Below are 57671 nucleotides of genomic sequence, written 5' to 3'. Positions count from 1 at the left end.
TGATATGCCATAGATCCTGAAGAATGTCCTGGAAGATGAATGACATCAAAATTCAGTCCGGCTGCCCGGATATGATCGCCAGACTTCACTTTTAAGTCTACCCGGCAAGGTATGAAGTTTTGTTCATGTGAATAGCAAAGCGTTCGTTCGTCACCGCATTCAATTCCTTCAGCATCGCCGATGCCCGCAATTATTTTTGTACCTTTCTTGCTGAAAATATGCGCATTCCCGCTATGATCAAAGTGAGAGTGAGTGATAAGAAGATGACTTATCGGATAATCCGACAATCCCCATGCGGCCAAATTCTCCTCGATAATTGTTAATTCGGCTTGGTTCGTGCCCGTATCGATAATGACAACTGCATTGTCTCCAAGCACTGCGTATGCGTTTGGACTAACTCCATATGCTTGCCCGCTTAATTGAAAGATCCTGTTCATTATCTGCATAAAAATAACCTCCTTATAGTCATAGATTAATTCAACTGTAGAGAGGGCAGACGAATGATTGCACTCGAAGTGCCCTTTCCTTATCACCGAGGCTTTACTTTTGATTCGTACTATGCTATCGCTTTCTCTCGATATCTGCTACCGCCTTGGAAGTACTTCTTTAGCTCTGTGTTTAATAACAGGGTCATAAGTTTACCTTGCTTGGTTAAGCGTATAATCCTCATTCCAAAGATCCAACCGCCCCATCCCAACCTTGTTCCCCCAAAGCTTCATATACTTCAAATCGTCTAATTTCTTCTCTCTTTTTCTTAAGATTTCTTCAACGTTCCATTCCTTAAGCAATATACATAGCAGCTCTTCTTTAATATCCTGATGGGAAGTAGAACGGCTTAAATCATATTTTTCATCAGGATCGTCAACCACATTGAACAATTGTGGACTCGAGTACCCGTGATAATAAATAAGCTTATATTCTTTGTATCGAATCATCCTGGTGGGAGACTTACTCGGTATAATCAACTCGGAGAACACGGGTCTTTCCGTCCATATTTTCGATATCTCGTTTTTATGGATCAGTTGCAACAAATCCCGTCCGTCAAGATTAGGCAATTCCGATGATCCGCTTAAGCTGATGAGAGTCGGGGCTAAATCGACCAAGCTTGTAGGAACATCGATCTTCATCCCTTTTTTAATATTGAATAACCCGTTCTTTGAGACTGCAGGATACCAAATCATTGGAACCTTAACAGAAGCCTCGTAAAAACACCTTTTCCAAAATAAACCATGATCACCCGCCATATCTCCGTGATCGCTTACATAAATGATCAAAGTATCTTCTCCAAGAGCTTGAGAAGCCTTTAAAATCCTTCCGATATATTGATCCAGATGATTTACCAATCCTATATAATTAGCGCGTGCGTTCTTCATTTGCTGATCCGTAATCTTGTCTAACCCCGAACTTTTCAGTGTTTCTTCGATCCATGGATGCGGCTCCGGGTCAACCGGTATCGTCTTATCATGAAGCTCCATTGCTCGAACCGCACGTTCATATTGCTTGTGTGAACACGTATATGGGTTATGCGGGCCATACAAACCAATAGTCAGGAAAAAAGGACGACTGCCAGGTGAATGTGCCCGTTCCAGCAAAAATTGTTCTGATGCAGATGTTACCGTTTCATCATAATTCATGACAGGACTGTTTCCCGGTCCGGCCAATTTGATTGAGATGAAATCCGAATCCGTCGTCCCGGCTAGTGGACCATAATTGGTTTTAGGTCCTCCGGCATAGCTGGGAGTTATATCCCCAACCAGCCTTCTTTGGAAACCGTGCCGCTGATCGGGACCAACGAAATGCATTCTCCCGCATAGTATGGTTTCGTATCCACCCAAAGCCAATGCATGGGCAAATGTAGGCATATCCGAGGGCAGGCAATCTTCATTTCCGAATACTCCCGTATGATGCGGATGACGCCCAGTCATCATGGACATTCTAGATGGTACGCAGAGTGGAGAATTACAATAATGATTTGTAAAATGAATACCTTCTGCCGCCATTTTATCCAGATTAGGGGTTTCAACAACCTTTTTACCCGCACAACCCATAAAATCGCTACGATGTTGGTCCGAAACAATCAATATAATATTGTGTTTGTTCATTAGAAGTCCCACTCCATTAAGTAAGTCTTTTATCATCGGCAAGCCGGCCAAGTCCCAATAAGGTAGACATAACATCATGTCAGGCCTATCGTTTTGTCACATACCTGGAATGGAGAATATCAGGACCGGATATTAGGAACGGAATACACACCGAACCCTCATTTAAGAAATAGATTAATGAATTTGAAAACAGCCACAAGAGCTAAAATTATTATTCCAAACCAAAACCATTCCAAAAATTATAATGGAACTAATTACTATCCATTCAATTAAATATTTCATAGTTCTCTCCATTATTTCATTTATGGTGTGCCTTGACCTTTGGAGATAAAACAGTTTTTGATTGTACCATATCCATAAATCCACTACTGTTCAAATTACGAAGAAAAGGGCTGCTCTATATCAGCAGCCTTTATTAAGAGATTTCTCTTTCTGTTTCTAATAATCGAAGTTAATTTATGAATGGAAAGGCAAGCCCGTGATCCATTGTAAATATAAGCCATCCTATTCTTTATTACATTGTTTGCTCAATGCTCTCAAGCTTTTGGCCTTGATTTTTATTAAGGTTAGGAGCGATCCATAAAATTAGTATCATAAGTAATACAGGCAGCATTCCAAAAGCGATAGTTTTTTCAACGCCTATGTCAGCTATTCCAAGTGTAACTAGGTTGCCGCCAATTACACCGCCTACCCTACAGGATGTAAATTGGATTCCATTTGCTGTCCCTCTGATACGTGAAGGGAAAATCTCAGTTCCCCATACATAGGATAACGTTGGGATAAAAGTCCAATAGAATAAATTGAGAATAAAGTAGAATGCTCCCATTATGATCATCGAATGTGATGGAATTCCTACAAATGCCGTTAAAATATAGAAAGCTCCTGTAAGAAAGAGTCCTATCGTGCCTGTAACCTTCCGGTTTGTCTTATCAATTGCAATACTGCCGGCGTACATTCCAATAATAGCCCCAACTTGAATAATCATAGTTAATACGAATGACGCAGTAGTTGAACTTCCAACACCATATTTAAGGATATACGGCGTAGCTTTTTGAGAGAAAGGTGAAAGAACACAATGTAAGATTCCCCAAACATAAACGATAGCTAGTGGTACTAGAAATTTTGCTGTCAGTAGTTCTTTAAAACGTGTTTGAACCGGTGATATCTCCTGTAAATTTATCGTTACCCCGATTTTTTTGGCGGCGATTTCGGCCTCTTCTATTCTTCCGTTCTTAGCCAACCAAACAGGAGATTCCGGCAAACTCCGTCTTGCCAGGAAGATGATAGCTGAAGGGATTGCACCTGCAATAAATAGCCATCTCCATACATCTACACCAGCATCTTTGAAGATGAGCCCCAATGCCGATGCTGCGACAGTCCCCATTATTTGAAAAAACTGAGGAGTAAAAGCGATAAACCTACCACGTCGATTCGAAGGAGCTATTTCTCCTAAAAACGATGTAATTACCGGTATATCTGCTCCGATGGCCATTCCTAAAATAAATCTAGTAATATAGATTTCCAAGAAATTTTGTGAAAATCCGGATAATAAGGCGAAAAGTGTGAAAATAATAAGGTCAATACTGAATACAGCTCGACGACCATATTTATCAGCTAAATACCCTGAAATGAGAAGTCCAATGATTCCTCCTAAATCCGTTGCTGTAAGTAACAATCCGGATTGAGTAGTACTTAAATTAAACTGTGGTTTTAAAAATAGTATCGCAACGGCGACAATGGCTGTGTCATATCCCTGTAGAAGTTCTCCTGCGGCAATTAAATACCGTGCCGTTCTTAATTTCTTATCGTCCATTATATGCCCATCCTCCTACTGCTAGTTAAACATTAATTTTCTCGGATAATAAATTCTTCGCCATTATTTAAAGTTTGAAAATTACTAAAGCGGTTACAATCCCTTCAAAAATAAATTAAATCGTGAGATCACTTCCTTCAGGTCCCCCCTATTATTATCTTTTAACGACGTAAGGACTATATGACGCCCGCCGTTTTAGTTATTTGTGATAATTATATATGGTGAAAATAATCTGGTCAACCTCAATTCGCTAAACAATTTGAACTTCCCTTCATCTTTCGAGCAAGAAACTCTGATGATATAATTATTTATATTAACAAATTGTTTCTTTCACTAAAGAGACTAAAAAAATGACATCAACTAAAATGAACAATGAAGATGGAAAAGGTCTACCGGGGAGTTCACAATTCATCCGCTAGGATCGGACATAACAACAGTTACTGAGGATGGCCCAAAATGTAGTTGCGGGAATTATGGTTGTGTCGAAACTACAGCTTCTGATAGGGGTTGGCATATCACATCTCTTTTTCTATTCCACGAATTTTTCGTTGCTGCATAAGGGTTGCAAAGGTGATCTGGAAGTCGAAGTGCACCTTGAAGAGTAGGATTACCTCGACATTCCGGATGTTCTCGTTGACCCAGAACCTTTCGTTTGCGAAAGGTATCGGCTTCAACTAGTAAATAATGACGGTTGCAAAACTGTGGGGAGTTGAAAACACCTTTCAAGTATCAAGGTAGCCGCTCCAATCGGATAAAGATGTTCTTGAAGGTGAGATACAAGAATAGGTGTCTTCTTTGCTTTATCACTAAGAACGCGTCGATTGATAATCTCACGAATGGTAGGAATGATAATTTTTGCGGCATGAACGATACCACCACCGATGATGATTGCTTCCGGGTCTAGGGTATTAATTATATGTGATACACCCAAGCCAAGAAACCGGCCAGCAATTTTTAAAACATCGAGAGATAATGGATCCCCCAGATTCGCCCCTTGATAAATATGTTGAATACGCAGACCATGTTCCAGATGTCGATGCAAAATGCTGTCTTCTCCTATACGCAACCGCTTCACTGCCATAGAAACAATTGCAGTCTCGGATGCCATTGCTTCCAAGCATCCATAATTCCCGCATACGCATTTTGGGCCTTCTTCTGAAACGGTAACATGACCAACACGACCAGAAGCATTATTCATACCTCGATAGATTTTACCGTCTAAGAAAAAACTTGACCCAATTCCATAATTCACAAGCAATGTTACAAAATTCTCACTAGCTTTACCAAGGCCAAACCAGCTTTCGGCAAGTGCCGAGCACATGCAATCATTTTCCACGATGGTCATTAGTTTGGTTTTTTCCTGAATCTCTTTGGCGATAGAAACATCGCGCCAGCCTAAGTTAGGGGCAAGAATGGATACGCCTCGAACAGGATCGACAACTCCATGCATGGCAATTCCGATTCCAAGTATTTTATTGAACGGAACTCCACTTTTCATTATTAAATCCTCTACCCCACTACAAATTTGTTCCAATATGAACGTAACTTGATTATTATCAAATTCAAACTCGTGGCTTGCCAGAATGTTTGCGTGTAAATTGCATAAAATCATTTCAACTCGGCGCACACCTAACTCCACTCCGATAATGAATTTACCGTCAGGATTGATTTCAAGTGGAATGGGACGCCTTCCTCGCCCCCCCTTAATTGAATTTAATTCCCTTACCCACCCCTCTTGAATTAATTCTGTGACAATGTCTGAAACAGAAGGTCGAGCCAAATTCATTAGTTCGGAGATTTCCGAACGTGAGATTGGCTCTTTGTCCCGAATTGTTCGAAGTATGGAGGTTTTATTAAATTTTTTAACCAATTCAATATTCATTTTCGTAGTCATCATTTTTTTAACCCTTTCTCGTATTTCTACACAGTAATAAGTATATCGGGTCCAGTACATTGGAACCAGTAAATTCTCGTAACGGCAAAGCCGATAAGGCACTGCTCCTACTTGCATTAGCTTATGAATGAGTATGGTCGTCTTCTGTATTTTCGACAACACTAATTTAATTATTATAAATTACTATATAGCATCACTTTATTGATTTATATAATTATTTTAATTCATATGATAAAGTATTATCAACTTGACATTGCTTTAAATCCGTAATTTAATTATCCATAAGAACTAATTAGTTCTGACACCAGGATAAACGGCTACGCTGCCCTTGTCTAACAAGGTCCAGCGCGTTTACCAAGGTTGATGTGAAGCTATAAGCCCGCGAAAAACTTATAAATTCTTATCAACTTAAAAAGAATAATTGTCATTATTTCGTTTTGAAAACGAAATACCTATCTTAGTTAGTTCTTTAAATCACTGAGTTAAGATATGTTCATATGGAGGTCGATGCTCGAAACAATAATTTAAAATATGGCTGCTTAGAGAATATAATTGTGCAAAATTAGGCATAATTTGATAATTAATTGATTCGCTGCGTCGGCAATGGGACTGCTTTTCAAAGAAACGAGTGAGAATGCATGGAGATGGCTATTCAATTTAGGAGTTGTCCCATCCGCTATCATTTTTCTCGCAAGAAGCAGCCTGCCCGAATCTCCCGTTTGGCTAGCGATAGTTAGAAGAATGCAGGAGGCTGCAGAAGCCGGTAGCAAACTCGGAGCATACTTTCACCTTTTTCTCAAAAAGCTACGCCGTATATCCTAAGATATGGTGTCGGCAATTCGATTGCAGCGTCCTTCGAGTTAACCACATTTATTCAACTGGGCGCAATTCTTGGAATGTATTTAAGAACAAATCTGGATATTCAAAAAAAATCATAAATTGATAGATGATGGAGGATATATTGGCATGAATGTTATCTATTTACACACGCATGATACGGGACGATGGATAGAACCCTACGGTTACAACGTTCCTACGCCAAACCTCAGTAAGTTTGCGGAAGAAGGGACCATTTTCCGGAACGCTTATTGCGCAGGTCCGACCTGTTCCCCAAGCCGCAGTGCCTTACTGACTGGTATGGCTCCTCATTCAACGGGGATGCTTGGCCTTGCCCATAGAGGCTTTCAACTTAACGATTATAGTCAACATCTTGCACAGTTTTTAGGCCAAAACGGTTTGGAAACGGTTTTGTGCGGAATTCAACACGAGGCACCGTCTGCTAATATGATCGGTTATGACCGGATTTTGGATGAACAGGATTATAACATGGGAAGTTACAATACCGATTGGACCGAATGGGATATGAAACGCGCCAGAACGGTTGCCGATTTTCTTAGAAAGGAACATAAAAAACCTTTCTTTCTCTCGTTAGGATTGTTTAATACCCATCGCGAATTTCCTCAGATATCAGAAGAAATCAATCCAAACTATGTTGCTCCACCCTTCCCTCTTTACGACAATCACGACAATCGGGTGGAAATGGCACGATATATGTCATCTGCTAAAGTGGTTGATCAATGTTTTGGGATTGTCATGGAAGCGTTAAAAGAAACCGGTCTGGAAAACGACACTTTGGTCATTTTTACCACTGATCATGGCCTCGCCTTTCCATTTATGAAATGTAATTTGTTTGATACGGGGATTGGCGTTTCCTTGATTCTTAGATTCCCAGGGAATCAAAGAAAAGGAGAAGCCTTGGATACATTAGTCTCGCAAATTGACTTATTTCCCACAATTTGCGACATGCTTCGGATCGAAAGGCCTGAATGGCTGCAGGGTGAATCCCTTATGCCCATATTGCAAAAGGAAAAAGAAAAGGTTCATGATGAGATTTTTGCGGAGGTCACGTATCATGCGGCTTATGAACCAATGCGTTGTATCCGAACTGAACGTTATAAATTAATTCGGTTTTTCGATGACTGGGATAAACCGGTTCCCGCCAATATAGACGATAGCTTAAGCAAAACTTTTTTGGTACAAAACGGATATTTGTCTACATCAAAGGATAGGGAATTTTTATTTGATTTGTACCTGGATCCAATGGAAAGAACAAATTTAATTGGCAATAACGATTACCTGCCGATTTATCAGGAGCTTGCAAGCAGGCTTCGGCAGTGGATGGAGGAAACTGATGATCACCTTTTAAAAGGGAAGGTGGAAAAACCCGAGCGTGCAAGAATCAACAAACGAGATTGCCTCAGTCCTAGCATTAGTGATTATGAATAAGCTTTTTGTATTTTTCTTTCCTGCTGAAATCAGCGAGCATTTTCTTGTAAACCTGGTTTTACGTTGTTCCTATGAGAGGGTCGAAACAAATACTTTGTAAAACATAATGAAAGTAGGGTCGAATTACTGATGAATCGTCCTAATATTTTGTTCATCATGTGCGATCAACTTCGACACGATGCTATAGAATGCAATGGCAATGAATTTATCAAGACACCGAACCTGAATCGTATTGCTGAAAATGGAGTTAATTTCTCGAATATGTTTACACCGAATCCCATATGCGTACCTGCACGGGCCAGTTTAACAACGGGGTGTTATCCACATAAATGTACTGGGATCAAGAACAACGGCGGAACTATTCGAGAAGGTTTCCCTTTATTGGGTGAGGAATTGAATCAACGAGGGTATGAAACCTATGCTGTCGGGAAGCTTCATTACGAGCCTTATGCTCCACCGGGACAACAGCGAAATGTTCATGGGTTGAAGCATGTGGAATTGATGGAGTCCGGAAGAATCTTGAGCAAATATGATCCAAAAGGCAATTTACAAGGTCTGGAAGATTACCATGATTATTTATATACTGTCGGTTGGGGCGGGTATTCCCGTGGGAACGGGCTTGGCAATAATGATGTTTATGCTGCAGCGAGTGTTATCCCACAGGAGTATTATGTCGACACTTGGGTAGTAGATCGTTCACTTGAATATATTCAAAATCATATTTCTCAACAATCGGATCGGCCATTTTTCATGTGGACATCTTTTCCAAAGCCACACTCTGCGTTTGATCCGCCGCATCCCTATGATCAAATGTACGACCCGCGTGACATGCCAGAGCCAATTGGAAGTCTAGACGATTTAATTGAGCGTGGGTTAGATTTGAAAGTGGCCAGTCATTACAAAAATATGTGGGATTTGCTTTCACCTGAAGCCAAAAAAGTTATTAAGGCTTATTATTACGGTTTAATAACGCATCAGGATAAGCAGGTAGGTCGACTGCTCGATTTTCTCGAAGAGAAAGGTTTACGTGAAGATACGGTTGTCATCTATACTTCAGATCATGGTGAAATGCTGGGAGATTTCGGTCTTTATTTTAAGCAAATTTTTTATAACGGATCTGTTCGAGTGCCTTTGCTTATCTCCTACCCTAGAAAATTACCCAAGGGAAAGGTTTGTACTGAATTAGCAGGACTTCAAGATCTTCTGCCAACCATTCTTTCCTTTACCGGTGAAGTGCTTAATCAAGAAGTGGACGGGATAGATTTGACCTCTGCGATGCTTAAAGATGAACCCTTGCGCGATTTTTATATTTCCCAGTGCAATGATCATCCATATCAACAATACATGGTAGTGAATAAACATTGGAAATACATTTATAATCAACATGGTGGTGTAGAAGAACTTTATGATCAGGTGAACGATCCTTATGAGCTTCATAATCTAATTTCTAGTGAGAAGTCCTTCATCCAGGAACTCAAAAACACCATGAGAGATTATTTGATCAAATGGTGTTTGAATAACGAAGATACAATGATGATGGAACATAATGACTTGGTGGCAACAACAAGAGAAGCGAGTTTTAATATGCCGAATCGGCCGATGACTTTCGGAAGGCGTTACTATTAATAGTACTACTGTAAAGAAAACGCCCCATCTGCATATCTGAGAAGAAAATATTGCCGATTCACTGAACCTTTCTGCTTTTTGATTTATGGCCAGTTGTCAGTTTCAAGGTAGAAGTTGCTTTTTCTAAAGTAAGTGCCGCGGCACTTCGCTAAGAGATCCAACAGTAATATCCGTTCTTCAAAAAACGGATGTCCACATATCGTGTGTAACACTATATGAAAATACAAAAATACTTAAAGGATAGTTCATAAAAAGCGGCCGTCCGGAACATTCATCTTACGTTCCGGACGGCTGCTGCTTTCTTTTATTCATCAGTACCGTCAAAAAGCGGCCTCACTAAGCCGCTCCCTTAGCTCTTCCGTCATTTGCTCGACCAATTCAGGACGCCCGTGGAACTGGGCCGGGGTATTCTGAAACAGCTGGATCCTCCAACGTCCTTCGCCTTGTACAGCAACTACCGTATGTTGGGTATTGAGTTTAGGCTGCAGGTCGGATTGCCCGCGAGGCACCATCCCCGCTATCGCCCGCAGCATGACGACACCCGTACCCAGATGGCGCACATTCTTCACGATGCTCACGAACCGGGCGGTCGGATGATCCTCGAAGATCGGCTTGAGGTGCGAATAAATCTCCTCCCGTCCGATCGACTGGCTTCCGTCGAATCCGATGCTCTCGCCATCCTCCGTGAATTGATCAGCCATTGCCCTGGCATCCTGGTCATTCCACGCTTTGAGCAGACGCCGGTACAGAGCTTGGACTTCGTCCGAAACTTCATTCGAGACGGATGGATTCATGATCATGCCCTCCTTAGAAGATGTACTGCTTCCTTGTTTCGTTTCTTATGTACACTATACCATCTTTTATATAAAAAAAAGAAACCCGGCTTCGGTGCCAGGTTTCAAAGAGTGCCCTAGAAAGCGGCTGTTGACAAGAATAGAGAACAACGGAGGTGGGGTATCTATTGGAGGAGCGATAGCGTTCGCCTTTGTCTGCGGGAAATATCCGCTGCTAAGCGGCTTAGAATAAAAAATTTCCTGCAGACAACAGCGACCGGAAGTAGATACCCCACCCCTTCGTAACATCTATTACCTCCATTCACCACTTTCCGGGCAACCTGAGAAACCCGGCATCCTAGCCGGGTTTCACACGTCCAACGAATCAATTCCAAGCGATGTCCGCTTCCGCCAGCAGCTTCTTGAGCGCTTTTACGGCCACCACGAAGAGCTCGGGGCCGCTGAAGCCCTGAAACGTCTCAGCAGCGGACAGATGCGGCTCCAACGACAGGAAGCCGCCGTAGCCGAGGCGCCCGAGCTCGGCCACCACCTGATTCAGCTCGCCGTCGCCCTCGCCTGCGGGAACGACCTTGCCGCTCGCCATCAGCGCATCCTTGATGTGGAAGTAAGCGACGTAGTCCTTCACGAGCGGGTAAGCCTCCGACATGGGGCGCACGCCGCACTGTACGAAATTGGCCGGATCGAAGGCCGCCCGGACGTTCGGGGAATCGCACGCCTGCAGAATCTCCAGACAGCGTTCGCCGTTATCGCCGTAAATTTCCTTCTCGTTCTCATGCAGCAGGACGACGCCTTCCCGCTCCGCCAGCCGGGCCAACCGCTTCATGCGGCTGAGCGCCTCGCTGCGGTAGACGGAAGGCTCATCGCCCTCCGGCAGAAAGAACGAGAAGATCCGGATATAAGGCGCATTCAACGCCTTGGCCACATACACCGAACGGTGGAACCGCTCGATATGCGGCTCGAACGGGTCGGTAATCTTGATCTTCCCGATGGGCGAACCGATGGAGGATACCTTGAAGCCCCGCTCATCGAGTCTCGCCTTCACGCGGTCGATTTCCTCGTCGCTCAGCTCTAGCACGTTCTTCCCCCACACCCCGCGAAGCTCCAAATGCGAGATGCCCTCGGAAGCCAGCACATCCAGCTGCACCTCCAAATCCGGCGATATTTCATCAGCAAATCCTGTCAAAGTTACCATGCTTCATCTCCCTCTCTCCAGTAAAAAGACTGCCGGAATGGGCAAACGCTTCCGGCAGTCTCCGCTGCGGTTTATTGGTAATCCTTCGCCTTCTTCACGAGCTCGTCATAAGCCGCTTCCGGCGTAATCTTGCCGAACATGATTTTTTCGCCGATATCCTTGAAGTCTTTGGACGTGTAGTTGCTCCAGCCCTTCGCTCCCGGGTTGAACGGCTGAGCGTCCGGCGCCACGCTCTTGATCAGGTCGACCTGCAGCTTATCGGCGGCCGTCAGCTTCGGCGTCAAATAATCGAGAACCTTACTGGACACAGGGACGCCGCGGGTCGTCGTCAGAATGTCGGCGGCTTCCTGGTCGTTGATGAACCAGTCGATGAATTTCTTCGACTCTTCGATGTACTTGGAATCCGCGCTGACAGACCAGAACATCGAAGGCTTCAGCCAGCCGCTGGATTGGGTGCCTTTAGGCTGCGTTACGAGCGTGTAAGCGCCCGGCTTTACGCCGTCATAGCCCGGGAATAACGCGGCAAAGCTGCGTTTCATCAGCACCGTGCCGTTGTTCATCAGGTCCAGCTTCGCGTCGGACTCTTTGTCCGTCGTCGCGATGTCCGGCGGCGGAACGACCCCGTCCTTACGGAGCTCGGAGTACTTTTTCACAAAAGCCAGATACGTATCCTTGTCGATGTTGAACTTGCCGTCGACGGTGATCGGATAGCCTTTGCCTTGGCTGATTTGATAAGCCGAATACACCGTATAATCGCTGGTTGCGTCCATCAGGACATATTTGTCTTTCTCCAGCTTGGCCTTGGCGTCCTTGCCGAATTGGAAATACTGGTCCCAGGTCCAGCCGTTCGCGGGAGGCGTTACGCCCAGCTTGTCGACTGCGTTCTTGTTGAATACCATGCCGGTTGCGTTGTTGCCGAGCGGGATCGCGTAAAGCTTGTCCTTGTATTTGCCGGAGTCGACAAGCGATTTGTCCACATCGCCCGTATTAATGCCCTTGGATAGGTCGGCCAGCTGGTTGCGGCCCGCATATTCGGCCAACCAGGCCGGATCCATCTGAATAATATCCGGAGCGTTCTTCGCCGCCGCTTGCGTCGCCAGCTTGTCGGCATAGCCGTCGAATCCGGAAAATTCCGGCTCGAAGGTCACGTTCGGATGCTTCTTCGTATAGGCGTCGAGCGCCTTCAGGGTTGCGTCATGGCGGGCTTGCGAGCCCCACCATACGATGCGCAGCTTCACCGGCTTGTTGTCGGAGGCGCCTGCCGCAGCCCCACTCTTGGTATCGCTCGCTTTATTGTTTGAACCGCAGGCCGCCATGCTTACCGCCATCAATGCGGTCATGGACAGCATGCCCCACTGTTTCATCCGCTTGTTCATCGAGAAGATCCCCTTCCTGTATGCGTTTTCTTGTTCCTAGTCCTATTATATAAACAGGGGGATTCGAGAAAAATAAGAGGAATGAACACAAAATATGATACGATTGACCACAAACTATTTCCGGCCGAGCTCGCTCGGGTTCATTCCGTAATATTTCTTAAAGACCGAGCTGAAATACGGCACCGTCTTATAGCCTACCTTCTCCGCGATCTCATAAATCATATATTTGCCTTCGTTCAGCAGCGCCTTGGCCTTCTCCATGCGTACCCGGATCACATAGTTGGTGAATGTCTCGCCGGTCGCCTTCTTGAAAATCTGGTTCAAATAATTGCGGGACAAATACAGCTCCTTGGACAAATCCTCGAGATTGATCTCCTCCGCAAACCGGTCATGGGCGTATTGAATCATGAAGTCGACCGCTTCCTTATGCTTCGAGTTCTCGCTCCAGCCGCGGCTGGTGGCGATCACGCGGATTTTGTCCTGCAGCCAGCGGCGCAAATCTTCCGTTGATTGAACCGAAGCCAGCTCCTGCGCAAGCGACATGCCCGGGAACAGGTCGTCGAGCACGACCCCTGTGCTATATAACGAATAGGCGAGGATCGTCCACAGCTCCCGGCATAAATACTGCAAATAAGCCGGAGTGACCGTTCCCTGATCCCGCATCCGTTCCAGCTGCAGCACATAATCGTCGATAATGCGCTCCGTCGCTTCTTCCTTGGAATAGGCGATCGCTTCGGCCAGCTCCTGATAAAATTTAATCGGCCGGATCGAGAACGATTTCTCCGCCGACACGATTGGCCGGTCGCCATGCTCGAGCACGATCGTCTGCTGCAGCAGGTCCAGGAACGCCTCCTCGGTCGAATCGGAGATGTCGCGCCAGCTCGTCTTCACCCCGCCGAGCCCGATACGGACCAGCAGCTTGAGGTACTGGTGGATACATTCCGATATGCGCTTCGCTATGGCCTGAATCTGCAGCAGCGCTTCGTCCGCCGGCATGGACGGATCGATATGAAAAACGACAGCCGCATGATGGCTGTGCAGCTCGATGAAATCCGAGTCCGGCCAATCCTCCGCCAGCAGCTCGCGGATAATGTTCGCCAGGGCGAAGCGGAATAGGCTCCAATCCGTCAGCGTCAGGTTGGAGATCCGGTCGGTGCTCATCAGCTCCAGCCCCATGACGAGATGGTTCCGCTCGGTGTAGCGGGATTGCTCCGCTATGGCGATGCTTTCCCCGGACAAGTCGCAGTCCAGCGTACCGGTAACGACCGACTTCAGCCATTCCTTCTGAACGAACGGCTCGTACATCATCAGTCTGCGCCGGATTTCCTCCTGCTCCAGCTTTCTCAGCTCCTTGGCCTCCAGCTCCTGAATAACGCGGCCGAGTACGGTGCCGAGCTCCTCCATCGTCACCGGCTTCGACAAATAATCGCTCACCTGCAGACGCAGCGCCTGGCGCGCATATTGAAAATCCGAATAGCCGCTCAGGATGACCACTTCTCCGGGAAACTGTTCCGCCCGCAGCCGCTCGATCATCTCCAGCCCGTTCATCACCGGCATGTAAATATCCGTGATCACGATGTCCGGGGCCGTTTCGCGAATCTTCTCCAAGCCTTCCAGCCCGTCCATCGCTTCGCCGACCCACTCGGCTTCAAGCGCTTCCCACGGAATCGATTTCTTCATCCCGTCAAGTACCTGGAAATCGTCGTCAATAATCAGGATTTTCCACATGGAACCGTCCCTCCGCTTCTTCCTTATTCGCGATCCTCGGCAGCACGATCGTCACCTGCGTACCACCGCTCTCCAGCTTCATCATCGACACGCCGTAGGGATCGCCGAAATAGGCGGCAATCCGTTCCTTGACGTTGCGGATGCCGTAGCCTCCCGTCTTCCTCCGCTTCTGGCGGTCCCAGTCCGGCTGGATGCCTACGCCGTTATCCGTTATGGTTATCACGATCTCCCCGTCCACCGCCTTTGCCTCGATCCGGATCTCCCCGGACCTTCTGCCGTGGAAGCCGTGGATAAACGCATTCTCCACGAACGGCTGCAGCGTCAGCCTGGGGATATAAAGATATTTCAGCTCTTCATCCATGTGGATGCTGTACGTTAAACGGTCGCCCCACCGGATCTTCTGAATTTGCAAATAATATTCCACATGCGTCATTTCATCCGGAACCAGGATGATCGTCTCGCCGTTGGAAAGACCGATACGGAACATTTTGCCGACAAGCGACAGCATCTTGCTAATCTTCTCCTGACCGGATTCGATGGCTAGCCAGTTCAATTGATCCAGCGTATTGTACAAAAAGTGCGGATTGATCATCGCCTGCAGCGCCAAAATCTCCGCTTCCTTCTGCCGCTTGTGCTGGGCCTGCAGCGACAGCAGCAGCTCCCGGATTCGCTCCATTTGCCTGCGGTAGCCCTGAAACAGATGACCGAATTCGTTCTTGTAATCGGTCGGCAGGCTCGGTATGGCGTCCTCGGCCGGTACGCGTTTCATAATGGAAAGCAGCTGGCGGATCGGCTTCGTAAACTGCCTGGACAAGAACAGCGTAAAGAACGAAGCGATAAAAATTGCCGACAGGCCGGTCGCGATCAAAATATACGCCAGCCGGACGCTCCCGAGGATAATGCTCTTCCACGGCGTCACTTCAATGAGCCAATCGGAGTGGGCCTTGCTCCAGACAAGCAAAGATTCCTCGCCGTTCGAGGCCCGCATGCGGATATAATCGGACTTGCCTTCGTAGCTCCGGATCCGCTCCATTTCCGAGGGATCGAGCGCAGGATTGCCGATCGAAGCGAGCGTCCGGCCTCCGGCGTCCAGCAGCATCCGGCTGCGCCCGTTCGTTCCGCCTTGTATAAGATTTTCAATCTCGGCTGTTTTGACATTGAGCAACAGCACGCCATAATATTTACCTGAATTGTTGTACAGCTTTCGGGCAAAGCTGATATAGCGATGCTTGCCGTTCACCGTCTGCACCTGGTGATCACCGATCCAGGTGAAATCATTGTTTTGCAGCGCGGGATACCAGCTCTCGTCCTTCACCTTCGCGAAGTCGTTAAACAATACCGGGCCTTGGGGGTCAATCTCGACGGGATTTTCCATATAATAATAAATCGAATGCACCATGGTCGTGCTGTATGTGATATTGGCCAGTAAATTCCGCAATTCTTCTTTCTTGCGCAGCCGCTCATAGGGATCCATCACTTGGGAGTCGAACCCGATCGACGGTATGTTCCTCGAAGCCGCAAGCGACATCTGCTCGATCGAATTCAGTTGAATATCCAGCTGCTTGTTAAGCTCGTTCAGCAAATCCTGCTGGTAGTATGATGTATTGTTCGCCAGCTCCCGGGAGGTGATGCTGTAGCTGATCCAGGTGAACACCAGAAGCAAGGCGGCAATAAATGCGGCGAAGCTGCCGAAAAAAAGCCGGTCGATCCGGACCCTCTTGAACACGCTCATTCGCTTCTTTCCCCTCCTTCCGGGCTGTCATCTTGATAAAAGGCAAAAAAAGCTGCCTGGAGCAGCTTTTTAAATTTCTATCGTTTAATCTCCATCTTGTTAATCCCTTACGAGATTCATTTTATCCCTTCACTGCGCCTGAAGCAATGCCATCCACAAAATGGCGCTGCGCCATAAAGAAGATGATCAGGGACGGCACCACGGAGACGAGCGCCATCGCGAGCAGCTGTCCCCACGGAAGGGCGGATTGGCTGTCGACGAACATTTTCAGCGCAAGGCCTACCGTATACTTGTCGACCGAGTTGATATACAGCAGGTGACCGAAGAAATCGTCCCAGTTCCACAGGAAGCAGTAAATGGCAACCGTTACAAGCGCAGGCTTCGTCAGCGGCAAAATGATGCGCCAGTAGATGCCGAACCAGCTGCAGCCGTCCATTTTGGCCGATTCGTCGAGCTCCTTCGGCAGCTGCCGGATGAACTGGATGAGCAGGAAGATAAAGAACGGTCCGCCAATGCCTCCGGCCAGCAGATGCGGCACATAGAAAGGAAGGTAAGTGTTGACCCAGCCGAAGGCATTGAACATAATGTATTGCGGCACGAGTGTTACCTGGCTCGGAAGCATCAGCGTGACCATCAGAATCGAGAACCAGAAGTTTTTCAGCGGAAAGTCAAGTCTCGCAAATCCGAAAGCCACAAGGCTGCACGAGAGCACGGATGTGACCAGCACGCCGAGGATCAGCTCGAACGTATTGACGTAGAAATGGGTGAACGAATATTTCGGCAGCGCCACCCAGCCTTCGCTGAAGTTGCTCCATAGCCAGTGGGACGGGAACAAATTCGGGGAGCTCATTTCGTCGTTCGACTTGAATGCGGCTCCGACCCACCACAGGATGGGATAGACCATAATCAGACTGAATACGCTTAGGAACAGATGGGTTCCGAAAGATCGGCGCGCAGCTTGGCTCATTATTTTCTTCTCCCTTCGGTCTCATAGAATACCCAGTAGCGGGAAGAGGCAAAGATCAATGCCGTAGCGATAGCGATGATGACAAGCAGAATCCAGGCCAGCGCAGACGCATATCCCATGTCGTAACGGGAGAAAGCGCGATCGTACAAGTAAAGCGCATACATGTAAGTCGAGTTGACCGGACCGCCCTTGGTAATAATGAACGCCTGGGTGAACATCTGGAACGAGCCGATTGTCTGCAGCACCAGATTGAAGAGCAGCACCGGCGAAAGCATCGGCAGGGTGATGCTGAAGAACTGCCGAACCTTGGAAGCGCCGTCCACCGAGGAGGCTTCGTACAGGTCCGCCGGAATTTGCTTAAGACCAGCCAAGAAAATAACCATGGAGGATCCGAACTGCCAGGCGACCAGAATGATCAGCGTGACGAGCGCGGTTCCCGGACTGCTGATCCAGCTCACGCCCTGAATGCCGAACAGGCTGAGGAACTTATTGATGAAGCCGTCGATGCCGAAAATATTTTTCCACAGCACCGCAACGGCAATACTGCTGCCTATCAGGGAAGGCAGGTAGATGAGCGTCCGGTAAACGGACATGCCTTTGATCTTTTTGTTCAGCAGCATCGCGACCATCAGCGCGCTGAACAGCTTGATCGGCACGGACAGCACCACGAACAGCAGCGTCACCTTGAGCGACTGGCGAAACATTTCGTCATCGATGAAGATGCGGTTATAGTTTCGCAGACCGACCCATTCCGGGGTATCGAGCAGGGTGAATTTGGTGAAGGAATAATGCACTGATTGAATCATCGGCCACAGGGTCAAAAGCAGAAACCCAAGCAGCCAAGGGGAGATAAACAAATACCCGGCGATCGGCGATTCCCAGCGTCCTCTCAGCGAGAAGCGGGAAGTCCGCTTGCGGGTTTGATTGTGAGAAAGCGCTGTAACAGGTTGCGTATTCATCGTTGGCCCACCTCATTTTCGCAAAATTACTTTGTAACGTTAAGTATACGGGAAGGGGCCGGGCACTAAAATAAGAGGAATGAACACGAATTGTTGCAGATTTGAACACTGGCTTTGTCACAAATAAAAGGCTTACTCCGGGCGCCCTGGCGCGCCTTCACGGAATAAGCCTTTCCAAGCCGATGGCACTGATCATCATTCGTTCTTTCTTATTGCCGAGCATCCGCTGGGACCAGTCGACGAACCCTCCGTCGCCGATCTGAAGCGTCTCGCCGCCAATCGTAACGCGAATCGTAAACTGCAAGCCCTGATAATACGCGTTGCCGGCTTGCTCCGTGTTATGGACGATGCCGATCTCCGGAGCTTGCTCTCTTAACCATTCGAAGATCCGCCGAACGAACCCGTCGCTGTCCGGATAACCGCCTCTCCGGTTCAGGATTACGGTGATGCTCTCGTTAAACAGCTTCGAGAATACGGCTTGATACAGCTGAAGCTGCTCCAGAAGAGCTTGCTTCTCAAAAGCATAAGAGCCCGTGTCTCTTCCGGAGACGACCATGCAGAAGAGATGGAAGTGAGGGACGAGGCCCGGTTTGGCAAAGCGTTGCGCCCTTACGTGCCTGTGCGTAGTGGAGAATCGGACGGGACTCACCCGGTTGTCCAGCTTCCCCTGACGGATGGAATGGCAAATATGAAGCGCGAGCGCATTGGTGGCATCCGCTACGACCTCCGTTCCCCTCGTGGCGGAAATAATCTTGTTCTGATCCGCGGAAGCTACCGCGGAACAGGAGCCGAGCGGAGCGACGGGCGATAGTTGAACGGGAATGTAGGCATGGCGCTCCGCAAGCTCCAGCAAAGCGATCTCAAGCCGCTTCAGCTCCAGAGGATTCACATCTGCCGGAAGCACGAACCGGTTGGACGCGTACCGCTTAAGCAGCTCGCCGGCGGAGGTTTGCGCAGCCTTTCTCCTGAACACTTCCAAAAGCAAGCTATTTAAATCCGACAAGGACAGACTGCCGCTTAACCGCTCCAGTATAGGATCCAGCCCTAATTTCTGGACGATCGTTCGGCTTTCTTCCGGCTTCCGAGGCTCCATTCGCGTTCACCTACGTTTCGATTTCAAAAATGGAATCGACAATGACCGGCAGATTGTCTCTTAAGGAGACCGCCCCCAGCACCGACCTCGCATGCGAGCCTTGCTCCCCGAACGCCTCCAGCATCAAGTCGGAGCAGCCGTTCAGCACAAGGTGATGCTCCTCGAATTCAGGGGTGGCGTTGATGAAGCCCTGAAGCTTGACGACCCGCTTCACCCGGTCCAGCGATCCGATCGCCGCCTTCACGACGGCGAGCACTTCGATCCCCGCCAACCTGGCGAAGCGGATCCCGTCCTCCGTCGTAAATTCCCGGCCCAGCTTTCCCTTCGGGCTGCCCGAGGGGCCTTTCCCTGAGACGAACAGCAGGCCGTTCAGTTGCACGCAGTTGGCGTATTTCGCCGCCGGTTCGCCGGCTTCCGGCAATTCGATTCCTAACGCTTGCAGACGCTCCTCCACTGTACTCATCCGCGGCACCTCACTTTGGATAAATTATGATCCATCATAAGGCCCGTTTCCTGTTATTGTCAATCCCCGGGAGCGCCCCCAATGTCCCTTTCTGCGCCGTATGCCAGGATAAACGGCTACGCCGTCCTTGTCTTACAAGGACCAGCGCGTTTACCAAGGTTGTTGCGAAGCTATAAGTTACGAATACTTACAAATTTTTATCAACCAAAAAAAACCCTGACGACGGCGCGCCAGAGCTTTAACTTCAATAAATGCGGTGCTTCCAGCCCATCAGCTTGGCTACCGCTTCCACATAATAATAATCGCCGTAAATGACGGATACGCCTAAGTCCCGTCCCGCCGGTTTGTGTCCGGTAGCCTCGAGCAGAATCCCTTCGTATTCCGGCCGGTCCAGCGTGCTGTAGCGCTCCGTGAGCGACTCAAGCATGCGTTCGGCGGCCAAGCGATACAGGTCCCCCTCTCCCAGATGAAGCTGCGCGGCAATCTCCAGAAGTCCCGAGGCGGCGATGCTCGAAGCCGAGGAATCCCGGGGCTCGCCTTCTCTTGACGTCATGATGGAACCGGTTCTCCTTCAGAAAACAGGACTCGATGCGTTCATCCCAGTCCCATGCCCTTTCGCGGTATTCCTCCTTGCCCGTCATGTCGTACATGATCCACAGCATCCCCGGCCAGAAGCCGGAGGTTCACCAATCCCACCGCGCATCGTCATATACCCCGGAGACGGACACGTGCGGGCATTTGTCCCCCATCTGCTCCATCATCCGTTCGAGCTTCGCTTCAATGCGGCCCCAACACATCTTCACCTGCTCCTCCCGCAGCGCTGCCGGCAGCAACGTCATGGCGCTCTCCCCTCTCTTCACTCGCGCTCGCAATCGATCATGACATGGATCGTATCGCCTTTATGCTCGTTGCGCAGCTTGAACGCCTCCGCCACATCCTTCAGCTTGACGATATGGGTGATCATTTCCTCCGTATTGACCAGTCCGTCCTGCACCAGCTGCAGACCTTTGTCAAAGTACGTCCGGTTGTCGATATCGCGCTTCGGCTCGGTGGAGAAAATATCAAGCCGCTTCTTATGCACCTTGAAGAAATCGACCGGCTTATGGCATGTCCCGATGCAGCCGTACATGACGATGCGGCCGTTCTGCGCGGCGGCGTTAATCGCATCCACCATGCCGTCTCCCTCCAGGAGACACGGAATCACGACGTCGAACCCGTTCGGAAAATCGCTGCCGACGATGTCCATCGTGCTCGCCCCCTCCGACGGCATCCGGTACGTATGCGTCGCGCCGTATTTGCGCGCCAGCTCCAGCTTCTCGTCGAACAGATCGGTCACGACGAGATTGCGCGGACTGTACAGGCTGACCACCTGCGTCAACACGAGACCGCTGACGCCTTGGCCCATGATCAGCACATTCTTATTCGGCGCGATATCGGCAATTTCTGCCGCGTGGATCACGCCCGGCAGCACCTCGATCAGCGAGCCCTCGATCAGCGGCAGCTCCTTCGGCAGCTTCTTGACCGAGAACGGCCCGCAGCAAACGTACTCTGCGAAGGCTCCCCATACATATCTCAGCGCAACCGGGTCCCCGACCTGAAGCCCCGTTACGTTCCTGCCCACTTTATCGATCACGCCGGCGACCTCGTGGCCTAGCCGGGTGGGATAGCTGATAAACTCCGGCTCGCGAGCCCCGCGGAACACCTCCACATCGCTGCCGCAAATGCCGACCCATTTCACCTTCACGCGAACCTCGCCGTCCTGCGGCTCCGGAATGAGCGCCCGCTTCAGTGTAATCTGGCCTATCTCTTCGACAACCGCGCACAGCTGGGTGCCTTCCCCGTCCTGCTCGGTAAGCTCCATAGGGGGCACCGACATTTTTCTGACCATGAGATCCGCTCCTGTTCCATGTTGGATTTGCTTATCCCACATTATATCGGAGGTCCCCAGGCCGGAGTAGATATAAAGTTCAGTTGTTTTTCACCATTATTCACTTGTGCGGACGGCAAAAAGCCCTCCGCCCGGGACGGAAGGCTACCACCGCAGAATTCTCCACTCGTTGGAGAAGTCCTGCTCCAATATAATGTCCATGCCGATCGCATTGAGCAAGGAGTCCCGGTAGCGGGAAGGCGTCATGCCCGTGCGTTTCTTGAGAATTTTGGAGAAATAAGGCAGCGTCCAGCCGACCTTCTCCGCCACCTCCGTAATGGGGATCGACGTAAACTCCAGGTATTCCTTGGCTTTCTCGAGCCGGATTTCCTGCAGGAACTGAATCGGGGTCATCCCTGTCTTATCGTTGAACAGCTTGATTAAATAGTTCGGATTGAAGCCAAAATGCTTGGATAATTGCTCCAGCGTGATTTTATCGGCGAAATTCGCCTTCAGGTACTGGACGATCGGTTCATTGTCTTCCGCAGGCTGGAATGAGGCATACGATTCCGTATCCGCCGAATGCCGGTTCAGCAGCAGCGATACGAGCGTCCCCTTAAAGCCTGCTTCGATCCGCAGCGGATGAAAGCAGTCGCTGCTTCGGGTGTGCAGAAGCGACGCCTTGTACCACATCTTCATCTCCCACAGCTCCATCCCGGAGCAGGGGCAGTGGGGCGGGATGTCCCTAAACGCTTCGGTCAGCAGCGGATCGAGCAGCTTGAATTTGTAATCCAGCGTGATGGTCGGGCTGGTGAAGCTGAAGCTGTGAGGCACATCCTTCAGGAACAAAAAAGCCGAGCCTGCCTTGGTGTCATATTCGTGCCCGCCGATGGCGATGCGCCCTCCGCCCGAGAGGACAAGCAGCAGCTGATCGTAATCCTCATGGCTGTGCGTTTCCACCCGGCTGCCCTTGGCATAATCGATGCGGGCCGTCCATAGCAGCTTCAGCTGGGAATCCCTGAGTCGATTCATAAGCATCTCCTTGTCACCTTGTGCGCGTTTTGGTATTGGGTTGGGGCCAGTCTCCATTTTACCATAAGCCGCAGGCAACCGGACATGAAAAACTCCGACCGGCGTTCTTTCGAAGAGCTCAAGCTTTCCGCAGCGTCAAAAAAAATTCAGTTAGTTGAAAAACTCTACGACTGCCCTAAAAGGGCCGGTTGCCAAACTTTAGCGAATCCAGATTCATATCTGAGGAGTGCCGGCCGCCAAGTGAGAGGCTGTAGTGATCCTTCGAACCCGTGAGGAACCCGCAGGCTCACTAGTAGCGCCCGGTGGTTCACTAGCGGAGTGTCGACCGCGCGCTGCCGGTTGATAGTGAACCTCCGGGTACATCGAGCGAACCTAGGCTCACTAGTAGCACCCAATGGTTCACTAGCGGAGTGTCGACCGCGCGCTGCCGGGTCGTAGTGAACCTCCGGGTACATCGAGCGAACCTAGGCTCACTAGTAGGGCCCGGTGGTTTACTACCGCTCACAATATGGCCGACGCCATGCCCCTAATGAACCTAGGTTCTTTACAAAGGAACCGAGGTTCATTAGCGGAGTGTCGACCGTACGCTGCGAGTGATAGTGAACCTACGGGTACATCAAGCGAACCCAGGGTCACCAGTAGCCCCCGGTGGTTCACTACCGCTCGCAATATGGCCGACACCATGCCCCAAGTGGAGGGGCTGTCCCAAAAGTCAATTCATGATTTTTTAGCCCCCACTCAAGGTTGGATTTCATGTGCAAAAAAGGACCTTCATCTCCACTTTACCAGTGGTTTTGAAGGTCCTTTTGCGTAATATTTAGGACTTGCTCACTCGTGCAAACACTTTTGAGACAGCCCCTTAAGAGTGCCCTAGAAAGTGGTTTTTGACAAGAATAGTGATACATACGAAGGTGGGGTATCTACTGGAGGAGCGATAGCGTTCGCCTTTGTCTGCGGGAAATACCCGCTGCTAAGCGGCTTCGAATAAAAATTTCTGCAGACAACAGCGACTGGAAGTAGATACCCCACCCCCTCGTAACATCTATTACTTCAATTCACCACTTTCTGGGCAAGCTCAAGCCGACTGAGGAGCCGGCTTCCTCGCGTTAAATTTCGATATCGACGATCAGACTGTCTTCTCTGCCGACTTCACGGATGAAGGCCGCCACCGCTTGATGCTGCGGGTTCGGGCCGTATGCTTCCAGCGCGGCGCGGTCCTCGAACCGGACGGACAGCACCACTTGGTAGCCTTTATTTTTCTCCGAGAAATTGAGCCCCGCCTGAAGATCTACGACGCCGGTCAGATGGCTTCTCAGCGCTTTGAAACGGTCGACGACTTCCTGGAGCTGCTCCTGCGTAGTGGCTTCGCCGAATTTTACGAGTACGATGTGATCGATCATGTCCAGTTCTCCTTTATGCGTGCAAGTCAGCTCCAACTATATCACGTTTGCTCCGCCAAACCAACAGCCTGGCGGGAGGCGCTGCGGTCCCCGTGCTCCACCAGCATCCGGAGGTAGTAGGCCTGCTTCTCTTCGGCGACCTTCCGGATTTCCTCCAGCTGCATCATTTGCTTCCGGAGCTCCTCCAGATGCCGGTCCAGCAGCTCCGTTCGTTTGGCCAGCACGCCAGGAATATCGAAGTCCGGCTCATGGTCGGAGAGCAGACAGCCGTCCTCCGCGAATGCGGCGATGTCCTCCAGCTTCATCCCGGTCTGCTTCAAGCCGTGAATAAACCGGATAAACCGCAAGTCCTGCTCGTCGTAGCTGCGGACGCCGCGGGGGCTGCCGTTCTGACGCTGCGGATTCGGAAGAAGGCCGATCTGCTCGTAATACCGGAGCGTAAAAGCGGTAATTCCCGTCATTCGGGCGACTTGACCGATCGAATACATGCTTTATTCCTCCACTTCATCGTGAACGTGGACGAGAACCACCTTCCCGGCCGCTTGAGAGCCTTCAAGCAGCCTATGGGCCTCCGCCGCTTCCCGAAGCGGAATCCGGCGGTAAATCAAAGGACGGATCCTGCCCTCCCGGAGCAAGTCCAGAACCTGGCCCGCATCCTCCATAAACCAATCCGGACGTTCCTTTTTCCAAGACGTAATGCTGTAAAGCTGAATGGATTGTCCGTTCTCCGTCACCCGCTTGGCCGCCGGGCTCGACCATTCCTTCACCCATTCCTCCGAATTCCCCTGGCCCAGCGCCGAGGTATAGCCGTAACCGATAAACCGTCCGCCCGCACCCAAAGTGCGTATCGACCGTTCCCAGTTCGGGCCGCCGATCGGGTCGAAAACTGCGTCGATGCCGCCCGGCGCTTGATCCTCCAGCACCCGGACGAAATCCTCCGTCCGGTAATCGATCGGCACCGCTCCGTATGCCGATACGACGGAATGCTTGGCCGGAGAAACGGTGCCGAACATCACGAGCCCGGCGAGCCTGCCCAGCTCCAGCAACACGGTGCCTACCCCTCCGCTTGCGCCGTGGACAAGAATGCGCTCGCCCTTCCCAACTTCGCGAAGCGATGCAGCATTTGATAGGCAGTCACATAATTCAGCAGCGCGGCGGCGGCCTCTGCGGAATCGACCCGGTCCGGTACACGGATCAGCTCCTCCTCGCGGGCGCATACATAAGCCGAATAACCGCCGACGCCGTTGAAGAGCACGGCTGCCATATCTCCCGGCACAAACCGCGTGACGTTCTCACCGACCGCATCCACGATGCCCACGGCGTCGTACCCCGGGGTAAAAGGGGGTATGGGCGAGCCGGGATAAACGCCCTCTCTTCTCATAATGTCCGCCAGCGCCACGCCGGCGCTCTCGACCTTCACCCGTACCTCGCCCGGACCCGGCGCCGGCAGCGGCTCCCGGACCGCCTCCAGCACGTCCGCTCCTCCGTATCCGTTCACTACAATCCTCATGTTCTTCATGAGCATCTCTCCCTTTCGTTAAAGCAAGGATTTTGTCGATGCCCGTATTGTAAAACTTAGAGTGAACTCGAAGTCAAGGCCCCGGGGCATTTATACTGACGCATGGCGCGATTGGCGTGATAAACGCCGGCCAGGATCAGCGCCCGACAGATGATACAACCGGAGCGATTCTCCGGTGAAGCCGGTCATGAAGATCGTGCAAGAAATGGGATCAAAATAATGTAAGTATACGCCCTTTTGCCGTGTTACAGTAGCTTTTTCTGAAGGATTACCGCAACCCGGCGTTCGCTTCCGTTGCCTTCCTGGCGGAGCTTAAAGGCCGGTCCGGAACGATAGCTGCAGACTTCGGCCGGTAACGCCACGAATGGCGGAAAGCAAGCGGCGTCATCCTTCTATAACAAAAAGGAAAGGTCTGGCCCGGCTAGCCGTAAACTCGGCTCGGGGACAGACCTCTCTCTTACCATGCGGCTATTGAAGCAAAGCCGGCTCGATGTCGTGGATGGGGTGAAGCACACCCTTGTAGGCGAAGGAAGTATTGCCCGTCTCCTCGGATACCACTAGCACCAGCGCATCGGTATGCTCGGTCAAGCCGATCGCCGCCCGGTGGCGCGTGCCGATTTTTTTGTCCAGGACTACGGCATGGGATATCGGAAGCACGTTGCCTGCGGAAATAATCTGGTCCGTCCGGATCAGGACCGCTCCGTCGTGCAGCGGACTCCCCGGATAAAAGATCGATTCTAGCAGCGATGGGGTCAGCGCAGCTCCCACTATGATGCCGGAATGGAGAAACCGTTCCAGCGAATCGCTTCTTTCAATCACGATCAAGGCCCCGTGCCTGCGTTCGGACAAGTGTCGGATCGTAACGGACAGGTCTATGAAGCTCGGCGTGAATGAGGATAAATAGCATTGCAGATAAAATGACGAAGCCAGAGACTCCATCTGTTTGAACGCCATGCCGATCTTCTCGAAATCGCTCAAGAGACAGTGCGCTTCGTTATCGATGGCCGTCAGGCTCTCCTTAATGGCACCGGCTATCGCGTTCAAGCGCTCCTTCAGCTGATCCTTTATGTCCATTACATCGCAATTGCGCTTCTCTTTCATCGTTTTCACCTCGGTGCTGCGAATACCTTAGTTATCTCCTCCCATGGCATTCGTATTCATCTAAGGGGCATCGTGCCGGTTCGAAACGGACGATCCCAGGCCAATTGGAGGCCCCGGTATGCATGAAATGGCGATTTTCTATTTAAAGTTCGCGTCCGTTGGTTTATGATGGTATCGGTTAACCGCTTGCTCCTCGGCCAGCGCGGAGGAATGGCGGCTGGTTATGGCCCTCGCATTGGCCGCAGGATGAACCTTCTCCTATGCAGTAATACTAAAAATGAATTTTTCACGCCCGCGAATAATTACGGAAAGATGAGGTGGCGCTATGCAGGCACCAGCCCGTTCAACCTATGAAATTGTAGATACCTGCCTGCTGGCGGGCAAAATCATGCTCGAAAACGGAGCCGAAACGTACCGGGTGGAGGACACGATGATCCGCATCGCGGAAGCGTTCGATATATCGAACCCCCAAAGCTTCGTCACGCCGACCGGGATCATCTTCTCGATTGAAGGAACGGCACTCACGACAAGATTGGTTCGCATCACCGAACGCTCCACCGATCTGCGCAAGGTGACGATCGTAAACGATATTTCCAGACGCATCTCGCGGGGAGAGTTAACCGCCGGTGAAGCTCACCGGCTCTTGAAAAAAACCGAAACGGACCAAATCGGCTACCCGTTCTACATGAAGCTGATCGCCGCGGCGGTAGCCAGCGGCTGCTTTCTTATTATGTACGACGGGAAATGGCGAGATTTCGTCCCCGCCGTCCTTACGGGAGGCGTTGGTTATTATGTATTCAGCCGTATCCAGCGTCTCGTATCCATTAAGCTGTTCTCCGAAGGACTTGCTTCGCTGGTCATCGGATTGTGCTCCTGTCTCTTCGTCGGCAGCGGACTTGGACAAGACATGGACAAAATTATTATCGGCTCGGTCATGCCGCTCGTGCCCGGACTACTGATTACCAATGCCGTCCGGGATTTGATGGCGGGTCACTTCGTGTCGGGCGTATCCAAGGGAGCCGAGGCGTTCCTGACGGCCTTCGCCATCGGTTCGGGCGTCGCCTTCGTGCTGGCCGTCTATGGCGGAAAGGGCTTCTTATGATGATCCTGGAGCAGCTGATCACCAGCTTCATTGCGTCCGCCGCCTTTTCCATTCTGTTCAATGTGCCCAAGAAAACGCTTCTGCCGTGCGGCTTCGTCGGCATGCTCGGCTGGCTCCTCTACGTGCTGCTGCAGGAGGTGCCCGTGAACCCGATACTTGCCTCGCTCGCCGCCTCCTTCTTCGTCACGGTGGTGAGCCAGCTGCTGGCCAAATTATTCAAAACGCCCATTATCGTCTTCAGCGTATCGGGAGTCATTCCGCTCGTTCCCGGGGGTGCGGCTTACGACGCCATGCGCAATGTCGTGCAGAACCAATACGATCTGGCCGTACAGCTGGGGGCCAAGGCGTTCATGATTTCCGGAGCGATCGCCATCGGACTCGTATTCTCCGAAGTCATCAATCAAGCGATCCGAAGATCGCGGCTGTAGCGCCGTCTGCTTCGTTGCTGCCCCCTTGCTCTCTGAAGCGCAAACAAGCTGCCCCTTGCGGGGCAGCTCGGCATTGGGCCTATTATTCCATGTTGGCATCCGCTGCTTCATCCGTTTCCGTCTGAGCGGCGCCCGTTTGACTGTTCAATTGATTAGCCAGCTCCTGCACTTGCTGCTGAGACTCTTGATCCTCCGCATTGGCGTTAGCGGCGTTCAAGCCGTGAGAGACGATATTCTGCTCATTACCTGCCATGATGGACTCACCTCCTTCTGACGATCCAATAATGAGTATCCCTCGAACGGGCCGATATTATTACAAATTTGGAAAATTTCATGATTCCTCTCACGCCGTGTATAGGTAGGACATGATGTCTTTGCCGACGAACGCTTTCCAAATGATCAGGTTGTATGGATAGCTTCAATCGATCCCGTCCAATTGGTGCTGCCTCCGTAAATTCGTCAGCGGCGGCTAGTCTGAAATCTTAATCCGGCTTCGGCCGGGGATGGTTCGATCTTGCAAAAAGAAACCTGGCGGATCACCGCCAGGCTTCTTTATCTGAAAACCATTCGTTTAAGCGTAGCTCGCAGGGCTAGGCCACCTCGTACGAACGGTTAACTGCCTGTTAAGACACGTCCAAGAACAATGTCTTGTTTAGCTTAACGACCACCTTACGGATCGGCTGCGGCTCCGTACCGCATAACCCCGGCCGGTGAATATCGGACGGGGCGAAGATGACGTACATCCCCGGCACGAGCTTCAGCCGCGCTTCCCCGGGGACCGTCCCGTACAAAGCGGCCTCCTGTTCCTCGTCATAGGGCACGGAGGGACGGAGGGACGCATCTTCCGGAGCCCATCCGATCCACTCCTCCCCAGCGAGCAAATAATGGATATCGAGGTACTGCTCGTGCTTCTCGGCAGGCGCCTCCGCTTCCCTTTTACCGGCCAGCTCCATAACGAGTGCGAATAAAGCTTCATCTTTGATCAGATATTTGCCGTTCTCCATCGCGGCGAAATCCGTGCTTTCCAAGTAATCGACCGCCCTCTGCAATACCGGATGAAGAAACGGCCTGTCCTTCCTCCAATGTTCAATATGGCCTGCTATCATGTCCGCTGTTCTCCTCTTCCATTGTCGTCCGCTGTCTATTCAATCCTGCTTCGGATCGTATTCCCACGCCTGCAGCCCCGCGCCGATCATGCCGCTCCAATTGCCCCGGTAAGCCGGGACGATGCGGACGCCTGCGTACAGCGACGGGATGCTTCGCTTCGCCGTCTCCAACCGTATGCGCTCCAGGAAAGGCTCGCCCGCATCCGCTACCCCGCCGCCGACGACAATCACCTCGGGATTGAACGTATGAATAAGGGACGCGGCGGCGGCGCCCAAGGCCGCGAACGTTTCGTCCATCACCTCGGCAGCCAAGCCGTCTCCGGTCTGCCAGCGAGCTATGACCGTCCACGTGTCCATCAGCGGCTCCGGCCGGCCAAGCGTGTCCAACTTCGCCCTCATCCGCTTCGCGATGCCCGTGCCTGAAGCGTACTGCTCGAGGCAACCTACGCTGCCGCATACGCAAGGCAGTCCGTTAAAGTCGACGGACAGATGACCGAGCTCCGCGGCCCCGCCCCAGGCGCCGTGCAGCAGCTGGCCGTCGATCATCACCGCGCCCCCGACTCCCGTGCCGAGGGCGAGACACAGCATCTGCCTTACGCCTCTTCCTGCGCCGAGCGTTTTCTCCGTCAGAGCAAGCACATTCACGTCGTTGTCGACCCAGACCGGAAGCCCGAAGCGTTCCTGCAGCAGCCGCTTCAATGGCGTCCCGCCATAGCCGGGGATCAGGTCGGAGGAATAGCGGATGCTGCCCTCCGCCCAATCCACTTGGCCGGCCGTCCCGATGCCGATCCCTTTCAGACCTATGCCTCCATGGACCTTCGCGAACTCCATAAGTACCGCCTCCACCGCCTCCGAGATCCGGTCCGCTACGGGAACGCCGCCGGCTTGCGTCGGAAGGCTCACCGTATGCACGATTTCGCCGGAGCGGCTCACGATGCCTGCATTCGTCTTCGTGCCGCCGACATCGACGGCGACCGCATATTCCGCATCCGGGTCATGCTTCACGCCGATTCTCGCCATCCTTGCCCCGCCTCCTTCACACCCGGCTGCGGAGCGCGGCCACATAGCGCTGGGCAATCAGCTGCGGCCGCGTGATGGCGCTACCGACCACCACGTTCCGCGCCCCGGCGTCCAGCGCCCGGACGGCATCCTCCGGCGTCCAGATGCGGCCTTCGGCGATGACAGGAACGCCCGCCGTTCCGCTTAAACGGCGCACCAACTCCAGGTCCGGCCCCTCCTGCTGCAGGCTGTACGGCGTATAGCCGGACAACGTCGTGCCGATATAGTCGGCCCCGAGCCGCTCCGCAGCCAGCCCTTCCTCATAAGTCGACACATCGGCTATCACCTGCACGCCGGCTTGATGCGCATATTCAATCAGCGCCTCCGCCTCGCTCAAGCGGCTCTCCCGGTCGGTCACATCGAGCGCGACAACGTCCGCACCCGCTTCGATGATGGCCCGCACCTCTTCGAGCGTCGGCGTAATGAACACATCCGAGCCGGGAATAACGCGCTTGATGAGCCCTATGACCGGGAGCCGCACCGCTTGCTTAATCGCAATAATATCGTGCACGCCGTTCGTACGGATTCCGATCGCCCCGGACTGCTCCGCCGCCTTGGCCATCTTCGCCATCGTATCGCCGCCGTGCAGCGGCTCGTCCTCCAGCGCCTGGCAGGAAACGATGAGTCCGCCCTCCGCAAATCGATTGCTTTTATTCACTTTGCTTCCTCCTTATTCCGCCTTTGCCTGCTCGATATAGCCGAGAATCTTTTCGTTCAGCCGGGCAACCTCATCCATGGCTTCCGAAGGAATCGGCAACAGCGGAAGCCGCGGCTCCCCGATGTCGAGCCCACGAAGCTTCAGGATCGCCTTGCATCCGCCGTATAACGAAGGCAGCGCCAAAAGTCCCGTAATCACCTCGTTCACCCGGTTCTGCCATTCGAGCGCTTCCTTCATTTTTCCTTCGCGAAAGCACTGCTCAATCTTCACGAACAGCTCCGGCATGACGCCGTACGTTCCGCCGATGCCGCCGTCAGCGCCGATACTCCGGCCGGCCAAATACTGCTCGTCCGGGCCGTTCAGGACAAGGAATTCGGGGCCCCCGGCCGCCTTGAACTGCTGCAGCTCGAACGTGCTCTCCGACGAAATTTTCACCCCGATGACCTGCTCCTGAGCCGCCATTCGCTTCAAAAGCTCCGTGGACAGCTGGAAGCCGGTCGTCTGCGGAATATGATAAATAATGAACGGCAATGACGTACTGTCGATCATCGCCTGCCAATGACGCTCGACGCTGGCCGGCGAGAGCCGGTAATAAATTGCGGGTACCGCCGAGATTGCATCGGCACCGACAACCTCCGCATGCTTGGCCAGCTCCACGCTGTCCTTCGTCGCGGCGGCTCCGACGTGAACGATAATCGTCAGCTCGCCTCCGACCTCTTCCATGACCGCTTCCAGCACCAGCTTCCGTTCCTCTACGCTCTGCAGCATCCCTTCGCCGGTGCTTCCCCCGACATATAAGCCGGTCACGCCGAGTCCGACGTAATGGCGGGCCAGCTGCTTGACCGCTTCGGTGCTGATTTCCCCATTCGCGTCATAGCAAGCGTACATCGCAATCGTAATGCCTTTGAATCGTTCCAGATCATACGTTTTCATATCGCCCATCTCCATCTCCGTCTCCTTCTCCCTCGAGCATTACTTATGATTTATGCCGACCCAAGAGCGTTCATGCAAAGCCGTCATCGCCGCTTCCGCCGTCGCGATCGAGGCCCTTCCCGCAGAGCCGTCGAACAGGGAGCCGTAGCTACCGTCTGCCGGCTTGCCCTGCAGCACGTCCCGCAACGCCTCCATCTCCAGCTTCATCACCGTCGTCAGCCATCCCGGCAGCTTCGTCTGCGGGCTGCCGTAGACGATCCCGCCGTCGAGCTTCTCGTAAGATAAAGCGCGCTCCGCATCTTCTTCCTCCGAGTAATTCAGCGGTTCGGTCAAGAGTCCCCGCCGGTTCTTCAGCTGGATGCGCGAATGCTTCATGTCCAACAGAATCGCGCCCTCCGAGCCGTTGATCTTGACGTAATGCTCGCCCCAACGAAAGCCGGAGCCATACTGCATCGTGCCGAGCCGTCCGTCCGAGAACTCCAGCGTCAGCAGCAGCACATCCTCCTCGTCGCCGAAGCCCTCCCCCTGATGCGCAAGATTGCCTCCGGCGGCGCTGACCGACACGGCCGGTCCCATGATCGCCTGGAGCAGATCCAGCTCATGAATGTGATGAAACAGGTGGCCTCCGGACGTCATCCGGTTCTTCTTCCAGCTGACGACGCGCTGCCGTTCTTCCCAGCCCGTCCGCTCCGAATGGCATACCAAGGGGCGTCCGATCTCGCCGGCGGCGATCCATTCCTTCACCCGCTTCACACCGCGCATGAAATGCATGATATGCCCGGCCATGAACGTCACGCCGCACTCACGGCTTGCCTCAAGCATTTCTTCGCAATCCTTGAGCGTCAGCGCAAGCGGCTTTTCGCAGAACACGTGCTTTCCGTTCCGGGCCGCCTTCACGGCCGCCTCATAGTGCAAATGACTCGGACTGGCCACGATCACGGCGTCAATATCGTCCCGGTGCACCAACCGGTCCAGGCTTTCCTCCGCTTCGCAGCCCAGCTCCTCCGCAAGCTCGGCCGCGTCGCGTCCGCCGAAGACCGCGGACAACGCGGCGCCTTCCATGCTGTGAACAATACGGGCCAGCTCTCCTCCGAAGTAACCGCAGCCGACCACGCCATAACGAATCGTCTTCATCCCATTAACCCCTCTCTCCCTGAACAAGGGACTATCCTTTCAAGCTCCCCATCGTAATGCCTTTGACAAAATACCGCTGGAACCCGATAAACATCACGAACACCGGGAGAAACCCGAGCGTCGCCGCGGCCATCTGCAGGCCATAGTTGGCCACGTATTCGGTCACCATCGTCGCAATGCCGACGTTGATGGTCATTTTCGCATGATCGCTGAGCATCACCAGCTGCCACAAGAAATCGTTCCACGTATACGTAAAAGCAAAGATCGCCAGCGCACCGATGGCCGGCTTAATGACCGGCAGAAAAATGCGGAAGAACAGCCCGAGCTCCGAGCAGCCGTCGATCTTCCCCGCCTCCAGCAGCTCGGTCGGCACCGATTGGCTGAACTGCTTCATCAGAAACACGCCGAAGGGCAGGCAAATAACAGGCAGAATCACGCTGGCGAGCGTGCCGACCAGATTCAAATCACGCATCATCGTAAACAAAGGAACGAGCGTAATCTGTCTTGGAATGAACATGACGACCACAATCAAGGTGAAAGAATGGTTCGCGCCCCAGAACTTCCGCTTCGTCAGCGCGTAGCCCGCCATTGACGCCACCAAGCAGACGCCGGCCGTCGCTATGACGGAGGTGAATATGCTGTTGTACAGCCAGTGAAAAATCATGCCGTCACCAACCAGCTTCCGGAAGTTCACCAGCGTTGGCGCAGACGGAATCAGCTCCGGAGGAAACGCCACGGACGAAGTCTGATCCTTGAAGGCGCCGGTCGTCATCCAGTACAGCGGGAAGATAAACAAAGCGGCTAGAAGGTACAGTACGGCGTCAGCTGCGATTTTGACCGCCTTGAACCCCAGGTTTCCCATCCGAAACCCCTCCTTTTCTCTAAAATTCTACGTCGGCCTTCATCAGCTTGAACTGGGCGAAGGCGACAATGGAGATGAGTGCGGTAATGATAATGCCCATCGCTGAAGCCAACCCGAGCTGACCGTACACAAAGGCCGTGTTGTACAGCAAATACATGATCGTTGAGGTCGCATAATTCGGGCCTCCCCCCGTCAGCATCTGCACTACGATGAACGTCTGGAACGCCCAGATCGTCGCCATGACCAGAATATAGAGCGACGTCGGCTTCAGGAGCGGCAGCGTGATATGGCGGAACTTCGTCCAGGCCGATGCGCCGTCGATATCCGCGGCCTCGTAATAATCCGGCGAGATGTTACCCATTGCGGCGAGCAGCAGGATGACCGGCTGACCGACGTTGAACGTCACGACGATCAGAATGAGTGCAGGCAGCGCCAGCCGTTCGTCCGAAAGCCACATATAAGGCCCCACGTGTACCAACGACAGCACATAGTTGGCGACGCCGCTGACCGGATTGTAAATCCAGGCCCAAATAATCGACAGAATGACCTGCGAGGCCACGATGGGCAAATAGAAGGCGCCGCGGAAGAAAGCAGCCAGCGCCGGGCCTTTGTTATAAATGACCGTTGCGGCGAACATGGCGAACAGGAAAGTGAGCGGCACCGTGCCGACCACGAAGCCCAGCGTGTTGACGACGGATTTCATGAATACGGCATCCTTCATGAGGCGGGCATAATTGCCGAGGCCGACCCAGCTTTGCTTGCCGAGACCGTAATCGAACAGACTTAAATAAACCGCCCGGATCATGGGATAAATTTCGAACAGGAGAAAGAAGACGGCAAACGGCGCGATGAAGAACAGTCCCCACATGCCGCCTCCGATCCGGTTTCTCCGTCCGGCCGTTGTCGATGTCATCAGCGAATCCCCCTCTCTTCTTATGATGTGCCCCCATCCCGGGGAACCGGCTTTTGCCGGACCCGCGCGGGGATAGCTTGTACGTTTATTTCGAGCTGCGGTCGATAATATCGTTCGCCTTCTTGACCCAATCGTTCAGCGCCTGCTCCGGTGTCTTCGCCTTCGTCAGCGCCGCTTGAAGCTCCGGATAGAAGGCCGCCCGCGTTTCCGCATAACCCGGAACGCTGACGCCAACGTTGCCCGTGCTTTTGAACAGCTTGATCGTCTTGCCCTGGAACGAATCCTCCTTGTAGTTGCTCGCAAGCGATTTGCGGGTCGGCACGACCGAAGGGATTTTGGCCAGCTCGGCCATGTTCTCCTTGCTGTTGATGAACTGCGTGAATTTCTTCGCCCATTCCACGTGTGCCGGATCCTTCGATTTCCATACCCAGGTGCCGTAACCGAACAGCACCGAATTCGTCCCCTTGCCGTCCTTGGTAGGGTACGGCACCATATCGAGCTCGAACGGCTTGTTCGTGCCGTCCTTGAACGATTTCTCGAACGCGCCGATATGGCCGATGTTGCCCATCGTCATGCCGATTTTGCCCTGCGGGAACATGTTGTTGATGACCTCGGTCGCCTTCAGACCCGCGGCGCCCGGAGGCACCACCTTCTCGTCGACGAGGTTCACGTAGAATTTCAAGCCCTCGATGCCCTCAGGTGAATTGAGGATCGCCTTCTTGTTGTCGTCGCTGAACGACTTGGCGCCGTAGCCCCACAGCATGGCGTGGTGGCCTTGATCACCGCCCGTATCGGCGGCATACATGGCGTAGCCGTAGGTGCCTTTGGCCGGATCCGTCACCGCCTTGGCCGCCTTCAAGAACTGGTCCATCGTCCACGATTCCATGTTTTTCGGCAGCAGATCGAGCGCCCCCTTGGCCTTGAACAGATCCTTATTGACGATCAGACCGATCGCCGTCGTGTTGTTCGGATAAATATAGATCTTGTTGTTTACCGATACGCTCTTCAGAATCGCGTCGTCGAAGTCGGCCTTGTCGATAATATCGTCGAGCGGCACCATCAAATCCTTGTAAGCGTAGGACAGCGGCCAGAAGATCGAGCCCTGCTGAAGGTCGGGCAGCTGCCCCGTATTGGCGGCGATGCTGAGCTTCTCGTTGATTTTGTCGCTCGGGATGATTTCCCTCTTGATCTTCACGCTCGGATTCTGCTTCTGGAATTTATCGATCATATTGTCGTAAAAAGTGCCGTACGCATCCTCGTCCTGAATGACCCACCAGGTCAATTCAACCTTGGCGGCCGAGGCGTCGTTGCCCTTCGTGCCCGCGGCGCTTTTTGCGGGCTCCTGGCCATTGCTGCCGCAGCCTGCCAGCAGTCCGGCCGTCAGCACCGGAGCCATAAGTAAAGCAAGCGTTTTCCTCATCCCTTATACCCTCCTGAATTCTCTTGAATAAATCGCTTACAAAACAGATTATAGACAGATACCCCTCCATTCTGAAGGAACGGATTTTTGCTCTTCGTTCACTTTGTTTGGAGGGGAGGAAGCGTATTCATTTATTTAAGGCTGCGATGTTCACTATTTTTAGCTTTGATGCTTGACCCGGTACTGCTGGGGGCTCAGGCCCATCGTTTTCTTGAACAGGCGGCCGAAATAATTGATGTTCTCGTAGCCCACCCGCTCTGCGATGAGATAGCTCGGCATGTTCGTCTCGGCCAGCAGCTGCGCGGCTTTATCCATGCGAAGCTGGTTCAAATATTCGATAAAGCCGAGGCCCGTTTCTTTCTTGAACAGCGTGCTGAGGTAGCTTTCGTTCATGTTCACCCGCTCCGCCGCTTGCCGCAGGGTCAGCTCCTGCGTATAATTCGCCTTCATGTAGCGCACCAGCTCGCGGATGTCATCGTGCATCGGCTCCGGCCTCCGGCTGCGGAGGCGCTGCAAGCCGTCTTCGAGCAGACGCCCGAACCAGCGCCGGGCCTCCTCCAGCTCCTCGAACGCAACGATCTGCTTATAGAGCGGGCCCTCGCTTTCCAACTCGGCGAACCAGTCGCCGAGCACCGGCTTCCATTTCGCTTCGATGAGATGAAAGAGCCGGAGAAACAGCTGGACGCTCCGTTCCACGGTGACCCGGGCCGCCAGCATCCGGTCAAAGAAGCCTTGGAGCCCCTGCTCCAGGCTTTCGGCGTCCTCTTCCTCGAGCGCCCGCTTCAGCACCTGCTCCTCCGCCTCAGGGAGAATCATAGCGCCTCCCTCCTCCGCCGGCCCGGGGAAGGCATAAGCCTTTTCTTTGCCTTCATAGAAGGAGCCTCGACGAAGCGCCTCACCGGCTTCGAAATAAGCCTTTCGGATGTCAGCTTTCCCCTGGAAAGGCCTGCTTATGCCTGCGGTAAGCGACACGCCGACATACCGTTTGGCGCGCCGAATCCAATCCTCGCACAGCTGCTTCAGCCGGTCCGGCTCGGAAGCCTTCCGCTCCTCCATGGAGAGAAGAAGCACCAGCTCGTCCTCCTTCAGAGGGATCGCGAACCCGCGCAGCCCGGAGGAGCGCTCCGGCTCAAGGAGATTGATAACGGTCTGCCGCTCCAGCCTCCGGTCCCCCGCGATGCGGCCGGCGCTTTCCGCCCTCAGCCTAATCAGTAAATTGTCCGTTCCGAGCTCCAGCGGATCCGGGGCGCTCTCTTCATCGAACGGCTCGCCGAGCTGCCGTTCAAGCCATGCCCTGAGGTCGTTGTCCTGCCACCCGGCGTCATCTTGAAGCTCCCGCAGGCCGGGTTCCAGGCGGACCGCGCTGATTTTGCGTGCGGTATCGTGCAGAAGCTGGAGCAGCTCGTCCGGCTTTAGGGATGCCTTCAGGATGTAATCGTCGACGCCGAGCTTCATCGCTTGGCGCACGTACTCATACTCATCGTGACTGCTAAGCACGATGATCCGCGTTGCGGGATACCGCTTCCGGACCGCTTCGATCAGCTCCAGCCCGTTCATGTTCGGCATCAGAATATCGGTCAGCAAAATATCCGGAACGTTCCCCTCCATCAGTGCGAGGGCCGCCTCCCCGTCCGGCGCATCGCCGGCGTAGACGAAGCCCTGCTCCTCCCAGTCGATGAGCGACTTGATGCCGAGCCGGACGAGAAATTCGTCATCTACCAGCATGATTTTGGGTTTCATGCGACTCTTCCTTTCGGTACGTTATCAGCGGGAGCGCAAGCCGCACTTCCGTTCCTTCCCCCGGCCTGCTGTCCACGGTTAAACCATAGGCCTCCCCGTAATGGTAGCGAATGCGCTCATGCACATTCTTCAGCCCGATATGCTGCGACGGGGGCTCACCGGTTTCCGTCTCGAGCCGCTGCCGGATCTCCGCCAGCTTCGCCTCGGGTATGCCTACGCCGTTATCGCGAACACGGAGAATCAGGAGCGCCTCCGCCGCCTCGGCTTCGATCCGGATTTCCCCTTTCCCCGGGAGGGGCTCGATTCCGTGCTGGATGGCATTCTCCACGACAGGCTGCAGCAGAAACTTGATGACTTCCTGCTCCAGGCATGTATCCGGCACATCGATATGGACGGTCAGCTTGTCGTTGTATTTCAGCTTCATGAGGTTAATATAGTTCTCGATATACTGCAGCTCCTGCCGCAGAGAGATCAGATTCCCGCCCCGCCCGATGCTCCCCTCCAGGATGCCTCCCAAGCTCGACAGCATGTCGCCTACTTCCTTGACGCCCCGGATATAAGCCATCCATTTAATGTTGTTCAGCGTATTCAATATAAAATGGGGGTTGATCTGCGCCTGCAGCGCCCTGAACCTCATGTCCTCCTTCTGCTGATACTCCTCCTTTACCCGCTGAAGCAGGTCGCGGATTTGCTTCAGCATCTTGTTGTAGGTGCCGATCAGCGTGGAAATCTCGCTTGGTCCTGAAACTTGCAGCGTGCTGTTGAAGTCCCGTTCCTCCACCTCGCGCATCTTTTTGTTCAGCAGCTGGAGCGGGCGGGATATGCTTAAGGCGATCGACAGCGTAATGAACATGAACACAATGAAGATGCCGAGCACGATCAAGATATTAGCCCGTCGGATGCCGAAAATTTCCTTGAACACCGTATCGTACGGTATCAGCTGCACGATCTTCCAGCCGGTTTGGCCCACCGTATCGTAATTGACGATCCACTTGACCCGATCCTTCACCACGATCGATTGTCCCCCGGCCGCTTTCCCAAGCTCCGCCGCGAAGGCCTCCTTGCCGATGCTTGTGCCGATCTTCTCGGAGTCGGGACTCGACAAGACCGTGCCTTCGCCGTCGACCAGATACACTTCACCCTCCAGCATCCCGAGGTATTTGCGCAGGTCCGTCTCGGCCACTCCGAAGAGCAGCATGCCGATGTTTCGTTTCGTCTGCAGATCCGTGATCGTCTTGACCAACGTAATCAGCGGCCGCTTGTCCGAATACACATAATGGTCCTTCACGAGCATCCAGCGCAGCTGGAACGGCTTCTGCACCATATCCTTATACCATGCCGACTGCGTATACTGCTGGTAAAGCCCTTCGTCCATGTACCGCGTGCTGTGCCAGTTGCCGTAGAGATCCATCAGCGTGACATACGTTTCCGTGTAGTAGGAGCTGTATTGCTTGTTGATCACGTTATCCTTCAGCCGCAGCTTTTCGTAATCCGTGAACCGCTCGGGGTGGATCAGCAGATCCGTAATGCTGGGATTCGTTGAAATTTCGACGGCCGATCTCAGCATATCCTCCAGAAACAGCTCCGTATTAAACTTGACCTGGTGAAGCGCCTCCCGGGTGGAATCCCCGATCTTTTGCTCGATGACGCTCTCCAGAGGCTTATCCACCCAATAGAAGGTAAGCAGGAAAGGTATGATCAAGAACAGCAGGATGGAGAAGAAGCTTTTATTGCGGATGGAATTCAAGGCTTGTGCCGCTTGTTTAAACCGCCGCACCCCTCGCAACCTCCTCATCGTAACTTTTATCCTTCATTGTAGCATATGGCTCCCTGAATAAATCTAAATTTATGATGTCCGTAAGCCCGCAAGGAAGGTAGGGCGCGTTGGCCGAGATTTGAATTCTCTTTATTATGTTTCATTTTCCATATATTACAAATGATTTCCATAAAAAAAGCTCCGGCCGGCATCGCATGGATACGATGCCGCCGGAGCGGTTGCCGTTAAGGGCTGATCAAATTGGATCGAATCAGCAATCGGTACAGAATGACCGCCGTCTCGGCGCGGGTCATATTCACTTTTGGCTGCAGCCCTGCATCGCTTCCTTGGACCAGTCCGCTCTGCACGGCCTCGGCCGCTTCCTTCATCGCCCAGTCACCCACTTCGCTGCTGTCCTTGAATCCGGACAGGATCGACATCGGGCTGGCGGAGGCCAGATCCACCGGTTTGCCTGCCAGCTTCATGGCTCTGGAGATCATGACCAGCGCTTCTTCCCTCGTAATCGTCTTCTCCGGACGGAAGGTGCCGTCTTCATAGCCGTTCACGAGTCCGTAAGTGTTGGCCCGGGTCACGGCTCCGGCGAACCAATCCTTCGGCTGCACGTCCTTATACTCCTTAGACGCCGACGCCGTATTCTCCGACAAGCCGAGCGCCCGGATCACAATCGCCGTGAACTGCGCCCGCGTGACCGGAGCATCCGGACCGTATTCGCCCTCGGCAAGACCGTTCACAATGAGCCGGGAAGCCATGTTGTTCACTTCCCGCTGCGCCCAATGACCCGTCATGTCAGTGAAAGACTTCACGCTGGAAATAGCCATATACGTACTGTTCGTCAGGCTGTTTACCCGAAGCGTCGTTTGACCGCCTTGCGATGCGATGACGGTCGGCACATGATACACGCTGCCGTCCTCCAGTCCTACGACCGCCGTTGTGATCTGGCCTGCGTTTACGCCTGCAGGCACCGGAAGCTCCCGGCTAACCATGCGGCTGAACTCATGAATCTCAAAGGATGTGCCTTTGTACGTCGCCGTAATCGAAAAATCAACGGGTGGCATAACAATGGAATATTGTCCTGCCGCCGCCTGATTTTGCAGCCGCTGTATAAGCTGTGGCGGTGGCTTCGAGATGGAAATGCGCAGGCTGAGATCGGACATCGATACCGCATTCCCGAACTTCGCCGCCAGAGCATCCATACGGATTCCCGCTAACGGAACCGTGTAGGTTCCAAGCTCGGTCTGCACTTGAACCGAAGCTTCCCGTCCGGCGAGCATCCCCGCGATGCTGCCGTTCAATTCCGTTAGGATCCGGTCGCCGCCGCCCTTTACCTCCAACGTGACGGTCGGATTTCCCGTGACTTGGCTCAGCAGCGACTCTACCTGTGCCGTATCGAGCGTTGCGGTAAGGACCGTAAGTCCGTCTACCGTACTCGTCGTTACGGTACCGAGATGGTCAACCGGTTTCCCGTTCATTTCACCGTTAAGACCGGGTACGGGAGCCGGAGCCGGAGGCGCTGGAGCGGCCCCTCCGCCGGCGGAAGGACTATCATCGCTTCGCCGGGGCTCACGGTACACTTGGAGCGTATAGACCTTATTCGTCTTACCGTCCTCAGCCGTGACTTGAATCACGATCGAATTCGAACCGTACTGAAGCGCAATGGGGCTGCTTGCGGCTCCGCTGGCCACCGTTACCCCATTTACGGTCAATGTCGCACGGGGCTGATAAACGGCTGCACTTACGGTAATCGCGTATACCTCTCGGCTAACCGTCACATTGTAATTGAGCACACCCGCGTCAAACGCCGGCGTCAAACGACCGGTGGATACCGTCATACAAGCGAGGTCGGCCGATGCGGACGGCCCCGGCGCATCCTTCGGCAGGATGTTCACCTCGACGGTACCTGTGGCCGAAGCTCTTTGATTGTCATAGACCGTATAAGTGACCGTATCTTTTCCTGTGATGCCCGGCTTCGGAGCATACACGAAATCCCCCGTATGCTCGTTGAGAAGCGTCAATGTGCCCAAGCTTCCTTGAGTTTTTATACTGAACGATAGTTCCCCTCCCTCCGGATCGCTCCCGATGAGCCTGCCGGCTTGAGGCGTATCCGCTCTAACGGATAACGATACCGTTCCGGCCGTTGGAGGGAGATTCCCTGATGCGATGATCATCGTCAGTCTCGCCGTTGTCTTGGCGTAAACCATTCCATCGCTGCCGTTCCAATCGAATGAAGTCGTTCCGGACCAACCGGCATCAGGCTCCAAGGTCATTCCGTTCAAGCCGGAGCTGTAAACGGTCTGGTTAACGGTCACGGGAATGCCGTTCCACTTCAGTTTCCCGTTCGCAGGAAGCGTCAGGATCTGAATCTCGTAGAGGGAATCCTGATCGCTGTCGCTAAAGTTGAAGGATGTACTTCCGAAGTGAAGCACGGTATTAGTGGTTCCATAAACGGTGGAATCGGATACGACTGGAGGATGATTCACTTCCCTCACCGTAACGACCATCACGGCCTCGTTCCCCGCTTGATCCCGGACATAAACCGTATATATGCCATTCTCATTTACCAGGAACGCGCCGTTCGTCAGCGGATTGCCCGCCTGGCCGGCGAAATCCGATTTGGAGCGGCTGCCCGGCATCCATTTGATGGCCGCGACGCTGTTGCCTGTCCCGTATACCGAAGCTGTCACTGTAACCTGAGCCTGCTCATTCCCAGGTCCGAATGGGGAGGAATGAGTCGTAATCATAGGCTCCGTACGGAGAATATTGGCGATTGTAATCGTCTGCAGCGCCGTGTTGCCCGCCTTATCCTTAGCCCTTACGGTATAGGTTCCATTCTCGGAGACGCTAAAGGCATCCGTCCCGCTCAAATCCAAATCACGGTTTCCTTCCACCCATTTCAGCTCCGAAAGCGCGTTGCCCAGCTGTTTGTCGTAGACCGCAGCATAGACGGAAACCGTTACGCTGCCGCTGGTCCAACCGCTGTTCTGCGCAGTCAGCGTTAAGGTAGGAACTGTGCGAATAATCGTGTTTACTTCGAAAAGTTGCCTGGCCTCGTTGCCGGCCAAATCCTTGGCATACACCGTGTAAAATCCGTTATCCTGTAACGTAAAATTGCCGTTGGAGGTACCTGCGTTAGTCGGAATTACGGTGCCTCCTCCGCTGCTGAAGTAACCCTCCGGCTGGTCGCCTGCCGCATACCGAAGCTCAGCGGTATTGCCCGAGCCGTAAACGGTGGCGGTTACGGCAGCCGTCACATCGCCGTTTGTCAGCGTGTTTGGCGTTAAGGTCAATCCGAGGGTCGGGAGGATCGTGCTCACCTTGATATTCCAGCCGGCTTCCGTTACATTCCCGGCGTAATCGGCTGCTCTCGCCTTAACACTGTAATTCCCATCGGGGATCGTAATCTCACCGCTATAATCCGTCCAGGTGGCCCCCCCGTCCAAAGAGACCTGCGTGGATTGAAGCGAGCTTCCGCCCGGGGCATCGCTTGCATTTAGCGTAAGCTTTACCGGATTCTTCGACCAAGTACCGTCTACGTAGTTCACTCCGTTAGCTTTCACAGAAGCCCCAAGAACGGGAGCCGTCTTATCCAGCTTCACGGAAAACGACTTCTGTTCTATATTACCGGCGTTGTCGACCGTCTTGACGGTAACGCTATACGTACCTTCTATGGACATCGTCACAGGAGCCGTATAGTCCGTCCAGGTATTACCCCCGTCAAGTGAATACTTCGTGGAGGCCAAACCACTTCCACCAGTATCGTTAACTGCTGCTGAAACGACAACGTCCTTAGAAGCCCATGTACCTTCCGTATAATTCGCACTGCCGCTTGTCGCGGTAATGGTCAGCGTCGGTTTTATCTGGTCAATCTTAACCGTGCCGCTTTGGCTCGATACGTTGCCGGCTTGGTCGGTTGCCTTGACTTGAACGTCATATTGCCCGGTTGCCGACAGATTCACCGGATTCGTGTAATTGACCCAAGTCGAGCCACCGTCCACCGAATACACCGTAGAAGCAACCCCGCTTCCGGCATCGGAAGAAGCCACGGTCAGCGTTACCGGCTGATTCGTCCAGCTCCCCAGTGTATACGGCTGGCCGTCCGCCGTCTTCCAATCCATCGTCAAGCTCGGCGCCGTCTTATCCAGCTTCACATTAAACGACTTCTGCTCTGTATTTCCGGCATTGTCGACCGTCTTGACGGCGATGCTATACGTACCGTCCGTAGACATCGTTACAGGAGCCGTATAGTCCGTCCAAGTCGTTCCCCCGTCAAGTGAATATTTCGTTGACGCGAGTCCGCTGCCGCCGGGATTATTAGCATCGACCGTAAGTACAACGTCCTTGGTCGCCCAAGTACCTTCCGCATAATTCGTACCGTCGGTTGTCGTGGTAATGGTCAGCGTCGGTTTCGTCTGGTCAATCTTGACCGTGCCGCTTTGGCTCGATACATTGCCGGCTTGGTCTGTCGTCTTGACTTGAATGTCATATTGCCCGGTTGCCGATAGATTCACCGGATTCGTGTAATTAATCCAAGTCAACCCTCCGTCCACCGAATACACCGTAGAAGTAACTCCGCTTCCGGCATCTGAAGAAGCCACGGTAAGGGTTACCGGCTGATTCGTCCAGCTACCCAGCGTATATGGCAGACCGTCAGCTGTCTTCCAATCCGTCGTCAAGCTCGGCGCCGTCTTATCCAGCTTCACGGCAAACGACTTCTGTTCCGTATTTCCGGCATTATCGACCGTCTTAACAATGACGCTATACGTACCGTCCGTGGACATCGTCACAGGAGCCATATAGTCCGTCCATGTCGTTCCCCCGTCGAGCGAATATTTCGTGGAGGCCAGACCGCTTCCCGTATCGTTAACTGCCGCCGTAAAGACAACGTCCTTTATCGCCCAAGTACCTTCCGCATAATTCGCACCACCGCTTGTCGCTGTGATGGTCAGCGTCGGCTTCGTCTGGTCAATCTTGACCGTGCCGTTTTGGCTCGATACGTTGCCAGCTATGTCCATTGCCTTAATTTGAATAGCATATTGCCCGTCTGCCGACAAATTCACCGGATTCGTGTAATTGACCCAAGTCGAGCCACCGTCTACTGAATACACCGTAGAAGCAACCCCGCTTCCAGCATCGGAAGAAACCACGGTGAGCGTTACCGGCTGATTCGTCCAGCTACCAAGCGTGTATGGCTGACCGTCAGCTGTCTTCCAATCCGCCGTCAACACCGGTGCAGTCTTATCCAGCTTCACCGCAAACGACTTCTGTTCCGTATTTCCGGCATTGTCGACCGTCTTAACAATGACGCTATACGTACCGTCCGTGGACATCGTCACAGGAGCCGTATAGTCCGTCCATGTCGTTCCCCCGTCAAGCGAATACTTCGTGGAGGCCAAACCGCTTCCCGTATCGTTAACTGCTGCCGTAAGGGTAACGTCCTTGGTCGCCCAAGCGCCTTCCGCATAATTCGCACCGCCGCTTGTCGCTGTAATGGTCAGCGTCGGCTTCGTCTGGTCAATCTTGACCGTGCCGCCTTGGCTTGTTACGTTGCCGGCTTGGTCAGTGACACGAACTTGAACATTGTATTGCCCGTCTGCCGACAAATTCACCGGATTCGTGTAATTGACCCAAGTCGAGCCACCGTCTACTGAATACACCGTAGAAGCAACCCCGCTTCCAGCATCGGAAGAAACCACGGTGAGCGTTACCGGCTGATTCGTCCAGCTACCAAGCGTATATGGCTGGCCGTCCGCCGTCTTCCAATCGGTCGTCAAGCTCGGCGCCGTCTTATCCAGCTTCACGGCAAACGACTTCTGTTCCGTATTTCCGGCATTGTCGACCGTCTTAACAATGACGCTATACGTACCGTCCGTGGACATCGTCACAGGAGCCGTATAGTCCGTCCATGTCGTTCCCCCGTCAAGCGAATACTTCGTGGAGGCCAAACCGCTTCCCGTATCGCTGGAATTCGCTGTGATGACAACGTCCTTGGTCGCCCAGGTACCTTCCGCATAATTCGCACCGTTACTTACTGCGCTTAGGGTTAACGTCGGCTTCGTCTTATCTATTTGTACGGTCGACCTCTGAAGCACGGCATTGCCGTTCTTATCCGTCAGCTTCATGACAACCTTGTAATTCCCGTCGGCCGACAATGTCACCGGTCCCGGATTCCAAGTAGCGCTGTCATCCACGGATACGTCCGCAGCCGCGTCAGTGATAACATCTTTGGATGTCCAAGTCCCTCCCCCATAAGCGGTACCGTCCGAAGTCTGCAGGGGAACCGCCGGCGCGTATGGAGCAACCGGGAAACCATTCGTTCCAAAATCGTTGGGAGCCGTCTTTGCCGTATTCTTCTGGAATGTCGTTCCCGTCAGCTTCGGATTGCCGTTCTGTACGAACAATCCGCCGCCCGTACCGGTTACCGAACTATTACTGTCGAACGTTACCGTCGTCAGGTTTACGTTATTCTGAAAAAAACTAAGAAACAGTCCTCCGCCGTCACTATTGGACGAATTACCGCTGAAGGTCGTATTCTTGATGTCCGCCGGCACGCCCAAATATAATCCGCCGCCGATTCCGTCATTTCCGGCACCCTGTGCGGTATTCTTACTGAATGAGCTGTCCTGGATGACGACCGTACCTCCTGACGGGCTCGCCGGAAGCACCGCCATCCCTCCGCCCAGCGTCGTCGAAGCCGTGTTGGAGACAAAGCTGGCATGGCCCAGACTAATATTAAGATCGCCTTCCGCATACAGGCCGCCGCCGCTTTGTCCTGCCGTATTTCCTTGGATCACGGTATTATTGTTCAACACCAGACCAGACCCGGCAGGACCGGTTACGTAAACGCCTCCGCCCAAGCCCGAGCCCGTCGTCATGCTATCCTTGACCACGCTATTGGACAACGTCAGAGTATTGCCTGCTCCGAGCTTCGCCGCCACGGCGCCGCCCCCGTATCCGGAAGTGTCAGGATTATTTATTCCGCCTTGCAGGGTAAGCGCCGTGAAACTTACATTTGCTCCAGGCTGCACTTCAAAAATACGATGCGTTCCGTCGCCTTGAATGACCGTTAACGCCGGACTGCTCCCCGCGTTTCCGTTATCGCCGATTAGCGTAACGCTGCTTGTAATGTTAATTTGCCCCGAAACAAGCTTATACGACGTTCCGGCCTTGATGTTGATGGTGTTCGTTCCGCCGACGCTGTTGCTTTGCTGAATCGCATCGCGCAGCGTGCACTGTCCCTGTCCTGTAACCCAGCAATTGCCGCTTCCGTCGCCCGTATTGTCTACGGTAAAGGTTGCAGCGAATGCCTCCGTTCCGATCCATAAGGCAACAAACATAAGTGCGATAAACAGTCCTGCCGATGCGGCAAACCTTCTAAGGAACGTTCCGCCGCCTTCCCGCCGCATTGTTCCTCCCAGCCTTACTACATGCAACCGAATCCCTCCTTTCTTTATAAAAACGTCACTTTACGTGCGGGGCGGATAAACTCCTTGCATTGCGATAATAAAGGTAAGGCCGAGGTAAGGCTGCTTATTATTGTGAGGCTGATTCCCTCCTGCAACCGCCATTGCGCTTGCGTCCATTGGCACCCAATCAGGAGAGGCCGAGGCATCATAAGCTTGCCCGGCGGCGAGTCCCGGCGTATCGGCCCACAGTGCCCCTGCCGGAGAATCTTGGTTTCCCGGAGCCGATGAGCCGTTCAATGTATGCGAATGTGCAGGCATCTCGGTACTCGTCAAAGTAACTGCAGCTTCTCCTCCCGAGGAGCCGAGGTCGTACAGAGACAACCCGGGCCCTTGCCCCTGGCCTAGAGGAGCGCGATCCATTAGATTTGGCAGCGCGAAATTGCTTTTCCCGTCTCCTCCATAAGTGGTGCCCAGCAGCGAGAACAGCGCCGTATTTTGAGATATCGGCAGCAGTCGCCCGTCACATAAGGCCCAGCCCTTTGGAGGAAAATTACCTGCAAATATTCGGATCTCGGCTAAGAATGGATTACTCATACTTGTACCTCTCCATTAATTTGGACTTGGAAAAATTCCCTGCAAAGCAATACAAAAGTTAATCGTTAAGTAAGGCTGCATGTTGATATGAGGCTGACTGCCTCCGGCATTGCTTACGGCGGCAGGAGACAGGACGCCGTCCCCTGCGGGCAGCGCGCTCAAGGTATTGTAGGAGCTGGCGGCCGTCAATCCCCAGACTTGCCCTGACACCGTACGGGAAACGGCCTGTGCCTTGCTGCCGCTAATCTTATGCGTATGGGCCGGCAGCTCCGAGATGTTCAACGTATGGGCCTCCTCGCCTTGTTTTTCTCCGAGAACGATCCCATTCCCGGCACTAACGGGTACCCTGCCCCGTAAATCGGGTAAACCAAAGTTGAGTCTACCATCCCCGCCATAAGTCGTTCCGAGAATGGAGAACAGCGCTTGGTTCTGATTGATCGGCATAAGCTGACCGTCGCACAATGCCCATCCCTTGGGGGCAAAGTTAAATGAAATTAGTTTTATCTCTCCCAAAAAGGGTTCTGACATCGCTTTTCCTCCCGCCTTTCCGCTATATTTTTTAATTTGGAGAAGGAAAGACTCCAAACAAACTGATAATGAAATTTACCGTCAAGTAAGGCATCATGTTGTCGTGGGGCTGGCTTCCGCCGATCGAGGATACAATATTCGGATGCATGGGATTCGGGCTCCCGGCATCGCTATTGAACTGTTTCAAGGTGGATTTGGCCCAAACCGCATTCTGAGGATTGTTCGTGTTGCCCCTTTTCGATTGTCCGGACATCGCATGATTGTGTGCGGGGATTTGACTCGTGGTTAAGGTGACCGTTTCGCTGCCTCCCTGTTGAACAAGGGTATAATTTTGACCTTGGTGAATCGGGATGCGTCCTCTCAAGTCCGGCAGATTGAACGTGCTCGTCCCGTCTCCGCCATAAGTTGTTCCGATCAAGTTATATAGCGTTCCATATTCTGAGATGGCGAGGCTTCTTCCATCGCAAAACATCCAACCGGCGGGAGCGAAGTTCCCGGCAAAAATCCGTATTTCGCCTACATAAGGTTGACTCAATCGTTCTTCCTCCTAGCTTTCGTTTCTCATTATTATGTATTAACCCAGGATAAACGGCTACGCCGTCCTTGTCTTACAAGGACCAGCGCGTTTATCAAGGTTGATGCGAAGCTAAAAGCCCGCGAAAACTTATAAAGTCTTATCAACCCAGGATAAACGGCTACGCTGTCCTTTTCTTACAAGGACCAGCGCGTTTGCCAAGGTTGATGCGAAGCTATAAGTTACGAATACTTATAAATTCTTATCAACGAACTAAACTGAAGGCCGCCTCATACCGGTACCCTTCGGCGGTTTGCCCGACAGGCACCATAAACAACTCCATTTCCCCCAGCCTGTCATTGCGAATGCGGTATGTTTGCTGAGGAAGAAAAGTACCTAAGGGACCGGATAGCAGCAGCGAAAATTGTTCAAAGTCGGGACGAATGACCCGTTCCTCAATCTCATCGAGCTGCAGCGTCGCCTCGCGTTCGCCTGCCTGCACCTTGAATGGAGTACCGACAGCCTCCTTGAAAGCGGCTAACGAGTAAGAGTTCATATTTCACATTCCCTCTCTTTGTTCATCGAATAACGGGCTGCCACTCCATGGCAGCGTAAAGCTCATTCCTCCCGGTTGTATGGAATCCGAGCCGTTCATACAGACGTTTGGCCGGATTGGTATGCATAACTTGCAATCGTACGGGTTTCCCTCCGCCCGCAGCCTCTTGCTTCAGCGCCGACAATAGTCTTGTACCGATGCCCATCTTACGGTAAGCGGGAAGCAGCGATATATCCACCAAAACCACGGCATCCGGCAAGGAAGCGATGATGAGTCTTCCGACCGGCTCGCCGCCCATACGAATGATCCGATATTCCGCAGCCGGATACTGCAGCCGGTACGACTGCCGCTGCATGCGAAACTGCATTTCCAGAAAAGCCTGCATTTGCGCTTCGTCCCAACCGAAGCTCCGCACCTCATCCTCCCGTACGCTGGTATAAAGCCGAACCAGGAAGGGCTCGTCTTCGGGTACCTCTGCCGTCCAATCCAGTGCGATCGCCACCCTGTTTGAGTTGATTAGAATTGATAAGTTGTCGTAACTTATAGCTTCGCATCAACCTTGATAAACGCTCTGGTCCTTGTAAGACAAGGACGGCGTAGCCGTTTATCCTGGCCAGAATAAAAGGAAACTATATACATAAAGCTCTATCTTATTATAATATGATGTTAGAAATATTTACAGGGAAATTAATAGATTGAAACATGACTCCCATGACATAAGCACGAAGCTGAAATCTAGCCCCAGGAGGCGTATCATGAACGACAAAAAACATATTTCCCGCCGGTCTTTTCTCGCTTACGTCGGATCCGGCACCGTCGCCCTGCTCGCCGCATCATCCGGCCTCGGAGCGCTGACCGGCCAAGCGAAATCCCAGGAAAGCGCAAAGGCTCTATTCTCCTATGAGACCGACCCGCTGACTTCGGCCCCCGGACTGATTCCTCCCTCCAGCCAGGATGAGCTGCTGCTGCCTTCCGGCTTCAAGTACGATGTGCTTGCCGCCTTCGGCGACTCCATCAACGCGAAAGGCGACACGTTCGGATTCAACAACAGCTACACCGGTTACTATCCGGCCGACGGTTCGTCTTCATTGAATGGACTGCTCTGGGTCCATCACGAATCGGCGGACGCCTACTGGGTGCTTGGGGCCAAAACGAACGGAAGCTACTCGTCGTCTCAAATCGAGAAGCTGCTGTATAATCAGGGCGCATCCGTACTCGGCGTTTACCGGGATGCGTTCGGCGCGTGGAAAATGGATGCCTCCGCGCCTTCCGCCCGCAGAATATCGGGCCTTGACGCCTTCGAGCTTGCCGGACCGGCCCGCGGGGCCAAGGCGGTTTACGGCGCAAGCCGGGTTCAAGGCACGCTCGGCAGCGGCTCGGGCGGACGAACGCTCTGGGGAACCCAGCTATCGTCCGAAAATAATGCGGCATTGGCCGCGAGGGATGCAGGCCTGCCGCAAACCCATTACGGCTGGGTAACAGAGGAAGACCCCACGGATGCCGGCTTCAAGCTCCGCAAACATACGGCGCTCGGACGTTTTCAACACGGCAGCGCCGCCATGACCCTAAGCAAGGACGGCCGCGTCGTCGTCTATATGGGAGACAGCGCAGACTATGCCTGCATCTATAAATACATAAGCAAACAAACCTATGATCCTTTCCGGGGCAAAGCCAATTCCGACCTGCTGACCGACGGCACGCTGTATGCGGCGGATATGGTCAAGGGCCGCTGGGTCGCCCTCCGGATCGAGGCGGTGCGCGATGCGCTGAACGATCTGCAAACACCGTTGCCGCCGGCGCTGGGATATACGCGGGAGGAGCTGCTTGAGCTGTTCAAGGAAGAAGCCGACGTCTATGTCTATGCCTCGGAAGCCGCCCTCCTCTTGGGCGCAACGCCGACAGACCGGCCGGAGACAGTACAGCCCAGCCCGCAAGAGGGAACCTTGTTCATCGCGCATATGAACAACGCCCTTCACGGCAACCTGCACGGCCACATCAGCCACTTGGTCGAACAAGACGGCGACCACGGCGCCGAGGCGTTCGCCTTCGAGACACTGATCAGCGGCGGCCGTCAAGGCGAATTCAGCTCGCCGGGCAGTCTGATTACAGATCACTTCGGCAATCTCTGGGCTGGCACCGAAATCGCCCAGTCCCAATTGAACCAAGGCGCCTACGCCGAGTTCAAAAACAACGGCCTGTTCGCCGTGCTCTCTCCGGCCTCCGCTAAGCGCAAAGTGCTTCAATTCGCCTCCGCGCCGACAGGAGCGGTGCTGGCCGGACCTTGCTTTACCCCGGACGAGCGGACGATGTTCCTTGCCGTACAATATCCGGGCGCAGGCCCGGACGAAGCTTCGCTTCCGGCCAGCACATGGCTCTCGCGGGGCGGCGGCTACCCTCGTCCGGCGGTCGTGGCCATCAGCGGATTTACATATTAACAGAGAAGACCTGAAGGCTTGCGGGAAGCAGCCTTCAGGTCTTCTGTCGTTTACAAACGGAGCAGCCACTGTGCCGTCTCCATAGGATGGGAGACCGGAATCTATTTTCATACGAAAGTAGGATAGCGATCGAATCAAGGAAAGTGGAGTGAATCGGGGAAGGCGGAGGTTTTTTCCCGAAACCGGGAAGCTTCGTTCCGTTGATCCTTCATTTTTACAAAAATTTGAGGTTTTGACAGACATCAAACGACTGTATTTGCAGCAGGCATGGCTCATAATGTGACTTATTCACTAAATATTAAAACAGCACCCTCATCGGGTGCTGTTCGATAACTCGTTTCTAAGAAAATGGATAAAGCGGATGGATTCTTCCTCCGTCAACACATTGTCATTGAGCCGGAACGAGAACATTTCCAATATGCGCTTCTCCGGCAAATGTAAATGATCAATAAGCTGTTGAATGTCCAAACTTACTTGTCCCATAAGCTTTACCCTCCTCAATCATTTAAGCCGCGTCGGACGGAGGCCGTATTCGGTAGCTGGCTGGCATATTCGCAGGTGGAGAACCATCTGCGAAGGTAGCCCCTATAGCTTTGCGTCGCCACTTTTCAATGGCTTTGCCTTTCTCGTACCGAGTTTATGCGATAATTCAACTATATCACATCGGTTAATTTTACGTCTATTCCCTGAACCGGTTTATACTAAATATTCATTCGAAGGATGGTTGTAATTTATGTCCGATAACTCAATAAATCTTCCAAAACCTAACTCCGATTTGGACATTATCAAAGTGGCCCTAGTCCTCGGGATCGAGCAAGAACGCTTGCTGGCCTATGTCTTCGCCAAGGATGAAGAACCATCGAACGAGCCTCCTCGGCAATGAAAACCGGCGTCTGATATCCAAGCGGGTGTCCGCTTAAAACAAAGTCTCCAGCTCATCGATAAGCGTCCCGACATATGCCACCGCGCTGCGAATCGGCCGGGCTTCGGACATGTCAACGCCTGCGAGCTTGAGCAGGTCAAGCGGTCGCAAGGTTCCTCCGGCCTTAAGAACGTCCAGCCAACGGTCAATAACAGGCTGCCCTTCCTCTTTCATCCGCTGCGCCACTGCCGTCGAAGCGGTTAGGCCCGCCGCGTAGGTGTAGGGATATAAGCCCATGTAGTAGTGCGGCTGGCGCATCCAAGTCAAGCTGGCCCCGGGATCCAGCTCTACCTCATCACCCCAGAATTCGGAGAGCACCCGGCCTTTGAGCGCCGATAAGGTACCAGCCGTAAGCGCCTCGCCTGCCTCCGCCGCCTCGTACACTCTTCGCTGCATGTCGCCTTCGAGCAAATGCGTCACGAAGTTATGATAGTACGTATTCAGCAGCTGCAGAATCACCCATCGCTTCATCCTCGGATCGTCCGACTGCTTGAGGATATGCTGCGCGAGGAGCAGCTCGTTCATCGTAGACGGCGCTTCGATGAAGTAAGTCGAAGGCCGGAAGTTAGTGAAGGATTGATGACGGGCCGCCAGCATCAGATGCCCGGCGTGGCCGAGCTCGTGCGCCAGCGTGAAGGCGCTTCGCATATTGCCTCCCCACGTAATCAGGATGTAGGAATGCGCTCCGTACGGCGTAGCGCAGAATGCGCCGGTCGATTTGCCGACATTGTCCGCATAGTCGATCCACCGGTTCGATAACGCTTCCTCCATAAGCCGCACATATTCGGGCCCCATCACCTGAAGCGCGTCCAGAATCGTCCTGCCGGCTTCTTCGATCGTTACCTCCGGATTGAACTCGGGATCCATCGGCGCCTTCAGGTCGCAAAACAGCAGGCGATCGATTCCGAGCACCCTCTTCTTCAGCCCCATGAACCGGCGCATGTGCGGCGCAAGCTCCGAACGGATCGTATCCAGGATATGATGGTACATCTCCTTCGTCACCTGCTGCGGCTGCAGAAGCATATCCGTCACGGACTCATATCCGCGAAGGCGCGCGGTCACGGTTTGCCGTTTCACTTCCGCTGCGTAGGTTCCGGCTATCGTATTCCGGTACTGTCCCAGCGTTCGCGTGAAAGAATCGTAAGAAGCCCGGCGCAGGGAAGTATTGGCGGAAAATTCATAGCTTGTCTCGAACAGCGCGAACGAGACCGGGTGCGTTACGTTCCGATCGTCTTGAACGGGGGAGAACGACATATCCGAGAGCTTGCTGCGTTGATAAATCGTATACGGCGCGCCCAGCACTTCTCCCAAAGACGCGAGAACCGATTCCGTCTCGGCACTCAGCTTGTAAGGCTTCGTCTCCAGCAGATCGTACAAGCTTTTACGGAAAGGCTGCAGCCGCGGTTCCTGCTTTATGTATTCCTCCACGGTCCCTTCAGGCAGCTCCATGATTTCCGAACGGATAAAAGAAAGCGCCGCCCCGATGCCCGACGCGACATCCCCGGCACGGGCGGAGCCGGACTGGTTGTCCGGATTGCCGGAGTCTTCCGAATAGCGGAGTCTCGCATAAGCTCCCGCCCGCCCGTTCCGTGCGAGCAGCGCCTCCTGCTCCTTCAGGCAATCCGCCAGTATGCCGGCGCCTTGGCTCAGCTTCCCCCGGAAGCGCCCCATGAGGGCAGCCTCCTTCTCGATCGTTTGCAGCTCCGCCTCCCAAGCGTCCTTGCTCGGGAACAGCCCGTCCAGATCCCAGGTCAGTCCGACCGGCACTTCGTTTCGTTGCCATCGTTGTTTCATGCTACAGCTCCTTTTCCATAGGAATGATTGTAATTATAACACGGACTAAACCGGCCGTTCGAGAAAATCATTAAGCGCTTACACGGTAGTCCGGAACAGGAGCGGAGAGACCCCTACGTATTTCTTGAAGAGACGCGAGAAATAAAAAACGTCGGTGTACCCAAGGGCGGCGGCGATACTTTTGACGGGTTGATCGGTGTTCAAGAGGATGTTCTTCGCCTCGGCGATCTTCAGCCGGTGCACATATTCGTTAAGCGGATAGCCCGTATGCTTCGCGACGAGCCGACGCAGCGTGGATAATGAGATATGATGCCGTTCGCATAGCTTCCGCGCATCGAACGGCCCGATGGCCGCTTCGCTGAGCTCATCCATCACCTTCGCCGCATGTCCGGCATGGTCTCTCTGCGGCTCTCGAGAGGCCGGATGCATCAAGTCGTAGAGCAGCGATTCGAGCAGCAGGGACGCCCGGTCCACCTGGCTTGCGGCGCCGCTCTCCATGTGTAGAAAGATTCGGCTGATCCGGCTGTGCCGGGTGTCATCCGTACCCACCTGGATAACCGATCCCGGTTCAGGCAGCCACGTGGAGAGCCACTCTCCGATGCGCGGGCCTTCGATGGTGAAGTAATATTCGTCCCAGTAGCCGCCGGGCTCCGGCCCGTAATCGAACACCTCTCCCGGATAGAAAAAGAACAAGCTTCCCTCCCGGACGGCCTGATTCTCTCCGCTGCCCGCGCGGTACGTGCCGGACCCTCCGTCGATATATACGACGGCGAAATGCTGAAAGCGGGCTTCTCTCCGATACAAGGTCCGATTCGGCAGATGTCCTACGCTGACAATGGACAGCGATTTCAAATGAAGCTTGCTGCCATCCACTTTCCGGTCAATAATGCGGATGCGCTTCGGACTGATCGTATAGTCCATGTAGGTGGTCATAATGGGCATTCCATCCTTTGATTGCGGCATGATAAAGTGATTGTACACTCCATTGTATCCTCATTCAACGCTTGATCCATTAAAGAGGAGGAAGGCAGCGTTATGAACGGAATAAACATCGGCTTGATCGGGGCGGGCTCCATCTCGGAGCTTCATCTGCAGGCGTATAAAAAGCAGCCGGATGTGCGGCTCAGTGCCATCTGCGATCTGAATGGGGACAGGGCCCGGGAGAAAGCCTCCCGCTACGGGATCCCGCAGGTCTATACGGATTACCGCGACCTGCTCTCCGATCCTGAAATCGAGGCGGTCAGCATCTGTACCTGGAACGACACGCATGCAGAAATCGGCATTGCCGCACTACGCGCGGGCAAACATGTCCTCGTCGAGAAGCCGCTCTGCCGGACGGTCGAAGAAGCGCTGCAAATGCAGGCGGCCGTACGGGAAACCGGCAAAATCTTGCAGGTGGGCTTCGTGCGCCGTTATGACGACAAGGCCAGGCTGATCCGGCGGTTTATCGAGAAAGGCGAGGTCGGGGATATTTATTACGCCAAGGCTTCCATCCTTCGAAGGCTCGGCAATCCCGGCGGCTGGTTCGCGGATTCGTCCCGCTCCGGCGGCGGCCCGCTGATCGACATCGGGGTCCACATGATCGACCTCTGTTGGTACTTGATGGGCAGGCCGAAGGCGGTATCCGTCAGCGGGAACACGTACAACAGGCTCGGGAACCGGTCCAATGTGAGAGGCTTGTCTTTTTACAAAGCGGCGGATTACGACGCTTCCCTGAATACGGTGGAGGATATGGCCAACGCGATGATCCGCTTCGAGAACGGCGCTTCGCTGATGGTCGACGTCAGCTTCACGCTGCATGCCTCGAAGGACGAAGTAACGGTGAAGCTGTACGGAGACAAAGGTGGCATCGAGGCGGAGCCTTCCTTGCTCATCGTATCGGAGAAGCACGATACAATCCTCAACATCGAGCCTCAGATCGATCACAAGACGATTCAAATCGAGGCGGCCTTTCAGAATGAAGTGAAGCATTTCATCGAATGCTGCCGGACGGGGAATACGCCGATCAGCCCGGTCGAAGACGGTCTTGAGATCATGAAAATCTTGTGCGGCATATATGAATCCGCCCGTTTGGGGCAGGAGATCAAACTTTAACTCCAGATTGAAAGAAGGATGTCGGTCATGAAGCTTGGATTAAGCTCTTACAGCTTGGTGCGTGCGCTCCAGGCGAAGGAAATGGATATCTTGAACGTGCTGGATTGGGTCGCCGAGCACGGCGGAGAACATATCGAGATCGTCCCGCTCGGCTTTCAATTGGCAGGCAATCCGGAGTTGATCGATGCGATCCGCGAGAGGGCGCAGACGCTCGGTCTCGACATCTCCAATTATGCGATCGGAGCCAATTTCCTGACGGAATCGCCGGAGGCTTACGAGGCGGAAATTCAGCGCGTCATGCGGGAAGTTGATATCGCGGCCCGGCTGGGCGTGAAGCGGATGCGTCACGATGTCGCCTCCAGCCCGGATAGGTCCATCCGCAGCTTCAACCGGGAGCTGGGACGATTGGCCGATGCCTGCAGGCGCATTGCGGACTATGCTGCGCCTTACGGCATCGTAACCAGCGTGGAGAACCATGGCTACTACGTGCAGGCCAGCGATCGCGTGCAGGCCCTAATTCACGCGGTCGACCGGGAGAACTTCCGGACGACGCTCGATATCGGCAACTTCCTGTGCGTGGACGAGGATGTTTTGTCGGCGGTAAGGAAGAACGTCCCCTATGCTTCCATGGTGCATGTGAAGGACTTCTACATCCGTCCGTTTCATTCCAATCCCGGAACCGGCTGGTTCAGGTCGTCCGGCGGCAACTATCTTCGCGGCGCCATCGCGGGCCACGGCGACATCGATATCCGCGAAGC

At 53.3% G+C, this 57671-nt stretch carries 51 protein-coding genes and 1 riboswitch (2 of these 52 running past the window's edge); of the genes, 9 read left to right on the top strand and 42 right to left on the bottom strand.

The genetic code is table 11. The annotated features are described in order from the left end of the window. The 3 genes from O9H85_RS12760 to O9H85_RS12750 all read right to left on the bottom strand — a co-directional run. A protein-coding gene (locus O9H85_RS12760; RefSeq protein WP_269881769.1) for an MBL fold metallo-hydrolase crosses the window boundary here: on the bottom strand, positions 1-446 show its 5' portion. 265 nt of this gene lie to the left of the window's left edge; 446 of the gene's 711 nt are visible here — the first part of the coding sequence; the start codon lies at positions 444-446; the stop codon falls past the left edge of the window. A gap of 192 nt (positions 447-638) precedes the next feature. Further along, positions 639-2102 (bottom strand): sulfatase-like hydrolase/transferase, encoded by a 1464-nt coding sequence (locus O9H85_RS12755; protein WP_269881768.1) that lies wholly within the window; start codon positions 2100-2102, stop codon positions 639-641. A gap of 514 nt (positions 2103-2616) precedes the next feature. Then, on the bottom strand, positions 2617-3915 hold the full coding sequence (locus tag O9H85_RS12750; RefSeq protein WP_269881767.1) for an MFS transporter: 1299 nt from the start codon (positions 3913-3915) through the stop codon (positions 2617-2619). Between the two features lie 406 nt (positions 3916-4321). Between O9H85_RS12750 and O9H85_RS37730 the strand changes: the two genes are divergently transcribed. Beyond that, positions 4322-4474, top strand: coding sequence for an ROK family protein (locus O9H85_RS37730; protein WP_409348140.1), 153 nt, complete (start codon positions 4322-4324; stop codon positions 4472-4474). A 111-nt stretch (positions 4475-4585) separates the two neighbouring features. Here O9H85_RS37730 and O9H85_RS12745 read toward each other — a convergent pair whose 3' ends face one another. Continuing rightward, the gene (locus O9H85_RS12745; protein ID WP_269881766.1) at positions 4586-5812 is read right to left on the bottom strand and encodes an ROK family transcriptional regulator; all 1227 of its coding nucleotides are present in this window, start codon (positions 5810-5812) and stop codon (positions 4586-4588) included. A 600-nt stretch (positions 5813-6412) separates the two neighbouring features. Here O9H85_RS12745 and O9H85_RS37725 point away from each other — a divergent pair. From O9H85_RS37725 to O9H85_RS12735, 3 genes are all read left to right on the top strand, one after another. Continuing rightward, entirely contained in the window at positions 6413-6631 is a 219-nt protein-coding gene (locus O9H85_RS37725; RefSeq protein ID WP_409348137.1) for an MFS transporter, read from the top strand. 144 nt (positions 6632-6775) lie between these two features. Further along, positions 6776-8095 (top strand): sulfatase family protein, encoded by a 1320-nt coding sequence (locus tag O9H85_RS12740; protein WP_269881765.1) that lies wholly within the window; start codon positions 6776-6778, stop codon positions 8093-8095. Between the two features lie 129 nt (positions 8096-8224). Further along, on the top strand, positions 8225-9721 hold the full coding sequence (locus O9H85_RS12735) for a sulfatase family protein (RefSeq protein ID WP_269881764.1): 1497 nt from the start codon (positions 8225-8227) through the stop codon (positions 9719-9721). Between the two features lie 320 nt (positions 9722-10041). Here O9H85_RS12735 and O9H85_RS12730 read toward each other — a convergent pair whose 3' ends face one another. The 18 genes from O9H85_RS12730 to cdaS form a co-directional block, all read right to left on the bottom strand. Beyond that, complete coding sequence (locus tag O9H85_RS12730; RefSeq protein WP_269881763.1) at positions 10042-10521, bottom strand: SgcJ/EcaC family oxidoreductase; 480 nt, start codon at positions 10519-10521, stop codon at positions 10042-10044. Between the two features lie 358 nt (positions 10522-10879). Then, entirely contained in the window at positions 10880-11707 is an 828-nt protein-coding gene (locus tag O9H85_RS12725; protein WP_269881762.1) for a sugar phosphate isomerase/epimerase family protein, read from the bottom strand. A gap of 71 nt (positions 11708-11778) precedes the next feature. Continuing rightward, positions 11779-13083 (bottom strand): ABC transporter substrate-binding protein, encoded by a 1305-nt coding sequence (locus O9H85_RS12720; protein WP_269881761.1) that lies wholly within the window; start codon positions 13081-13083, stop codon positions 11779-11781. Positions 13084-13197: 114 nt separating this feature from the next. Then, positions 13198-14811, bottom strand: a complete 1614-nt coding sequence (locus O9H85_RS12715) for a response regulator transcription factor (protein ID WP_269881760.1) — start codon at positions 14809-14811, stop codon at positions 13198-13200. Next, a complete protein-coding gene (locus O9H85_RS12710) occupies positions 14789-16543 on the bottom strand; it encodes a sensor histidine kinase (RefSeq protein ID WP_269881759.1) in 1755 nt (584 codons plus the stop codon). Before O9H85_RS12710 ends, O9H85_RS12715 begins: the two co-directional genes overlap by 23 nt. A 121-nt stretch (positions 16544-16664) precedes the next feature. Further along, positions 16665-17510, bottom strand: coding sequence for a carbohydrate ABC transporter permease (locus O9H85_RS12705; protein ID WP_269881758.1), 846 nt, complete (start codon positions 17508-17510; stop codon positions 16665-16667). Beyond that, positions 17510-18469, bottom strand: a complete 960-nt coding sequence (locus O9H85_RS12700; RefSeq protein ID WP_269881757.1) for a carbohydrate ABC transporter permease — start codon at positions 18467-18469, stop codon at positions 17510-17512. The genes O9H85_RS12705 and O9H85_RS12700 overlap by 1 nt, the downstream gene beginning before the upstream one ends. Positions 18470-18626: 157 nt before the next feature. Next, complete coding sequence (locus O9H85_RS12695) at positions 18627-19562, bottom strand: hypothetical protein (RefSeq protein ID WP_269881756.1); 936 nt, start codon at positions 19560-19562, stop codon at positions 18627-18629. A gap of 10 nt (positions 19563-19572) precedes the next feature. Beyond that, positions 19573-20025, bottom strand: coding sequence for a RidA family protein (locus O9H85_RS12690; protein WP_269881755.1), 453 nt, complete (start codon positions 20023-20025; stop codon positions 19573-19575). Between the two features lie 244 nt (positions 20026-20269). Beyond that, positions 20270-20578, bottom strand: a complete 309-nt coding sequence (locus tag O9H85_RS38210) for a hypothetical protein (protein ID WP_457920779.1) — start codon at positions 20576-20578, stop codon at positions 20270-20272. Positions 20579-20708: 130 nt separating this feature from the next. Beyond that, a complete protein-coding gene (locus O9H85_RS38205) occupies positions 20709-20864 on the bottom strand; it encodes a hypothetical protein (RefSeq protein ID WP_457920778.1) in 156 nt (51 codons plus the stop codon). A gap of 17 nt (positions 20865-20881) precedes the next feature. After that, positions 20882-21913: a zinc-dependent alcohol dehydrogenase gene (locus O9H85_RS12680; protein ID WP_269881754.1), complete on the bottom strand. Its 1032-nt coding sequence runs from the start codon at positions 21911-21913 to the stop codon at positions 20882-20884. A gap of 144 nt (positions 21914-22057) precedes the next feature. Beyond that, positions 22058-22924, bottom strand: coding sequence for a helix-turn-helix transcriptional regulator (locus O9H85_RS12675; protein ID WP_269881752.1), 867 nt, complete (start codon positions 22922-22924; stop codon positions 22058-22060). A gap of 1106 nt (positions 22925-24030) precedes the next feature. Next, positions 24031-24324 carry a Dabb family protein gene (locus tag O9H85_RS12670; RefSeq protein ID WP_269881751.1) on the bottom strand — a complete coding sequence of 98 codons (294 nt, stop codon included), beginning with the start codon at positions 24322-24324 and terminating at the stop codon, positions 24031-24033. Positions 24325-24365: 41 nt separating this feature from the next. Beyond that, positions 24366-24812, bottom strand: a complete 447-nt coding sequence (locus tag O9H85_RS12665) for a MerR family transcriptional regulator (protein WP_269881750.1) — start codon at positions 24810-24812, stop codon at positions 24366-24368. A 3-nt stretch (positions 24813-24815) separates the two neighbouring features. Continuing rightward, positions 24816-25373 (bottom strand): zinc-binding dehydrogenase, encoded by a 558-nt coding sequence (locus tag O9H85_RS12660; protein ID WP_269881749.1) that lies wholly within the window; start codon positions 25371-25373, stop codon positions 24816-24818. A 5-nt stretch (positions 25374-25378) separates the two neighbouring features. Then, complete coding sequence (locus O9H85_RS12655) at positions 25379-25843, bottom strand: alcohol dehydrogenase catalytic domain-containing protein (RefSeq protein ID WP_269881748.1); 465 nt, start codon at positions 25841-25843, stop codon at positions 25379-25381. 468 nt (positions 25844-26311) lie between these two features. Further along, positions 26312-26944: a sporulation-specific diadenylate cyclase CdaS gene (cdaS, locus tag O9H85_RS12650; protein ID WP_269881747.1), complete on the bottom strand. Its 633-nt coding sequence runs from the start codon at positions 26942-26944 to the stop codon at positions 26312-26314. A gap of 325 nt (positions 26945-27269) precedes the next feature. Between cdaS and O9H85_RS12645 the strand changes: the two genes are divergently transcribed. Both O9H85_RS12645 and O9H85_RS12640 read left to right on the top strand, forming a co-directional pair. Beyond that, complete coding sequence (locus tag O9H85_RS12645) at positions 27270-28046, top strand: threonine/serine exporter family protein (protein ID WP_269881746.1); 777 nt, start codon at positions 27270-27272, stop codon at positions 28044-28046. Next, on the top strand, positions 28046-28474 hold the full coding sequence (locus O9H85_RS12640; RefSeq protein WP_269881888.1) for a threonine/serine exporter family protein: 429 nt from the start codon (positions 28046-28048) through the stop codon (positions 28472-28474). Before O9H85_RS12645 ends, O9H85_RS12640 begins: the two co-directional genes overlap by 1 nt. Before the next feature lie 82 nt (positions 28475-28556). On the opposite strand, the gene O9H85_RS12635 is transcribed toward O9H85_RS12640, so the two are convergent. The 17 genes from O9H85_RS12635 to O9H85_RS12555 all read right to left on the bottom strand — a co-directional run bounded on the left by O9H85_RS12635 (position 28557) and on the right by O9H85_RS12555 (position 50170). Further along, the gene (locus O9H85_RS12635) at positions 28557-28727 is read right to left on the bottom strand and encodes a hypothetical protein (RefSeq protein WP_269881745.1); all 171 of its coding nucleotides are present in this window, start codon (positions 28725-28727) and stop codon (positions 28557-28559) included. Positions 28728-29097: 370 nt separating this feature from the next. Beyond that, complete coding sequence (locus tag O9H85_RS12630; protein WP_269881744.1) at positions 29098-29580, bottom strand: YhcH/YjgK/YiaL family protein; 483 nt, start codon at positions 29578-29580, stop codon at positions 29098-29100. A 39-nt stretch (positions 29581-29619) separates the two neighbouring features. Continuing rightward, complete coding sequence (locus O9H85_RS12625; protein WP_269881742.1) at positions 29620-30600, bottom strand: ROK family protein; 981 nt, start codon at positions 30598-30600, stop codon at positions 29620-29622. Positions 30601-30616: 16 nt separating this feature from the next. Continuing rightward, positions 30617-31297: an N-acetylmannosamine-6-phosphate 2-epimerase gene (locus O9H85_RS12620; RefSeq protein ID WP_269881741.1), complete on the bottom strand. Its 681-nt coding sequence runs from the start codon at positions 31295-31297 to the stop codon at positions 30617-30619. Positions 31298-31309: 12 nt separating this feature from the next. After that, the gene (locus O9H85_RS12615; RefSeq protein ID WP_269881740.1) at positions 31310-32239 is read right to left on the bottom strand and encodes a dihydrodipicolinate synthase family protein; all 930 of its coding nucleotides are present in this window, start codon (positions 32237-32239) and stop codon (positions 31310-31312) included. 30 nt (positions 32240-32269) lie between these two features. Then, positions 32270-33364, bottom strand: coding sequence for a Gfo/Idh/MocA family protein (locus O9H85_RS12610; RefSeq protein ID WP_269881739.1), 1095 nt, complete (start codon positions 33362-33364; stop codon positions 32270-32272). Between the two features lie 31 nt (positions 33365-33395). Then, on the bottom strand, positions 33396-34226 hold the full coding sequence (locus O9H85_RS12605) for a carbohydrate ABC transporter permease (protein WP_269881738.1): 831 nt from the start codon (positions 34224-34226) through the stop codon (positions 33396-33398). 19 nt (positions 34227-34245) lie between these two features. Continuing rightward, positions 34246-35139 carry a carbohydrate ABC transporter permease gene (locus tag O9H85_RS12600; protein ID WP_269881737.1) on the bottom strand — a complete coding sequence of 298 codons (894 nt, stop codon included), beginning with the start codon at positions 35137-35139 and terminating at the stop codon, positions 34246-34248. A gap of 85 nt (positions 35140-35224) precedes the next feature. After that, a complete protein-coding gene (locus O9H85_RS12595) occupies positions 35225-36559 on the bottom strand; it encodes an ABC transporter substrate-binding protein (protein WP_269881736.1) in 1335 nt (444 codons plus the stop codon). Between the two features lie 159 nt (positions 36560-36718). After that, positions 36719-38299: a response regulator gene (locus O9H85_RS12590; RefSeq protein WP_269881735.1), complete on the bottom strand. Its 1581-nt coding sequence runs from the start codon at positions 38297-38299 to the stop codon at positions 36719-36721. Then, positions 38271-40076, bottom strand: a complete 1806-nt coding sequence (locus tag O9H85_RS12585; RefSeq protein WP_269881734.1) for a sensor histidine kinase — start codon at positions 40074-40076, stop codon at positions 38271-38273. Before O9H85_RS12585 ends, O9H85_RS12590 begins: the two co-directional genes overlap by 29 nt. A 224-nt stretch (positions 40077-40300) precedes the next feature. Beyond that, on the bottom strand, positions 40301-47503 hold the full coding sequence (locus tag O9H85_RS12580) for an OmpL47-type beta-barrel domain-containing protein (RefSeq protein WP_269881733.1): 7203 nt from the start codon (positions 47501-47503) through the stop codon (positions 40301-40303). A gap of 33 nt (positions 47504-47536) precedes the next feature. Next, positions 47537-48070 carry a phage tail protein gene (locus O9H85_RS12575; RefSeq protein ID WP_269881732.1) on the bottom strand — a complete coding sequence of 178 codons (534 nt, stop codon included), beginning with the start codon at positions 48068-48070 and terminating at the stop codon, positions 47537-47539. 15 nt (positions 48071-48085) lie between these two features. Continuing rightward, positions 48086-48598 (bottom strand): phage tail protein, encoded by a 513-nt coding sequence (locus O9H85_RS12570; protein WP_269881731.1) that lies wholly within the window; start codon positions 48596-48598, stop codon positions 48086-48088. A gap of 31 nt (positions 48599-48629) precedes the next feature. Beyond that, on the bottom strand, positions 48630-49133 hold the full coding sequence (locus O9H85_RS12565; protein WP_269881729.1) for a phage tail protein: 504 nt from the start codon (positions 49131-49133) through the stop codon (positions 48630-48632). A 244-nt stretch (positions 49134-49377) separates the two neighbouring features. Further along, positions 49378-49668 (bottom strand): DUF6916 family protein, encoded by a 291-nt coding sequence (locus tag O9H85_RS12560; RefSeq protein ID WP_269881728.1) that lies wholly within the window; start codon positions 49666-49668, stop codon positions 49378-49380. A gap of 22 nt (positions 49669-49690) precedes the next feature. Continuing rightward, on the bottom strand, positions 49691-50170 hold the full coding sequence (locus O9H85_RS12555; RefSeq protein ID WP_269881727.1) for a GNAT family N-acetyltransferase: 480 nt from the start codon (positions 50168-50170) through the stop codon (positions 49691-49693). Between the two features lie 253 nt (positions 50171-50423). Between O9H85_RS12555 and O9H85_RS12550 the strand changes: the two genes are divergently transcribed. Continuing rightward, positions 50424-52103 (top strand): PhoX family protein, encoded by a 1680-nt coding sequence (locus O9H85_RS12550; protein WP_269881726.1) that lies wholly within the window; start codon positions 50424-50426, stop codon positions 52101-52103. A gap of 312 nt (positions 52104-52415) precedes the next feature. On the opposite strand, the gene O9H85_RS12545 is transcribed toward O9H85_RS12550, so the two are convergent. The 3 genes from O9H85_RS12545 to O9H85_RS12535 form a co-directional block, all read right to left on the bottom strand. Further along, the gene (locus O9H85_RS12545) at positions 52416-52586 is read right to left on the bottom strand and encodes a hypothetical protein (protein ID WP_269881725.1); all 171 of its coding nucleotides are present in this window, start codon (positions 52584-52586) and stop codon (positions 52416-52418) included. 48 nt (positions 52587-52634) lie between these two features. Then, positions 52635-52735, bottom strand: a riboswitch (cyclic di-GMP riboswitch). A 284-nt stretch (positions 52736-53019) separates the two neighbouring features. Further along, positions 53020-54819, bottom strand: coding sequence for an oligoendopeptidase F (pepF, locus tag O9H85_RS12540; protein ID WP_269881723.1), 1800 nt, complete (start codon positions 54817-54819; stop codon positions 53020-53022). 78 nt (positions 54820-54897) lie between these two features. Then, positions 54898-55752, bottom strand: coding sequence for a helix-turn-helix transcriptional regulator (locus O9H85_RS12535; protein ID WP_269881722.1), 855 nt, complete (start codon positions 55750-55752; stop codon positions 54898-54900). A gap of 102 nt (positions 55753-55854) precedes the next feature. Between O9H85_RS12535 and O9H85_RS12530 the strand changes: the two genes are divergently transcribed. Both O9H85_RS12530 and O9H85_RS12525 read left to right on the top strand, forming a co-directional pair. Beyond that, positions 55855-56913, top strand: coding sequence for a Gfo/Idh/MocA family protein (locus tag O9H85_RS12530; protein ID WP_269881721.1), 1059 nt, complete (start codon positions 55855-55857; stop codon positions 56911-56913). A 27-nt stretch (positions 56914-56940) separates the two neighbouring features. Next, positions 56941-57671 carry the 5' portion of a sugar phosphate isomerase/epimerase family protein gene (locus tag O9H85_RS12525; protein ID WP_269881720.1) on the top strand. 127 nt of this gene lie beyond the right edge of the window, so 731 of the gene's 858 nt are visible here — the first part of the coding sequence; its start codon is at positions 56941-56943; the stop codon falls past the right edge of the window.

Origin of the sequence: Paenibacillus gyeongsangnamensis (assembly GCF_027533625.1) — a bacterium.
Lineage (GTDB): Bacteria > Bacillota > Bacilli > Paenibacillales > NBRC-103111 > Paenibacillus_G > Paenibacillus_G gyeongsangnamensis.
The sequence above is the reverse complement of the archived record's forward strand: the minus strand, read 5'-3'. Positions and strand labels throughout refer to the sequence as shown.

What these genes read in the sequence shown, in the direction of transcription:
- O9H85_RS12755 (WP_269881768.1), bottom strand. Translation starts at nt 2,102, where the DNA reads ATGAACAAACACAATATTATATTGATTGTTTCGGACCAACATCGTAGC.
- O9H85_RS12750 (WP_269881767.1), bottom strand. Translation starts at nt 3,915, where the DNA reads ATGGACGATAAGAAATTAAGAACGGCACGGTATTTAATTGCCGCAGGA.
- O9H85_RS12745 (WP_269881766.1), bottom strand. Translation starts at nt 5,812, where the DNA reads ATGATGACTACGAAAATGAATATTGAATTGGTTAAAAAATTTAATAAA.
- O9H85_RS37725 (WP_409348137.1), top strand. Translation starts at nt 6,413, where the DNA reads ATGGGACTGCTTTTCAAAGAAACGAGTGAGAATGCATGGAGATGGCTA.
- O9H85_RS12740 (WP_269881765.1), top strand. Translation starts at nt 6,776, where the DNA reads ATGAATGTTATCTATTTACACACGCATGATACGGGACGATGGATAGAA.
- O9H85_RS12735 (WP_269881764.1), top strand. Translation starts at nt 8,225, where the DNA reads ATGAATCGTCCTAATATTTTGTTCATCATGTGCGATCAACTTCGACAC.
- O9H85_RS12730 (WP_269881763.1), bottom strand. Translation starts at nt 10,521, where the DNA reads ATGATCATGAATCCATCCGTCTCGAATGAAGTTTCGGACGAAGTCCAA.
- O9H85_RS12725 (WP_269881762.1), bottom strand. Translation starts at nt 11,707, where the DNA reads ATGGTAACTTTGACAGGATTTGCTGATGAAATATCGCCGGATTTGGAG.
- O9H85_RS12720 (WP_269881761.1), bottom strand. Translation starts at nt 13,083, where the DNA reads ATGAACAAGCGGATGAAACAGTGGGGCATGCTGTCCATGACCGCATTG.
- O9H85_RS12715 (WP_269881760.1), bottom strand. Translation starts at nt 14,811, where the DNA reads ATGTGGAAAATCCTGATTATTGACGACGATTTCCAGGTACTTGACGGG.
- O9H85_RS12710 (WP_269881759.1), bottom strand. Translation starts at nt 16,543, where the DNA reads ATGAGCGTGTTCAAGAGGGTCCGGATCGACCGGCTTTTTTTCGGCAGC.
- O9H85_RS12705 (WP_269881758.1), bottom strand. Translation starts at nt 17,510, where the DNA reads ATGAGCCAAGCTGCGCGCCGATCTTTCGGAACCCATCTGTTCCTAAGC.
- O9H85_RS12700 (WP_269881757.1), bottom strand. Translation starts at nt 18,469, where the DNA reads ATGAATACGCAACCTGTTACAGCGCTTTCTCACAATCAAACCCGCAAG.
- O9H85_RS12695 (WP_269881756.1), bottom strand. Translation starts at nt 19,562, where the DNA reads ATGGAGCCTCGGAAGCCGGAAGAAAGCCGAACGATCGTCCAGAAATTA.
- O9H85_RS12690 (WP_269881755.1), bottom strand. Translation starts at nt 20,025, where the DNA reads ATGAGTACAGTGGAGGAGCGTCTGCAAGCGTTAGGAATCGAATTGCCG.
- O9H85_RS38210 (WP_457920779.1), bottom strand. Translation starts at nt 20,578, where the DNA reads ATGACGTCAAGAGAAGGCGAGCCCCGGGATTCCTCGGCTTCGAGCATC.
- O9H85_RS38205 (WP_457920778.1), bottom strand. Translation starts at nt 20,864, where the DNA reads ATGACGTTGCTGCCGGCAGCGCTGCGGGAGGAGCAGGTGAAGATGTGT.
- O9H85_RS12680 (WP_269881754.1), bottom strand. Translation starts at nt 21,913, where the DNA reads ATGGTCAGAAAAATGTCGGTGCCCCCTATGGAGCTTACCGAGCAGGAC.
- O9H85_RS12675 (WP_269881752.1), bottom strand. Translation starts at nt 22,924, where the DNA reads ATGAATCGACTCAGGGATTCCCAGCTGAAGCTGCTATGGACGGCCCGC.
- O9H85_RS12670 (WP_269881751.1), bottom strand. Translation starts at nt 24,324, where the DNA reads ATGATCGATCACATCGTACTCGTAAAATTCGGCGAAGCCACTACGCAG.
- O9H85_RS12665 (WP_269881750.1), bottom strand. Translation starts at nt 24,812, where the DNA reads ATGTATTCGATCGGTCAAGTCGCCCGAATGACGGGAATTACCGCTTTT.
- O9H85_RS12655 (WP_269881748.1), bottom strand. Translation starts at nt 25,843, where the DNA reads ATGAAGAACATGAGGATTGTAGTGAACGGATACGGAGGAGCGGACGTG.
- cdaS (WP_269881747.1), bottom strand. Translation starts at nt 26,944, where the DNA reads ATGAAAGAGAAGCGCAATTGCGATGTAATGGACATAAAGGATCAGCTG.
- O9H85_RS12645 (WP_269881746.1), top strand. Translation starts at nt 27,270, where the DNA reads ATGCAGGCACCAGCCCGTTCAACCTATGAAATTGTAGATACCTGCCTG.
- O9H85_RS12640 (WP_269881888.1), top strand. Translation starts at nt 28,046, where the DNA reads ATGATCCTGGAGCAGCTGATCACCAGCTTCATTGCGTCCGCCGCCTTT.
- O9H85_RS12635 (WP_269881745.1), bottom strand. Translation starts at nt 28,727, where the DNA reads ATGGCAGGTAATGAGCAGAATATCGTCTCTCACGGCTTGAACGCCGCT.
- O9H85_RS12630 (WP_269881744.1), bottom strand. Translation starts at nt 29,580, where the DNA reads ATGATAGCAGGCCATATTGAACATTGGAGGAAGGACAGGCCGTTTCTT.
- O9H85_RS12625 (WP_269881742.1), bottom strand. Translation starts at nt 30,600, where the DNA reads ATGGCGAGAATCGGCGTGAAGCATGACCCGGATGCGGAATATGCGGTC.
- O9H85_RS12615 (WP_269881740.1), bottom strand. Translation starts at nt 32,239, where the DNA reads ATGGGCGATATGAAAACGTATGATCTGGAACGATTCAAAGGCATTACG.
- O9H85_RS12610 (WP_269881739.1), bottom strand. Translation starts at nt 33,364, where the DNA reads ATGAAGACGATTCGTTATGGCGTGGTCGGCTGCGGTTACTTCGGAGGA.
- O9H85_RS12605 (WP_269881738.1), bottom strand. Translation starts at nt 34,226, where the DNA reads ATGGGAAACCTGGGGTTCAAGGCGGTCAAAATCGCAGCTGACGCCGTA.
- O9H85_RS12600 (WP_269881737.1), bottom strand. Translation starts at nt 35,139, where the DNA reads ATGACATCGACAACGGCCGGACGGAGAAACCGGATCGGAGGCGGCATG.
- O9H85_RS12595 (WP_269881736.1), bottom strand. Translation starts at nt 36,559, where the DNA reads ATGAGGAAAACGCTTGCTTTACTTATGGCTCCGGTGCTGACGGCCGGA.
- O9H85_RS12590 (WP_269881735.1), bottom strand. Translation starts at nt 38,299, where the DNA reads ATGAAACCCAAAATCATGCTGGTAGATGACGAATTTCTCGTCCGGCTC.
- O9H85_RS12575 (WP_269881732.1), bottom strand. Translation starts at nt 48,070, where the DNA reads ATGAGTAATCCATTCTTAGCCGAGATCCGAATATTTGCAGGTAATTTT.
- O9H85_RS12570 (WP_269881731.1), bottom strand. Translation starts at nt 48,598, where the DNA reads ATGTCAGAACCCTTTTTGGGAGAGATAAAACTAATTTCATTTAACTTT.
- O9H85_RS12560 (WP_269881728.1), bottom strand. Translation starts at nt 49,668, where the DNA reads ATGAACTCTTACTCGTTAGCCGCTTTCAAGGAGGCTGTCGGTACTCCA.
- O9H85_RS12550 (WP_269881726.1), top strand. Translation starts at nt 50,424, where the DNA reads ATGAACGACAAAAAACATATTTCCCGCCGGTCTTTTCTCGCTTACGTC.
- O9H85_RS12545 (WP_269881725.1), bottom strand. Translation starts at nt 52,586, where the DNA reads ATGGGACAAGTAAGTTTGGACATTCAACAGCTTATTGATCATTTACAT.
- pepF (WP_269881723.1), bottom strand. Translation starts at nt 54,819, where the DNA reads ATGAAACAACGATGGCAACGAAACGAAGTGCCGGTCGGACTGACCTGG.
- O9H85_RS12535 (WP_269881722.1), bottom strand. Translation starts at nt 55,752, where the DNA reads ATGACCACCTACATGGACTATACGATCAGTCCGAAGCGCATCCGCATT.
- O9H85_RS12530 (WP_269881721.1), top strand. Translation starts at nt 55,855, where the DNA reads ATGAACGGAATAAACATCGGCTTGATCGGGGCGGGCTCCATCTCGGAG.